Origin of the sequence: Streptomyces sp. NPDC019531 (assembly GCF_044903305.1) — a bacterium.
Lineage (GTDB): Bacteria > Actinomycetota > Actinomycetes > Streptomycetales > Streptomycetaceae > Streptomyces.
On the sequence record NZ_JBJDQL010000006.1, the window covers coordinates 288799 to 344024 of the forward strand.

General features: G+C 69.4%; 45 protein-coding genes and 7 pseudogenes. 27 read left to right on the forward strand and 25 right to left on the reverse strand.

Annotated features, from left to right (window positions below; translation table 11 throughout):
• Positions 1–377 precede the first annotated feature (377 nt).
• A complete protein-coding gene (locus ACI2L1_RS10780) occupies positions 378–890 on the reverse strand; it encodes a hypothetical protein (protein ID WP_404739023.1) in 513 nt (170 codons plus the stop codon).
• 123 nt (positions 891–1013) lie between these two features.
• Between ACI2L1_RS10780 and ACI2L1_RS10785 the strand changes: the two genes are divergently transcribed.
• Positions 1014–1358 (forward strand): cupin domain-containing protein, encoded by a 345-nt coding sequence (locus ACI2L1_RS10785; RefSeq protein ID WP_404738964.1) that lies wholly within the window; start codon positions 1014–1016, stop codon positions 1356–1358.
• On the opposite strand, the gene ACI2L1_RS10790 is transcribed toward ACI2L1_RS10785, so the two are convergent.
• Complete coding sequence (locus ACI2L1_RS10790) at positions 1348–2352, reverse strand: LacI family DNA-binding transcriptional regulator (protein WP_404738965.1); 1005 nt, start codon at positions 2350–2352, stop codon at positions 1348–1350. The two genes, ACI2L1_RS10785 and ACI2L1_RS10790, sit on opposite strands and share 11 nt — an antisense overlap.
• A 114-nt stretch (positions 2353–2466) precedes the next feature.
• Here ACI2L1_RS10790 and ACI2L1_RS10795 point away from each other — a divergent pair, with 114 nt between their 5' ends.
• Complete coding sequence (locus ACI2L1_RS10795) at positions 2467–3621, forward strand: Gfo/Idh/MocA family protein (protein ID WP_404738966.1); 1155 nt, start codon at positions 2467–2469, stop codon at positions 3619–3621.
• A gap of 313 nt (positions 3622–3934) precedes the next feature.
• Here the strand turns inward: ACI2L1_RS10795 and ACI2L1_RS10800 are convergent, their stop codons facing one another.
• The gene (locus ACI2L1_RS10800) at positions 3935–4954 is read right to left on the reverse strand and encodes a LacI family DNA-binding transcriptional regulator (protein WP_404738967.1); all 1020 of its coding nucleotides are present in this window, start codon (positions 4952–4954) and stop codon (positions 3935–3937) included.
• Positions 4955–5061: 107 nt separating this feature from the next.
• Here ACI2L1_RS10800 and ACI2L1_RS10805 point away from each other — a divergent pair, with 107 nt between their 5' ends.
• From ACI2L1_RS10805 to ACI2L1_RS10820, 4 genes are all read left to right on the forward strand, one after another.
• The gene (locus ACI2L1_RS10805; RefSeq protein ID WP_404738968.1) at positions 5062–6228 is read left to right on the forward strand and encodes a phytanoyl-CoA dioxygenase family protein; all 1167 of its coding nucleotides are present in this window, start codon (positions 5062–5064) and stop codon (positions 6226–6228) included.
• A 30-nt stretch (positions 6229–6258) separates the two neighbouring features.
• Positions 6259–7035, forward strand: a complete 777-nt coding sequence (locus ACI2L1_RS10810; RefSeq protein WP_404738969.1) for an SDR family oxidoreductase — start codon at positions 6259–6261, stop codon at positions 7033–7035.
• Between the two features lie 85 nt (positions 7036–7120).
• The gene (locus ACI2L1_RS10815) at positions 7121–8125 is read left to right on the forward strand and encodes a Gfo/Idh/MocA family oxidoreductase (RefSeq protein ID WP_404738970.1); all 1005 of its coding nucleotides are present in this window, start codon (positions 7121–7123) and stop codon (positions 8123–8125) included.
• A 138-nt stretch (positions 8126–8263) separates the two neighbouring features.
• Positions 8264–9607 carry a protoporphyrinogen/coproporphyrinogen oxidase gene (locus ACI2L1_RS10820; protein ID WP_404738971.1) on the forward strand — a complete coding sequence of 448 codons (1344 nt, stop codon included), beginning with the start codon at positions 8264–8266 and terminating at the stop codon, positions 9605–9607.
• Here ACI2L1_RS10820 and ACI2L1_RS10825 read toward each other — a convergent pair.
• The 6 genes and pseudogenes from ACI2L1_RS10825 to ACI2L1_RS10850 form a co-directional block, all read right to left on the reverse strand.
• Positions 9604–10575, reverse strand: a complete 972-nt coding sequence (locus tag ACI2L1_RS10825) for a hypothetical protein (RefSeq protein WP_404738972.1) — start codon at positions 10573–10575, stop codon at positions 9604–9606. The genes ACI2L1_RS10820 and ACI2L1_RS10825 overlap by 4 nt on opposite strands.
• A gap of 132 nt (positions 10576–10707) precedes the next feature.
• Positions 10708–10830, reverse strand: a pseudogene (locus tag ACI2L1_RS10830) (inositol 2-dehydrogenase); the annotation flags it as partial.
• A 43-nt stretch (positions 10831–10873) separates the two neighbouring features.
• Positions 10874–11776, reverse strand: a complete 903-nt coding sequence (locus ACI2L1_RS10835; RefSeq protein ID WP_404738973.1) for a sugar phosphate isomerase/epimerase family protein — start codon at positions 11774–11776, stop codon at positions 10874–10876.
• Between the two features lies 1 nt (position 11777).
• The gene (locus ACI2L1_RS10840; protein WP_404738974.1) at positions 11778–12695 is read right to left on the reverse strand and encodes an ATP-binding cassette domain-containing protein; all 918 of its coding nucleotides are present in this window, start codon (positions 12693–12695) and stop codon (positions 11778–11780) included.
• A gap of 5 nt (positions 12696–12700) precedes the next feature.
• The gene (locus tag ACI2L1_RS10845; protein WP_404738975.1) at positions 12701–13780 is read right to left on the reverse strand and encodes an ABC transporter permease; all 1080 of its coding nucleotides are present in this window, start codon (positions 13778–13780) and stop codon (positions 12701–12703) included.
• The gene (locus ACI2L1_RS10850; RefSeq protein ID WP_404738976.1) at positions 13780–14799 is read right to left on the reverse strand and encodes a sugar ABC transporter substrate-binding protein; all 1020 of its coding nucleotides are present in this window, start codon (positions 14797–14799) and stop codon (positions 13780–13782) included. Before ACI2L1_RS10850 ends, ACI2L1_RS10845 begins: the two co-directional genes overlap by 1 nt.
• A gap of 255 nt (positions 14800–15054) precedes the next feature.
• Between ACI2L1_RS10850 and ACI2L1_RS10855 the strand changes: the two are divergent.
• Positions 15055–15797, forward strand: a pseudogene (locus ACI2L1_RS10855) (PfkB family carbohydrate kinase).
• 78 nt (positions 15798–15875) lie between these two features.
• Here ACI2L1_RS10855 and ACI2L1_RS10860 read toward each other — a convergent pair.
• Positions 15876–16466, reverse strand: coding sequence for a hypothetical protein (locus tag ACI2L1_RS10860; RefSeq protein WP_404738977.1), 591 nt, complete (start codon positions 16464–16466; stop codon positions 15876–15878).
• Between the two features lie 327 nt (positions 16467–16793).
• Between ACI2L1_RS10860 and ACI2L1_RS10865 the strand changes: the two are divergent.
• From ACI2L1_RS10865 to ACI2L1_RS10875, 3 genes and pseudogenes are all read left to right on the forward strand, one after another.
• Positions 16794–16926: pseudogene (locus ACI2L1_RS10865) on the forward strand (UTRA domain-containing protein); the annotation flags it as partial.
• A 116-nt stretch (positions 16927–17042) separates the two neighbouring features.
• Positions 17043–18062, forward strand: coding sequence for a UDP-glucose 4-epimerase GalE (gene galE, locus ACI2L1_RS10870; RefSeq protein WP_404738978.1), 1020 nt, complete (start codon positions 17043–17045; stop codon positions 18060–18062).
• A gap of 152 nt (positions 18063–18214) precedes the next feature.
• Entirely contained in the window at positions 18215–21301 is a 3087-nt protein-coding gene (locus tag ACI2L1_RS10875; RefSeq protein ID WP_404738979.1) for an EAL domain-containing protein, read from the forward strand.
• Positions 21302–21349: 48 nt separating this feature from the next.
• Here the strand turns inward: ACI2L1_RS10875 and ACI2L1_RS10880 are convergent, their stop codons facing one another.
• The gene (locus ACI2L1_RS10880; RefSeq protein WP_404738980.1) at positions 21350–23164 is read right to left on the reverse strand and encodes a glycoside hydrolase family 15 protein; all 1815 of its coding nucleotides are present in this window, start codon (positions 23162–23164) and stop codon (positions 21350–21352) included.
• Entirely contained in the window at positions 23161–24180 is a 1020-nt protein-coding gene (locus tag ACI2L1_RS10885) for a dTDP-glucose 4,6-dehydratase (RefSeq protein WP_404738981.1), read from the reverse strand. Before ACI2L1_RS10885 ends, ACI2L1_RS10880 begins: the two co-directional genes overlap by 4 nt.
• Positions 24181–24760: 580 nt before the next feature.
• Here ACI2L1_RS10885 and ACI2L1_RS10890 point away from each other — a divergent pair.
• The 9 genes from ACI2L1_RS10890 to ACI2L1_RS10930 all read left to right on the forward strand — a co-directional run bounded on the left by ACI2L1_RS10890 (position 24761) and on the right by ACI2L1_RS10930 (position 37269).
• Positions 24761–25483 (forward strand): glycosyltransferase, encoded by a 723-nt coding sequence (locus tag ACI2L1_RS10890; RefSeq protein ID WP_404738982.1) that lies wholly within the window; start codon positions 24761–24763, stop codon positions 25481–25483.
• Positions 25484–25488: 5 nt separating this feature from the next.
• The gene (locus ACI2L1_RS10895) at positions 25489–27024 is read left to right on the forward strand and encodes a glycosyltransferase family 4 protein (protein WP_404738983.1); all 1536 of its coding nucleotides are present in this window, start codon (positions 25489–25491) and stop codon (positions 27022–27024) included.
• Positions 27021–29462, forward strand: a complete 2442-nt coding sequence (locus ACI2L1_RS10900) for a lipopolysaccharide biosynthesis protein (protein WP_404738984.1) — start codon at positions 27021–27023, stop codon at positions 29460–29462. The genes ACI2L1_RS10895 and ACI2L1_RS10900 overlap by 4 nt, the downstream gene beginning before the upstream one ends.
• On the forward strand, positions 29459–31348 hold the full coding sequence (locus ACI2L1_RS10905) for a glycosyltransferase (protein ID WP_404738985.1): 1890 nt from the start codon (positions 29459–29461) through the stop codon (positions 31346–31348). Before ACI2L1_RS10900 ends, ACI2L1_RS10905 begins: the two co-directional genes overlap by 4 nt.
• Positions 31338–32150: a PIG-L deacetylase family protein gene (locus ACI2L1_RS10910; protein WP_404738986.1), complete on the forward strand. Its 813-nt coding sequence runs from the start codon at positions 31338–31340 to the stop codon at positions 32148–32150. Before ACI2L1_RS10905 ends, ACI2L1_RS10910 begins: the two co-directional genes overlap by 11 nt.
• Positions 32147–33760 carry an ArnT family glycosyltransferase gene (locus ACI2L1_RS10915; RefSeq protein ID WP_404738987.1) on the forward strand — a complete coding sequence of 538 codons (1614 nt, stop codon included), beginning with the start codon at positions 32147–32149 and terminating at the stop codon, positions 33758–33760. Before ACI2L1_RS10910 ends, ACI2L1_RS10915 begins: the two co-directional genes overlap by 4 nt.
• A gap of 76 nt (positions 33761–33836) precedes the next feature.
• A complete protein-coding gene (locus tag ACI2L1_RS10920) occupies positions 33837–34850 on the forward strand; it encodes a glycosyltransferase (RefSeq protein WP_404738988.1) in 1014 nt (337 codons plus the stop codon).
• The gene (locus ACI2L1_RS10925) at positions 34847–36199 is read left to right on the forward strand and encodes a beta-galactosidase (RefSeq protein WP_404738989.1); all 1353 of its coding nucleotides are present in this window, start codon (positions 34847–34849) and stop codon (positions 36197–36199) included. The genes ACI2L1_RS10920 and ACI2L1_RS10925 overlap by 4 nt, the downstream gene beginning before the upstream one ends.
• Positions 36196–37269: a GNAT family N-acetyltransferase gene (locus ACI2L1_RS10930; RefSeq protein WP_404738990.1), complete on the forward strand. Its 1074-nt coding sequence runs from the start codon at positions 36196–36198 to the stop codon at positions 37267–37269. The genes ACI2L1_RS10925 and ACI2L1_RS10930 overlap by 4 nt, the downstream gene beginning before the upstream one ends.
• Positions 37270–37294: 25 nt before the next feature.
• On the opposite strand, the gene ACI2L1_RS10935 is transcribed toward ACI2L1_RS10930, so the two are convergent.
• Positions 37295–37975: a GNAT family N-acetyltransferase gene (locus ACI2L1_RS10935; protein WP_404738991.1), complete on the reverse strand. Its 681-nt coding sequence runs from the start codon at positions 37973–37975 to the stop codon at positions 37295–37297.
• Between the two features lie 609 nt (positions 37976–38584).
• On the opposite strand from ACI2L1_RS10935, the gene ACI2L1_RS10940 reads away from it, so the two are divergent.
• Positions 38585–39304, forward strand: a complete 720-nt coding sequence (locus ACI2L1_RS10940) for a TetR/AcrR family transcriptional regulator (protein WP_404738992.1) — start codon at positions 38585–38587, stop codon at positions 39302–39304.
• A gap of 469 nt (positions 39305–39773) precedes the next feature.
• Here the strand turns inward: ACI2L1_RS10940 and ACI2L1_RS10945 are convergent, their stop codons facing one another.
• From ACI2L1_RS10945 to ACI2L1_RS10955, 3 genes are all read right to left on the reverse strand, one after another.
• Positions 39774–40418, reverse strand: a complete 645-nt coding sequence (locus tag ACI2L1_RS10945; RefSeq protein WP_404738993.1) for a class E sortase — start codon at positions 40416–40418, stop codon at positions 39774–39776.
• Between the two features lie 69 nt (positions 40419–40487).
• Positions 40488–40667, reverse strand: a complete 180-nt coding sequence (locus ACI2L1_RS10950) for a hypothetical protein (protein ID WP_404738994.1) — start codon at positions 40665–40667, stop codon at positions 40488–40490.
• Between the two features lie 237 nt (positions 40668–40904).
• A complete protein-coding gene (locus tag ACI2L1_RS10955; protein ID WP_404738995.1) occupies positions 40905–41603 on the reverse strand; it encodes a TetR/AcrR family transcriptional regulator in 699 nt (232 codons plus the stop codon).
• A gap of 147 nt (positions 41604–41750) precedes the next feature.
• Between ACI2L1_RS10955 and ACI2L1_RS10960 the strand changes: the two genes are divergently transcribed.
• Complete coding sequence (locus ACI2L1_RS10960) at positions 41751–42866, forward strand: glycosyltransferase (protein WP_404738996.1); 1116 nt, start codon at positions 41751–41753, stop codon at positions 42864–42866.
• 65 nt (positions 42867–42931) lie between these two features.
• Here the strand turns inward: ACI2L1_RS10960 and ACI2L1_RS10965 are convergent, their stop codons facing one another.
• Entirely contained in the window at positions 42932–43186 is a 255-nt protein-coding gene (locus tag ACI2L1_RS10965) for an ATP-binding protein (RefSeq protein ID WP_404738997.1), read from the reverse strand.
• 571 nt (positions 43187–43757) lie between these two features.
• Between ACI2L1_RS10965 and ACI2L1_RS10970 the strand changes: the two genes are divergently transcribed.
• On the forward strand, positions 43758–43958 hold the full coding sequence (locus tag ACI2L1_RS10970) for a hypothetical protein (RefSeq protein ID WP_404738998.1): 201 nt from the start codon (positions 43758–43760) through the stop codon (positions 43956–43958).
• A gap of 213 nt (positions 43959–44171) precedes the next feature.
• On the opposite strand, the gene ACI2L1_RS10975 is transcribed toward ACI2L1_RS10970, so the two are convergent.
• A complete protein-coding gene (locus ACI2L1_RS10975) occupies positions 44172–45155 on the reverse strand; it encodes an aldo/keto reductase (protein ID WP_404738999.1) in 984 nt (327 codons plus the stop codon).
• Positions 45156–45254: 99 nt separating this feature from the next.
• The gene (locus ACI2L1_RS10980; RefSeq protein ID WP_404739000.1) at positions 45255–45917 is read right to left on the reverse strand and encodes an NUDIX domain-containing protein; all 663 of its coding nucleotides are present in this window, start codon (positions 45915–45917) and stop codon (positions 45255–45257) included.
• Positions 45918–46009: 92 nt separating this feature from the next.
• Between ACI2L1_RS10980 and ACI2L1_RS10985 the strand changes: the two genes are divergently transcribed.
• Positions 46010–46162 carry a hypothetical protein gene (locus ACI2L1_RS10985; protein ID WP_404739001.1) on the forward strand — a complete coding sequence of 51 codons (153 nt, stop codon included), beginning with the start codon at positions 46010–46012 and terminating at the stop codon, positions 46160–46162.
• Between the two features lie 739 nt (positions 46163–46901).
• Here ACI2L1_RS10985 and ACI2L1_RS10990 read toward each other — a convergent pair.
• Both ACI2L1_RS10990 and ACI2L1_RS10995 read right to left on the reverse strand, forming a co-directional pair.
• The gene (locus ACI2L1_RS10990) at positions 46902–47540 is read right to left on the reverse strand and encodes a hypothetical protein (RefSeq protein ID WP_404739002.1); all 639 of its coding nucleotides are present in this window, start codon (positions 47538–47540) and stop codon (positions 46902–46904) included.
• A gap of 469 nt (positions 47541–48009) precedes the next feature.
• Entirely contained in the window at positions 48010–48243 is a 234-nt protein-coding gene (locus ACI2L1_RS10995; protein ID WP_404739003.1) for a hypothetical protein, read from the reverse strand.
• 135 nt (positions 48244–48378) lie between these two features.
• Between ACI2L1_RS10995 and ACI2L1_RS11000 the strand changes: the two genes are divergently transcribed.
• Together ACI2L1_RS11000 and ACI2L1_RS11005 are read left to right on the forward strand one after the other, a co-directional pair.
• Positions 48379–48501: a hypothetical protein gene (locus ACI2L1_RS11000; RefSeq protein WP_404739004.1), complete on the forward strand. Its 123-nt coding sequence runs from the start codon at positions 48379–48381 to the stop codon at positions 48499–48501.
• A 119-nt stretch (positions 48502–48620) separates the two neighbouring features.
• Positions 48621–49157, forward strand: coding sequence for a CHAT domain-containing protein (locus ACI2L1_RS11005; protein ID WP_404739024.1), 537 nt, complete (start codon positions 48621–48623; stop codon positions 49155–49157).
• On the opposite strand, the pseudogene ACI2L1_RS11010 reads toward ACI2L1_RS11005, so the two are convergent.
• The 4 genes and pseudogenes from ACI2L1_RS11010 to ACI2L1_RS11025 form a co-directional block, all read right to left on the reverse strand.
• Positions 49154–49504 (reverse strand): annotated as a pseudogene (locus ACI2L1_RS11010) (IS5/IS1182 family transposase); the annotation flags it as partial. The gene ACI2L1_RS11005 and the pseudogene ACI2L1_RS11010 sit on opposite strands and share 4 nt — an antisense overlap.
• A gap of 6 nt (positions 49505–49510) precedes the next feature.
• Positions 49511–49677 (reverse strand): annotated as a pseudogene (locus ACI2L1_RS11015) (IS5/IS1182 family transposase); the annotation flags it as partial.
• Between the two features lie 84 nt (positions 49678–49761).
• Positions 49762–50244 (reverse strand): DinB family protein, encoded by a 483-nt coding sequence (locus ACI2L1_RS11020; protein ID WP_404739005.1) that lies wholly within the window; start codon positions 50242–50244, stop codon positions 49762–49764.
• 1163 nt (positions 50245–51407) lie between these two features.
• Positions 51408–53744, reverse strand: coding sequence for a putative bifunctional diguanylate cyclase/phosphodiesterase (locus ACI2L1_RS11025; RefSeq protein ID WP_404739006.1), 2337 nt, complete (start codon positions 53742–53744; stop codon positions 51408–51410).
• Between the two features lie 692 nt (positions 53745–54436).
• Between ACI2L1_RS11025 and ACI2L1_RS11030 the strand changes: the two are divergent.
• Both ACI2L1_RS11030 and ACI2L1_RS11035 read left to right on the forward strand, forming a co-directional pair.
• A pseudogene (locus tag ACI2L1_RS11030) lies at positions 54437–54642 on the forward strand (glycerol-3-phosphate acyltransferase); the annotation flags it as partial.
• A 106-nt stretch (positions 54643–54748) separates the two neighbouring features.
• Positions 54749–55135, forward strand: a pseudogene (locus ACI2L1_RS11035) (AAA family ATPase); the annotation flags it as partial.
• Between the last annotated feature and the right edge of the window lie 91 nt (positions 55136–55226).

Genomic DNA, 55226 nt, shown 5'->3' on the forward strand with positions numbered 1-55226 from the left:
CACGTCTTCGACCGCGGGCTGAGGGTGCTCGCGGCCAGGCCGCGTCTCGCACAGCGGGCGGGGCACCGGAGCGCGGGCTGCCGGTCCCCTTCCTCAGGCACGTCTTCGACCGCGGGCTGAGGGTGCTCGTGGTCAGGCCGCGTCTCGCACAGCGGGCGGGGCACCGGAGCGCGGGCTGCCGGTCCCCTTCCTCGGGCACGTCTTCGACCGCGGGCTGCTCGGCGCGCTCCAGGCCTTCCAGCGCGGCGAGTCCGAAGTTCTCGGCGGGCCCGGGGGCCAGACACACGGCGGCGGGGCCGACGGCTTGATGCGGCCTGTCGCTCGGCGGCCAACCGGCGGTCGCCGCCGGGACCCGACCTTCCGGTCGACGCACCCGTTTACTTGATCACCGCGTTGGCCACCACGACCACCACCCCCAACATCGCGTCCACCACGCCGATCGTGACCGCCGCGAGCCACGAGCGCCGGGACCAGCGGGCCGTGACGAGGCCGAGGGTGAACAGAAGGCCGATGTTGAGGGCGAAGGCCGGGTACTCGACGCCGTTCGCCGGCCACCAGCCCCAGCCGGCCCCGGCCAGGATGGCGGCCGTGGGCAGGACCGCCGCGACCAGGGGCCACTCGTCGGCCAGGGTGTGCAGGACGTCCCAGCGGCGGTGCGGGGCGCGCTCGGCGATGTAGTGGGCGTAGCCGTGCGCGAGGGCGGAGGCCAGGGCGGTCACGAGCAGCCACGCGGCGTCGTAGCGGCGGCTCTCCCGGGAGGTGTGCCCGTGCTGGGTGAGCGCGGCGACCATCGAGGACGCCAGGACCGAGCCGTAGACGCCGCCGAACAGGACGGCCTCTCGGGTGTCGTGCCGGTGCGGCAGGGACGCAGCAGCCTCGGTGTCCGCCATGTCCTCCACGATCACCCGGGTCAGGGCACCACGCCAGTCCGCGCCGGAGTCTCCTCCCACCTGCGCCGGCACTCCACACTCCGTCGACGGACGGCCCGGGAAGGATCTCGCTAGGGTCGCCCCATGGACCACAGTTTCGTACTCCACATCCCCGACACCGAGCTCGAATCCGAGCCTCTCGCACGGGAGCAGATCGTCTCCGGGACGCCCGAGGTGACCGGCAAGGTGGTCTGGGAGTCGGAGGACGGGCGCCAGATCCGGGGCATCTGGCAGATCACCCCGGGCGTCGTCACCGACACGGAGGCGGACGAACTCTTCGTCGTCGTCAGCGGGTCGGCGACCATCGACATCGAGGGCGGACCGACGCTGAAGGTGGGGCCCGGCGACATGGCCGTACTGCGTGAAGGCGACCGTACGACGTGGACGGTGCACGAGACGCTGCGGAAGGCGTACGCGATCAACCTGTGAGCGGAGGCGCCGTCGTGCCGCGGATCTCCAGTACCGGCGCGGAGAGATCCGTACGGCCCTCTCCCCCACGCCCCTCGAACCGGTCGAGCAGACAGCGTGCCGCACGGCGGCCGACCTCGTGGCCGGCGTTGTCGACGGTGGTGAGCCAGACGTGGCGCAGGCGGGCGATGCTCGTGTTGTCGTAGCCGACGACGGAAAGGTCGCGCGGGACGCTCAGGCCGAGTTCCTCGGCGGCGGAGACCGCGCCGACGGCTGCGATGTCGTTGACGGCGAAGACGGCGGTCGGCCGGTCCGCGCGGCTCAGCAGCCGGATCGTCGTGCGGTAGCCGCCCTCCTCGGTCATGTCGCTCCCCTCGACGACCGCCTCGTCGGCGAGGCCGTGCGCCCGCATGGTCGCCTCGAAGCTCCGCCGGCGCAGCCCGCCCACCGCGCCGTATCCCGCGATGTGCGCGATGCGCCGGTGGCCGAGGCCGATCAGGTGCTCGGTGACCAGACGGGCGCCGCGCTCGTCGTCGTTGGCCACTACGTCCACCCCCGGCAGTGTCGGCTCGCGCGCGCCCGCCACCACCACCGGAAGGCGTTCGGCCACCGCTCCGAGCGCGGCGGGCTCGGGCAGCGTGCCGACCACGATCAACCCGTCGACCCCGAGGTCCAGGAACGGTCCCGCCGGGTCCTGTCCGGTACGGCGGTTGAGACGGGCGTCGGCCAGGAGCATGCGCAGGCCGTTGTCGTGGAGCAGTGAGTTGAGGCCGTCGAGCAGGTCGACGAACCAGGGGTTGCGCAGGTCGTGCAGGAGCACTCCGACCGTGCGGGTGCGCTGCTCCCTGAGGCTGCGGGCGGCGGCGTTCGGACGGTAGCCGAGCTCGCGCACGGCCCGCAGTACGGCCTCCCGCTTCTCTGGGCGCACCTGGTCGGAGCCCTGCAGCACGAGCGAGACCAGCGACTTCGAGACACCGGCCCGGTCGGCCACATCGCGGATCGTCGACGGTCCCATGAATATGGACCGTTCCATGACGCGGCACGGCTTGTCAAAGCTTGACAGCAGGCGGAATCGGCACCCAAGGTGACCTTCAGAGTCTATGGAACGATCCAATGAAGGGCCTCCCCCATGGTCGATGCGCTCGGTGTCGCCGTCGTCGGATTCGGCTGGATGGGGCGGGTGCACACCCAGGCGTACGCCCGTGTTCCGCACCACTACCCCGGGCTCGTCCTGCGTCCGCGGCTGGTGACCGTCGCCGAGGACGTGCCGGGACGGGCCGAGGAGGCCGCCGCGCAGTTCGGGTTCGCCTCGACGACCCGCGACTGGCGCGAGGTCACCGCCGACCCGCGGGTGCAGGCCGTCAGTATCACCGCCCCGAACTTCCTGCACCGCGAGATCGCCGTCGCGATGGCCGAGGCAGGCAAGCACATCTGGATCGAGAAGCCGGTCGGCCTGACCGTCGAGGACGCCCGCGCGGTGGCCGACACCGCGGCCGATTCGGGGGTGCAGAGCGCGGTCGGCTTCAACTACCGCAACGCCCCCGCCGTCGAGGCCGCCCGCGAGCTGATCGCCTCCGGCGACATCGGCACGGTCACGCATGTCCGCGTCCGGCTGTTCAGCGACTACGCGGCCCACCCCAAGGGCGCCCTGACCTGGCGCTACGAGCGTGAGCGCGGCGGCAGCGGAGTGCTCGGCGACCTCGCCTCGCACGGCGCCGACCTGGCCCGTTTCCTGCTGGGCGACATCGTTTCCGTCACGGCCGACACCGCGATCTTCGTGCCGGAGCGCGCCCGTCCGACCGGCGCCACCGCCGGGCACACGCTCGCGACCGGAGAACTCGGGCCGGTCGAGAACGAGGACTATGTCAACTGCCTGCTGCGCTTCGCCTCCGGTGCCCGTGGCGTCCTGGAGGCCTGCCGCGTCTCGGTCGGCGAACAGAACAACTACGGCTTCGAGGTGCACGGCACGAAGGGCGCGGTGTTCTGGGACTTCCGCCGCATGGGAGAGCTGGGCATCAGCCGCGGTACGGCCTACCAGGACCAACCGGTCAACACCACCTATGTCGGCCCGGGCTCCGGTGAGTTCGGCGCCTTCCAGCCGGGCGCGGCCAATGCCATGGGCTACGACGACCTGAAGGTCGTGGAGGCCTACCGCTTCCTGCGCTCGATCGCCGAGGGCACCCCGCACGGGGCCACGTTGAGGGACGCCGTGCACAGCGCCGCCGTAGTGGACGCCATGTCCCGGTCCGCGGAGAGCCGTTCGTGGGTGGAGGTTTCGGCATGACGATCCAGGCCGGGGCGGTGGGTGCCACGATGCACGGAAGCCGCCCGGGCTCGTTTCGTAGGCCAGGGGCGTGGCGGTGACGGAGATCGACTCCGGGCGGAGGTTTCCGCCGCACGGCAGGGTGTTGCGCGCGGGTACGGCTCCGGGGAGGCAGTCCAGGTGGCGAAGCCGCTCGGGCTGAAGTGGTCGTCCTTCCTGCCTCGACGTACCGAGATCCCGCGGCGGACCGCGCCGGGCCTCGGGCTGTACCACCATGCGGCCCCGCCGCATGGGCGCGGCAAACCACAACGCGCCCCGCACCCGAAAGACGGCCCTAGTACGGCATGTTGTACGGCGTCACCACCTGAATCGCCGAAGGCACCGTCACCCCCGCCGGCGGCAACGCCCCATGCGCCCGCATCACGATGTGACACGCCTCCCGCAGGTCCTGCCGCAGATCATGGTGAAGTACGGCGGACAGCCGGTGTTCCCGCAGCAGCCGGTCGTTGTCGTGATCGAGATCGTGGGCCACGAACACCGCGCACTCCCTGCCCAGATCCTCGAACGCCTGAAGCGTGGCGATGTTGCCACCACCGATCGAGTAGACGGCCCGGATCTCCGGATCACGTTCCAGTGCGGCCTTGACGAGGTCGTACTGCGTGGCGTCCAGCCCCTGCCCCTCGGTGATCTCGACCACCGTACGGTCGGGATGACGGGTGCGCATCGCAGTGCGGAACCCCATCTCGCGCTCCTCCTCGTTGCGGAAGAACCCGCTGCTGAGGCTGGCGAGGACGTTCCCGGGGCGGCCCCCGAGCCATTGGCCCATCAGATACGCGGCCGTCGCGCCGGCCGCCCGGTTGTCGATGCCGACGTACGCGAGGCGGGCGGTCGCCGGCAGGTCCGTGACCAGGGTGACCACGGGGATGCCCGCCTCCGCGAGCCGGTCGACGGCCGCCGTGGCCTCGGGGAGGTCCGGCGCCTTCAGGATCACGCCCTGGGAGCCTCGCCGGGCTATCCGGTCAAGGGTCTTCGCCAGTTCCGCCACCGGGCCGGTCTCGCGGAAGTGGAAACGGGAGCGCAGGACGGCGGGGTGCAGGGCGGGCAACTCGGCCTCCAGGGCGGCGCGCACCGCCGTGGAGAAGCGCTCCGGCGTCTGCATCACGATGTCAATCATGAAAGTGCGCCCGACCAGCCGGACCTGTGTGCGCTGCCGGTCAAGGTCGGTGATCGCCTGCTGGACCTCGCGGGCCGTGCTCTCCCGGACCCCTCCCCTGCCGTTCAGGACCCGGTCGACGGTGGCCTCGCTCAGCCCTGCTTGACGTGCGATTTCCCGGATCGGGAACGGGTGTCCCACGCGCCTGCTCCTTGAAGGGTTTTTGATGGCTGCCTGCTGGTTGTTCGACGCCTTTGTCATGACAAGAATGACAGCGCTGAGTCGCCCCTGTCACCGAGAGGACGCCGATGTCCTTCACCGCCGTACACCGCCGTGCCTGGCTGTCCGAGCAGGACTGCGACCTCGACTCGTTCCGCGAGCTCGTCGAGCGGACGGCCGACCCCGCCGACTATCCGCACGCCCGCGCCGTGGAGCGGAACGTCCTGCTGTACGACGCCGAGCGCGTCCTCGGCGCGGAGGACCGCCGGGAGGCGCAGGAGGAGCTGGTGCGGGCCATGACCGACGGCCCCGGTGTCGTGGTCTTCCGGGGCGCCTTCCCCGAGCCCTCCGTCGTCGACCGGTTGACCAAGGTGTTCGACTCGTTGATCCGCGAGCAGTACGCGGCCGGTACGACCGCCGGTGACCACTTCGCCAGGCCCGGTGCCAACGAGCGGGTGTGGAACGCGCTGGAGAAGGCGGCCCTCTACGACCCGTCGGCGTTCGCCGACTACTACGCCAACCCGGTCCTCGCCCTGGTGTCGGAGGCCTGGCTCGGCCCCGGCTACCAGGTCACCTCGCAGGTCAACGTGGTCAACCCGGGCAGCCTCGCACAGGCCGCGCACCGCGACTACCACCTGGGCTTCCTCGGCAACGAGGCCGCGGCCGCGTACCCGGCCCATGTGCACCGCCTCTCCCCCGTGCTCACACTCCAGGGCGCGGTCGCGCACTGCGACATGCCGGTGGAGTCGGGACCGACGCTGTACCTGCCGTTCTCGCAGCTGTTCGAACCCGGGTATCTGGCGTGGCGGCGACCCGAGTTCCAGGCGTACTTCAAGGAGCATCACGTCCAGCTGCCGCTCGCGAAGGGCGACGCCGCCTTCTTCAATCCGGCGCTGTTCCACGCCGCAGGGACCAACCGCACCACGGACGTGCGGCGCATGGCCAATCTGCTCCAGGTGTCCTCGGCCTTCGGACGGGCCATGGAGACCGTGGACCGGGAGGCGGTGTCGAACGCCGTCTACCCCGTCCTGCTGCGGCGCAGGACGGAGGGCGCCGCCCCGGAGTGGCTGGATAACGTGATCGCAGCGAGCGCCGAGGGCTACCCCTTCCCCACCAACCTCGACAGCGACCCACCGGTCGACGGCCTCGCCCCGCCCTCGCAGGCGGACGTCGTACGGCGGGCGCTCGGTGAGGAATGGAACGCCCGGGCGCTCAGGGACGCGCTGCGGGTGGCCGCCGACCGGCGCACCAGCTGAGTCACGCGTACAAACCGAAAGGGCACATTCATGGGACTTCTCGACGACAAGGTCGTCCTCGTCAACGGTGGCAGCCAGGGCGTCGGTGCCGCCATCGCCCGGGCCGCCGTCCGCGAGGGGGCGGTCGTGGCCGTCTCCGGCCGGCGGCCGGAACCCGGTGCGGCGCTGGTCGCGGAGCTGGAGGCGGCCGGAGGGAAGGCGCTCTTCGTCCGCGCCGACCTCGCCGACGCCGAGCAGGCCAGGGAGTCGGTGAAGCAGGTCGTCGCGGCATACGGCCGTATCGACTGTCTGGTGAACTCCGCCGGGCTCACCTCCCGGGGCACCCTCCTGGACACCACGCCCGAGCTGTTCGACCAGCACATCGCGATCAACCTGAAGGCACCGTTCTTCGCCATGCAGGCGGCGGTCGCGGACATGGTCGGCCGGGGGGCGCCCGGCACGGTCGTCAACATCATCACGTCCTCGGCGCACGGCGGGCAGTCGTTCCTCGCGCCCTACGTCGCCGCGAAGGCCGGTCTGATCGGCCTGACCCGCAACGCCGCGCACGCCCACCGCTGGGACCGGGTCCGCATCAACGGTCTGAACATCGGCTGGACGGCGACCGAGGGCGAGGACGCCACCCAGAAGGCCTTCCACGGCGCCGGCGACGACTGGCGGGAGGAAGCCGCGGCCAAGCTTCCGATGGGCAAGCTGGGCCAGCCGGACGAGATCGCCGACTTCGTGGTCCTCCTGCTGTCCGACCGGTCGGGCGTGGTCACCGGATCGGTGATCGACTGGGACCAGAACGTCCTGGGCGGCCTCGACTGACCTCCCCTGTCCACCCGGACACATCGGTCGGACACACCGCCCGGACACCGCTCACAAGAAACACCCTCAAGGAGCTGCATCCCCCATGCGCATCGGAATCCTCGGCCTCGGCCGCATCGGCGCCTTCCACGCCGAGACCCTCTCCGGACTCGACGCGGTCGAGTCGCTCGTGCTCACCGACCCCTTCGCAGGCGCCGCCAAGTCGGCCGCCGACCGGTTCGGCGGCGAGGTCGTGGACTCGCCCGAGGCCCTGCTGGCCTCCGGCGTGGACGGCATCGTCGTCGCGGCGGCGACGGACGCCCACCCCGGCCTGATCCTGGCAGGCGTCGAGGCCGGCATCCCCGTGTTCTGCGAGAAGCCCGTTGCCAAGCACATGAGCGAGGGCGTCGAGGTCCTCAACGCCGTCCAGGGCAGTGACGTGCCGATCCAGATCGGCTACAACCGCCGCTTCGAGACCGGTTTCGTCAACGCCCGGGCCGCCGTACAGAGCGGTGAACTGGGCAAGCTGCACACCGTGCGCTCGACCACGCTGGACCCGGCCCCCCCGCCGGCCGCGTACATCGCCGCCTCCGGGGGCATCTTCCGCGACTGTTCCGTGCACGACTTCGACATCATCCGCTGGGTGACCGGCCGCGAGGTCGTTGAGGTGTACGCAGTCGGCGGCAACCGGGGCGCCGAGTACATCAAGGACGCGGGCGACGCCGACACCACCGGCGCGATCCTCACCCTGGACGACGGCACCATCGCCGTGATCTCCAACTCCCGCCACAACGCCCGGGGTTACGACGTCCGCATGGAGATCCACGGCTTTGCCGACTCCATCGCCGTGGGCCTTGAGGACAAGCTGCCGCTGCGCTCGGTCGAGCCCGGCGTGACCTTCCCGGCGGGCATTCCGCACGACTTCTTCATGGACCGCTTCACGGCCGCCTACCGCGCCGAACTCACCGCGTTCACCGAGGTCGTGGCCGGTACCCGGCCCTCGCCGTGCACGATCGCGGACGCCCTGGAGGCGGGCTGGATCGCCGAGGCGTGCACACTGTCGCTGCACGAGCACCGCCCGGTGACGATCGCCGAGGTCCGCTCCGCCTGAACCCTCTCCTGTGTCCCGGGCCCCGTTTTCCGGGACACAGGTGTGAACACCGTGCCTCCCGCGCCCGTTTACGGTCACGTGATCTCTCCGTACGACCATGAGAGCCCTCCACGCCCGACCGATCCAGGAGGCACGACAATGCAGGAGTTACACGAGACCGCCGGTCCCCGGACCGTGGCCGTCGTCGGCGCCGGACCGAGCGGCCTGACCGTCGCCCGCGAACTGGAGCGCGCCGGGCACCGGGCGACCGTTCTCGAGGCGCAGGACGCGGTGGCCGGGAAGTGCCGGAGCGTGCACGTCGACGGGCACGCCTACGACCTGGGCGGGCACATCTGCACCAACAGGTACGAGCGGACAGCCCATTTGCTGACCGAACTGGACGTGGAGACGGAACGCACCAGCCGCTACCGCGTCATCGACGCCACCGGACGCGCCGTGCGGCAGTCGATGGCGTTCCTGCGCGACGGGGCTCTCCAGCGCTACCGGGCACTGCGCGAGCGGGAGTTCCCCCGTATCGCCGAACCCGGGCTGGCCCACTCCGCGCGGGCGCTCGCCGCTCCGGTCGCCGAATGGCTCGCCGAGCACGGGCTGCGGTCCATGGCCGAGTCCTTCGGCACCGGGTACACGGCCGCCGGGTACGGCCATCTCGACGACGACCTGCCCGCCCTGTACTTCGTCAAGTACGCGGAGATGACAGGGCTGTTGGACCCCGCCCCCGAACTCCTGAGCCACCCGGGCGACTTCACCGTCGTGGGCGGGTTCGCCTCGCTGTGGCGCCGGGTCGCGGAGGAGCTGAAGGACGTGCGGTGCGGGGTGCGGGTGACGTCGGTCGAGCGGCACCCGGGCGGAGTGCGGGTGCACACCGACGCGGGCCCGGTCGAGGCCGACGACGTGGTGCTCGCCGTCACACCGGACCGTCTGCTGCGGGTCCTGGACGCCACCGACGAGGAGCGCGATCTCGGCGCGCGGATCCGCACGAACGCTTACCACACCACCCTCGCCACCGCGTCCGGCCTGCCCGAGGACGCCTTCTACTTCCTCGCCGGCCACACCGCGAGCCGCGCGACGACCGGCCACTGCGTCTCGTACCACCACCGCTACCCGGACAGTGACGTGCGGACCTTCTACTCCTACGGCCGCCCCGAGGACGTCACCGCGCTGCTGCGGGAAGACGTCACGGCGCTCGGCGGGCGGCTGGAGGCGGTGCACCGCCAACGGGCGTGGGCGTTCATGCCGCACTTCGGCAGCGACGACCTCAAGGACGGCGCGCTGGACCGGCTCGACGCGCTGCAGGGCCGTAACCGCACCTACTACGTGGGCGGACTGCCCGCCTTCGAGCTCGTCGAGTGCACGGTGGCCCACGCCCAGGACCTCGCGCGCCGCCACTTCCCGCCTGTTCAAGACACACTGACCAGGCCGCCCGGGCGGCCTGGTTCGAGCCGCGGCCGCGTATGTCCCAGGGGGTTGTCCGACACCCCCTAGTAGGCCTCGCGCAGCTCTGCGAGTTCGCGTCGGGTGTTCAACTCCTTTTCGGTCTGGCCCAGTTCACCGAACACGTCGGCCAGGCAGTCCAACGCCGGTGCCAACTCGCCCGCGCTGTGCTGTCTGCGGGCCTCGGCCACCGCTTCCACGGCGCAGGCGCGGGCCTCGGCCGGTTCGCCGGTGGCGCTGTGGCAGCGGGCCAGGTCGACCAGGAGCCCCACCCGCAAGGGCAAGACGATCTCGGGCACGGCCCATGCGATCGGCCCCCGCAGCGCCTCCCGGGCCTCGGGGCCCACCCCCAGCGCGTCCCGGTGCCGCCCCAACGCCCTCAGCACACCGACCAGTTCGGCCAGCACGCGTGGCCGTACCAGCTCGACGTGCGCCAGCTCCCTCAGCGACATGGCGGCGAGGAGCGCGACGCACTCCTCGTACACGGCCACGGACTCCTCCGCACGACCGACCGCGGCGAGCAGCATCCCGTACGTCCGCAGCGCGCCGGGCAGGCTCCCGAGCGTCCGGTCCCGGCGGTCGGGGACGGACAGACCGCGGTAGGCCTCCACACACGCGTGTGCCTCCGCCACGGCCTCCTCGGTCCGGTCGAGGCCCGCGAGTGCCTGCGCCCGCACATCGCCGACGAAGGCGGTCAGCACCGGGGACGCCTGCGCGCCCGGTACGGCGGTCGCATCGTCTGCGGCCGCGCATGCCTCCTCACAGCGCCCGGACAGCAGCAACGCGTGGGCACGCAGCGCCAGGGCACGGCTCAGCCCGTCCGCGTCGGCGGTCGCACGGTAGACCGCCACCGCTTCCTCGGCCAAGGCCAGCCGCCGTGCGGGCGACGGCGACCACAGCCCCGCCCAGGAGGGCGTGACGCAGTACGACAGCGCGGCCCCGAGCAGCGGCCCGCCCTTCTCCGGCGCCAACCTGGCCGCCGCGCGCGGCAACGGCAGCAGTATCCGTACGAGTCCCATGCACACCCCCTCGCCGCCCCGCCGAGGACAGCCGCGCCATGGTTGCACAGCGCGTCACGCCGATGGCGCTATTCGCGAGGGACGTAGCGAGCACGGGGGAACTTCGCCGAACTCCCCCCGGACGGCACGGAGTCAGCCGTACAGGGCAGGCCGTTCCACCGGCTCCACCGTCATCCGGCCGCCCTCGATCAGCGACCGTACGCCCGCCGCGGCGTAACCGCCCCAGACGCTCGGGCCGGTGATCTCGCCCCGTCGTTGCCGGTGCCGATGACGGCGACGCCCAGTCATCGGCATCCCTTCAGGCTCCGCAGGACCTCAGGAACTTACGGGTGCGCACCGCGATCGGCAGTGGCCTGTCCGGCTCGCATGGGTACATGTCCTGCTCGACGATGGCGAACAGTTCCACGCCGAGCTTTTGCGCGGCGACCAGCACCGGCGCCAACTCGGGTACTCCGGACGGCGGTTCGCACATCACCCCGCGCTGGACGGCCGGGCCGAACGGGATCTCGTTCGTCACGACGTCCGCGAGGATCTCCGGGTCGACCTGCTTGAGGTGCAGATAGCCGATGCGCTCGCCGTACGCCTCGATGAGCTTGACGCTGTCACCGCCGCAGTAGGCGTAATGACCCGTGTCCAGGCAGAGGTTGACGAGTTCGGAGTCCGTGGAGTCCAGGAAGCGCTCGACGTGGTCCTCGGTGTCGATGTGGGTGTCGGCGTGCGGGTGCACGACGATGTCGAGGCCGTACGCCTCCTTGACCTCGTGGCCGAGCCGTTCCATGCCCTTGGTGAGGTGGGCCCACTGCTCGTGTGTCAGCTCCGGCGGTTCCAGGATCTCGGCGGTCTTGTCGTCGCGCCAGAAGGACGGGATGACGACGAGGTGCTTCGCTCCCATGGCCTGGGTGAGCGCGGCGACCTGGCTGACGTGCTCCCAGGTCGGCTCCCAGACCGAGGGACCGCGGTGCAGACCGGTGAAGACCGTGCCGGCCGAGACCTTGAGGTCGCGCCTCGCGATCTCGTCGGTGAGCCGGGCCGGGTCCGTGGGCAGATAGCCGTACGGCCCCAGCTCGATCCAGGAGTAGCCCGCCTCGGCGACCTCGTCCAGGAAGCGTTCCCAGGGCACCTGCGCCGGGTCGTCGGGGAACCAGACACCCCAGGAGTCCGGGGCGGAGCCGACGCGGATGCGGTCGAGTGGGGCCGCCATCTCAGGACTTCCCATCGCCGGTGGCCGCCACGGTGAGGTCTTCCTCTTCCGGGAGGGCTTCGGTGTCGACGCCGCTGACCTGGGACAACTCATGCTTGAGCGCGGCGAGTTCGGCGCCGCCGGCCATGTGGTTGGTCAGCTCCTCCAGCGTGATGTCGCTGCGCTCGGCGGACAGCTCCATGGTGCCCAGGCGCAGCACGCTGAAGTGGTCGCCGACCATGTAGGCGTGGTGCGGGTTGTGGGTGATGAAGATGACCCCGAGTCCCCGGTCCCGCGCGGCGGCCACGTACTTGAGGACCACGCCGGACTGCTTGACGCCGAGCGCGGCGGTCGGCTCGTCCAGGATCAGGACGCGGGCGCCGAAGTAGACCGCACGCGCGATGGCCACGCACTGGCGCTGACCTCCGGAGAGGGTGCCGATGGGCTGTTCCATGTCGTCCAGGACGATACCCATGTTGCGCAGTTCCTCGTCCGCGGTCTTCTTCATCTTCTCGATGTCGAGGCGGCGCGCGGGCCAGGGGCCCTTGGTCATCTCGGAGCCGAGGAAGAAGTTGCGCCACACCGGCATCAGCGGGACCACGGCGAGGTCCTGGTAGACGGTGGCGATGCCCTTGTCCAGCGCCTCTCGCGGGGTGGAGAAGCGCACCGGGGTGCCGTCGACGAGGAACTCGCCCTCGGTGTGCTGGTGCAGACCGGAGATGATCTTGATGAGGGTGGACTTGCCTGCGCCGTTGTCACCGAGCACGCAGGTGACCTGGCTGGGGCGCACCTTCAGGCTCACCCCGTGCAGGGCGCGGATGTTGCCGTAGGACTTTCCCGCGTTCCGCAGCTCGACGACCACACCGTCGCTGCCGTCGCCGGGGCCGGCCCCGGGCTCGTCGGCCAGGATCTGGCCGTGGGTTCCTGCTTCGTTGGGCATGTGGGTCACCTCCGGGTCGCCGTGCGGCTGACCCACAGATTGATCAGGACGGCGCCGAGGAGCATGACGCCGAGGAAGGCCTTGAACCAGTCGGGGTTCCAGCCGGCGTAGACGATGCCCTGCTGGACCATGCCGAACATGAACGCGCCGAACACCGGGCCGATCGCCGAGCCGGCGCCGCCGGTCAGCAGACAGCCACCGATGACCGCGGCGGAGATGTAGATCAGCTCCTGGCCGACGCCCTCACCGGACTGCACCGTGTTGAAGGAGAACAGGTTGTGCATGCCGACGAACCAGGCGCCGAAGCCGACCAGCATGAACAGCGAGATCTTCGTGAACATCACCGGCACACCGACGGCCCGCGCGGAGTCCTTGCTGCCGCCGACCGCGAAGATCCAGTTGCCGTACTTGGTGCGCAGCAGCACCCAGGTCGCCAGAGCCGCGAACACCAGCCAGTACACGATCGTGATCTTGATCTGGACGCCGCCGACCTCGAAGGAGGAGGCGAAGACCTTCTTGGCCTGGTCGAAGCCGTCCATGTCGGAGATGTCGTCGGTGGCCACGTTCCCGGTCACCAGCTTGGTCACCGCGAGGTTGACGCCCTGCAGGATCAGGAAGGTGCCAAGCGTGACCAGGAAGCTGGGCAGGCCGGTCCTGACCACCAGCCAGCCGTTGAGGAACCCGATCGCCAGCGACACCAGCAGGGCCACGAATACGCCCACCCACACGTTCAGCGTCAGCTGGAAGGCGAACATCGACGCGGTCAGCGCCGACGTGATCACCGCGACACCCGACGACAGGTCGAACTCGCCGCCGATCATCAGCAGCGCGACCGGCAACGCCATGAGCCCGATGGTGGAGGACTGGTAGAGGATGTTCGCCATCGAACTGCCGTCCCGCACCGGCGGAGCGGCGATCAGGAAGAACACCCACACCGCCACCGCGCCCAGGAAGACACCCACCTCGGGGCGGGCCAACAAGCGTATGGCAAGGGGGCGTTCAGCGGTCCGCCCGTCCTTGACCTTGCCGGGGCCGGAGGCCGGCGGTGCGGTCACCGCCGGCTCGGCATGCTGGGTCATACCCATCACCTGGTGCCCTTCGCGGCGTACTTGGCCACGGTCTCGACGTTCGACTTGTCCACGAAGGCCGGACCGGTCAGCACCGGCTGCTCGCCGCCGCCCATGTAGTTGCCGTTGTTCTTGTAGAGCCACAGCGAGTCGATCGCCAGGTAGCCCTGGAGGTAGGGCTGCTGGTCGACGGCGAACTCGATGGTGCCCTTACTGATGGCGCCCGTCAGGTCCTTGTTGAGGTCGAACGTGGCGATCTTGGCCTTGCTGCCCGCGTCGGACGCCGACTGCACCGCGGTCAGCGCGAAGGGCGCGCCGAGGGTGACTACGTAGTCGATGGACTTGTCCTGGGTGAGCTTGGCGGTGATCGTCGACTTCACGGACGGCATGTCGGTGCCGTTGACGTTCAGCGTCTGCAGCTTGCCGGTGAAGGTCTTCTTCACACCGTCGCAGCGCTGGGTCAGGCCGATGTTGCCCTGCTCCTGGATGACACAGACAGCGCTCTTGGCACCGGCCTCGTTCAGCCGCTTGCCGAGCGCCTCACCGGCGACGGTCTCGTCCTGGCCGAAGAACTCCATCAGGCCGAGCTTCTGCCACTCGCTGACACCGGAGTTGAGGCCGACGACGGGTATTCCGGCCGCCTTCGCCTTGGCGACGACGTCCTTGAGGGCGTCCGGCTTGGCCAGGGTGATCGCGATGCCGTCGACCTTCTGGTCGATCGCGTTCTGGACCAGGTTGGCCTGGTTGGCGGCGCTCGGGTCGGCCGAGTAGACGAGCTTGACGTTGTCCTTGGCGGCGGCGGCCTGGGCGCCCTTGCGGACGATGTCCCAGAAGGTGTCACCGGGCGACTGGTGAGTCACGAGCGCGATCGTCATTCGGGGCGTTGAGGCCTTGCCCGCGGAGGCGCCGTCCGCGCTCTCCTCGGACTGCTTGCCGCCCGAGCTGCTGGAGCAGCCGGCGAGCGTCAGGGCCGCGGCCGCAGCGAGGGCCACGGCGGGGGCGAATCTCCGCGAACGGGAGAGAGAAGAGCGGTCCATCTTTCCTTGCACCTCACTGTGCGACGGGGAGAACGTCGGGAAAGGGGCGGATCATCGAGAACGCGGCAGTTGCGTTGGGACGGAATCCAATCCCCAGGGGCGCGCACTGTCAATACTTTGTTAAGACATCCTTTCACAACCAGGTCAGAATGTAAGCACAAACGATTGACGGCGTTGCCCTTCGGGTCCTACACCTGGGGGAAGCAAGGCCCTCCGGGCCCCACGTCCCCAGGCCGGCTCCGAGGAGCGTCGCGCATGGCCGAGCCAGTTCAGCACTTCGACGTGATCAGTATGGGCCGTATCGGAGTTGATCTCTACCCGCACCAGTCGGGGGTGTCCCTTGCACAGGTCCGGTCATTCGGCAAGTTCCTCGGCGGTTCGGCCGCCGATATCGCGGTCGCCGCAGCCCGGCTCGGCCGCTCCAGCGCGGTCACCACCCGTACCGGAGCCGACCCGTTCGGGGCGTATCTCCACCAGACCCTCACGGAGTTCGGCGTCGACAACCGCTGGGCGACACCCGTGGAGAGCGGTCCGACCCCGGTCACCTTCTGTGAGATCTTCCCGCCGGACGACTTCCCGCTGTACTCCTACCGCCGCCCCATGGCCCCCCGACCTGGAGATACCCCGCTCGCCGTGCACCGCGACGGCGCGACGGCGCGAAGCCCCGTCCATCCCGGTCGAGGTGGTCAACGGCCCGGGCGCGGGCGACGCGTTCGGCGGCCCACTGTGTCACGGGCTGCCGGCTGGGAGTTGGAGCGGACCATGCGGTACGCCAACGCGGCGGGTGCGCTCGTCGCCTCCCTCCTCCCTGCTCTTCCCCGATGCCCACCGAGACCGAGGTGGACGCCCTCCTGGCACGAGCAACGCCTGAAACAGAGCACGACTTGACCAACATCACCCCGAACCCGCCCGCACACCTCCGCCTGACCGTCGCCCAGCGCTGGTGCGGTTCCTGTGCGTCCAGTACAGCGAACGGGACGCCGTACGGCACCTCGTGATCGCCGGCACCTGGGGCATCTTCGACCACGGCAATGCGGCGGGTGTCGGCCAGGGGCCGGTTGTCCGTTGGCGATGCCTCACTGGTGGCATTCGCACGGACAGACGCCACCACCCGGACAGGCGTCGGGCAGGAACGTCCGGTCGACCATGCCCCGGTCCTGCAGCGCGGACAGCAGTCGCAGGAAACCCGCGGCGGAGTCCCGGTCCTTGACCCTTCCCTCACTGGCAGCCGCGCCCAGCCGTGCCCTCGCCTGCGGAATCGCGCACGCGTACTCGGCGACGTGCCAGGCCAGCCGCTCGTCCAGGTACTGGATCACCGCGTCACCGCCGTCGGCACGCCCTCCCGCGATGAGTGAGGTACGCCCCGCCTCGACCCGCTCGAAGGACCACAGCATCATGTAGTAGGCGGCGAAGTACAGGTCCGCCTGGGCCGTCGTGCTGAGATCCGGGCTCGTGCCGCTGTTGGACGAGCCGTAGTGCAGCCGCGCGACGTAGTTGCGGGCCACCGCGCTCTCCCCGGCGGTCAGTTCGTGGAGCAGGCTCCGGGCCGTCTCGAACCTGGAGCGCCGGTGCTCCGTCCGGTGCGCCTGCAGCGCTATGCCGACGGCCGCCAAGGCCAGTGCGGCGGACGAGAGACCCGCCACCGCCGACCACTGGTTCCAGTCCACGTCCCGCCCCCTCGGCCGCACCCCAGAGGGAATCCCTTCCCCGCCGCGGCAGGCCGTTCGCCACCGTTCATCAGCCGGGGCGGCGGAACGACGGGCTCAGTGGGCCGGACTCCCTCTTCGGCGACCTGCACGTCTACGGCAGCGTCTTACACCCAGGGCAAGGTGATCACCGCGGTCATCAACCTCGGCTTTCCCAAGCATTCCTGACGACACATCAGAATCTCATCCGCCCCTGGTCGACAAGGGGCAGCCGGCGCGCCGCCGCAGAGTCGGCACGCAGGGTGGTGCACAGCCAGGTCAAGCGCCCGCTGGTGCTCAGTCGCCGCCAGGGAGGGCGCCGCCCGGCTGACGATGCAGCGCACGGCTTACGACGACACGGGCCCGGCCGGTCGAGTACGGGACGCACATCTACCGGGCGTCGCGGTACGCGTTTGATTTCCAGTTGCTGGTCGGGGCGTGAGGAGGGTCTCCGACCCCAAACGCGGGGGCCATCGCGCTTGACATGGGGTGGCCCAGAGGTGGAAAGTCGTACACATACGGCGTAAATCTACGATGCAGATGAAGGGCCAAGCGCCCATGAGTGCACCGTCAACAGTCCTGGTCACCGGTGGGGCCGGCTTCATCGGTAGTCACACCTGCGTCGACCTGCTGGACCACGGCTACGAGCTGATCGTCGTCGACGACTACTCCAACAGCTCGCCGCAGGTCTTCTCCCGGGTGGAACGGATCGCCGGCCGTTTCGTCGGCACCTTCTACGAGCTGGACATCCTGGACCGGCGCGCCTTGTCATCGGTCTTCGCCCGGCACTCCGTGGACGCTGTGGTGCACCTGGCCGCCGTCAAGTCCGCGAGCAGGTCACTGAAGACGCCCGTCGAGTACTACGACACCAACGTCGGCGGCACGACCGCGCTGCTGCGCACCATGCACGAGCACGGAGTGCACCAACTGGTCTTCTCCTCCTCCGCCGCGATCTACGGCGACGCAGGCCCCGGACCGCTCGACGAGGCCACCCCCGCCCGGCCCGCCAACCCGTACACAGCATCCAAGTGGATCTGCGAGCAGATCCTCGCCGACGTCTGCCGCCGCCGTCCCGAGTACACGGTGCTGTGCCTGCGCTACTGCAACCCGGCCGGCGCCCACCCCAGCGGTCTGCTCGGCGAGGACCCGCACGGCCCACCCGACAACCTGGTGCCGTACGTGGCCCAGGTGGCGATCGGCCAACGGGAGCGGCTTCGCGTGTTCGGCACCGACTACCCCACGCGCGACGGGACGGCGGTCCGCGACTACACCCACGTGATGGACGCGGTCGAGGCACACCGTCTCGCACTCGACCACCTCGCCGACGGGCCCGGTATGCACGTGTTCAACCTGGGCACGGGCAGGGGCAGCACGGTCCTCGACGTCGTCACCGCGTTCTCCCGGGCATGCGGTGGCCCGATCCCGTTCGAGGCCGCACCACGTCGCCCGGGCGACGTGGCCGAACTCGTCCCCGACACGACCGCCGTGGCGCGCTCCTGGGGCTGGCGCGCCGCGCGGGACCTCGACGACATATGCCGGGACGCCTGGCGGTTCCAGCAGCTCAGCCTCCGTGGCTAGGCGGGCTCCGCCCGGCGACCCGAGAGGAAGAAGTGAGCCACCGAGCCAGCCACGACGAAATGCGAAAATATGTCCAATATAGTTAAAATAGTTGGCCATACGCGGTTGGCGTTGTTCGCGACCGTGGTACGTCGGCCCGGAGGCGCTTGCCGATGCCGCAGACCCACCGGTTGATGACCGCATATCTGGCCTTCGTCGTGGGTCTCACCTGCGTCTCCATGACCGTTGCCGCCGCGCACCTCCCTCTGGAGGCCCTCATGGGCCTGGGCAGCACCGCGGCCGTCCTCACCGGCGTCAGCGTCCACCGGCCCGCGCACCGGTGGCCATGGCTCGCCCTCGCCGGCGGACTGCTGGTCTTCACCGCCGGTGACACGTACTACGAGATGCAGGAACAGTACTTCCGGGCGGCGGACCCCTCCCCCGCGGACGCCTGCTTCCTCGCTGTGTACCCGCTCTTCGCCGCGGGGCTGTTCGGCCTCGTGGCGTACCGCTGGGTCCATCACGACCTGCCCAGTCTGCTGGACGCCCTGATCGTCACCGCCGGGCTGGGCCTGCCGGTCTGGATCTACCTGGTGCAGCCGGTCGCCTCGCTGGACGGGCTCAGTTGGCAGCAGCGCGCGATCAGCATCGCCTACCCGCTGGGCGACCTCGTGCTGCTGGGCTTGGTGGCACGGCTGCTCGCGGCCGACCCGCGGTCCGGCCACCACCGCACCGTTCAACTGCTCGGCCTGGGTACCGTCACGCTACTGGGCTTCGACATCGCCTTCGGGGTTCTGCAGCTCAACGAGGGCCGGGCGCCCGACACACTGCTGGACGCCGGCGGGATCGTCTTCTACACGACCTGGGGGCTGGCCGCGCTCCACCCCTCCATGGCCCGGCTGACCGAGCCTGAGCCCCGCCCTGAGTCCCTGCGCCCGCAGTGGCGCAGGCTCGTACTGCTCACCATGGCCACGCTGATCGCGCCCTGCATCCTGATCATCGAGGAGCGGACGGGCAGCGTGCGCGACGCGACCGTCCTGGCCACCTTTTCCACCGCACTGTTCCTCCTGGTCATCCTCCGGCTCGCGGGCATGGTGGTCGCCCACCGCAAGGCCATGGCACGCGAGCAGGCGCTGCGCGTGGCCACCGCATCCCTCGTAGCGGCCATGACGCCGGCTGAGATCGGGCGGGCCTGCGGCACGACGGTCACCGCTCTGATGGGGCCGGACGTACCACACCGGAGCCTGCTCGTGCCGACCGGTGAGGCCCACTACTTCCTCGGTCTTCTCGCGGATGCCGCCTCTCCCACGAATCAGCAGAACGATCCACAGGGCGGTTCCCTCCTGGTGCCCGCCGACCGTCTCGGTGCGGACATCGCCCCCAGGCTCGGCAAGCTGCCGAGCGCTCTGGTGTGCCCGGTCGGCCAACTCGACCGCAGGGCCTGCGACGACCTCCCCGGTGTGCTGGTGTCCGCCGGACCGGAGCGCCGCCTCTCCGACGTGCGCGGCTCGGTGGAGATCCTCGCCTCACATGCGGGCCTGGCGGCGGACCGTATCGCGCTGCGTCGGGAGATCGTGCGGAAGGAGAGCGAGGCATACTTCCGCACCCTGGTCCGCAGCGCCTCGGACGTCATCCTGATCATCAACGACGACACGACCGTGCGCTACGCCAGCCCCTCCGCTGAAGCCATCTTCGGCAGCGTCCCGCTGGCCGGTAGCGCGCTGCGTGAGCTGGTGGATCCCCGGGACTACGGGCGGATGGGCAGCACCCTGGCGACGCTGGACGGCGACGCACGGAAGGAGAACCACGACCACTGGCGGGTTCTGCGCGGGGGCGGCCGCATCGAGGTGGAGGTACGCTGCCGCGACCTGCGACAGGACGAGACCGTGGGCGGCCTGGTGGTCACTCTGCGGGACGTGACGGAACAGCGCCAGCTGGAACAAGAGCTCACCCAACGGGCCTTCCACGACTCGATCACCGGCCTTCCTAACCGGACCCTGCTGCTGGAGCGGACGGGCCGAGCCCTGCTGCGCGGACGACGCGAATCGGCACTGACCTGCCTCCTCTTCATCGACCTGGACGACTTCAAGATCGTCAACGACACTCTGGGGCACCCGGCAGGCGACCGGCTCCTCAAAGCGGTGGGCGAGCGCCTGGAAGAGACGCTGCGCCGCACCGACACGGCGGCCCGGCTCGGCGGCGACGAGTTCGCGGTACTGATGGAGGACGCCAAGCTGCCGCTGGACGCCGACCTGCTGGCCGCACAGGTGATCCAGACCCTGAGCCGGCCCTTCCAACTGTCCGGCGACAAGGTGAGCGTCTCCGCCAGCGTGGGCGTGGCCACCGCGCTCGACACCACGGACGCCATGGAACTGCTCGCCCTCGCCGACCTGGCCCTGTACGCGGCCAAGGCCGCGGGCAAACGCCAGTGGCGCCGCTATCAGCCCCAGCTGCGGACACGCATGACGGAGCGCCAAGATCTGCGGGAGCGGCTGGACGACGCGCTCGCTCGGGACGAGTTCGCACTGCTGTACCAGCCCGTAGTGGACTTTGTCGCGGGCCACGTCGTCGGCTTCGAGGCGCTGGCCCGCTGGCCGCACCACCTGCACGGGTCGGTACCGCCCGGCCAGTTCATCCCCGTCGCCGAGGAGACCGGCCGCATCACGCCGCTGGGTGCCTGGGTGCTGCACAGTGCCACCGCCGACATGGCCCGGCTGCAGAACCAGGTCCGGCCGTCGGCGCCGCCGTACGTCAGCGTGAACGTCTCCGGCCGTCAGTGGCAGGACGAGGGCTTCATCGACGAGGTGTCCCGGGCTCTGGGCACCCCGGGCCTGTTCCCGGGCTCATTGCAACTGGAGCTCACCGAGTCGGTGCTCATGCGACGGGACGAGCAGATCGACGGCCTCATCCGAGAGCTCAAGGGCCTCGGCGTGCGCATCGCCGTGGACGACTTCGGCACCGGTTTCTCCTCACTGCGCTATCTGCGCGACTTCCCCCTAGACGTACTCAAGATCGACAAGTCGTTCATCGACGACATTCCGCACGACGCCCGGCAGGTCAAACTCGTCGAGGGGATCATCCGCCTCGCCGCCACGCTCGAAGTGCAGGTGATCGCCGAGGGCATCGAGGTGCCGGAGCAGCGCGACCTGCTGACCGCGATGGGCTGCCGGTACGGGCAGGGATTTCTGTTCGCGCCGCCGATAACGTTGGACGAGGGGGCGGCCGTGCTGCGCGGCCGGGAAACGGGAGGAGTCCCGTGAGCCGCCCGGACAGGGCCCGACGCAGTCGGTTCCTCACCCGCGCCGATCTCACGCTGCGGGGCCACGAGGCTTCGTGAACGGTGCCGGTGACAGGGCGAACGCCGTCTCCACCAGAGCAGCGTGGCTGAACACCGTCGGCGCGTTGCCCAGTTGACGGCCCTCGTCCGGGTCCCACTGCTCGGCGAGCAGACCGACGTCGTTGCGGACGGCGAGGAGGCGTTCGAAGGCCGCGCGGGCCTGCTGGGGGTGCCCGGTCGCGGCGAGGCATTGGGCGTACCAGAGGGAGCACGACACGAACGCGCCCTCGGGACCGGGGATACCGTCCAGCCCGTGCGCGGCGCCGCCGTCGGAGGCGTACCGCCGCACGAATCCCCCGTGTGCCAGCTGCCGCATGGCGCGTACGGTGCCTCGCACCCGCTCGTCCGTGGCGGGCAGGAAGCCGAGCCGGGGGATGAGCAGCGCCGAGGCGTCCAGGGCCGATGAGCCGTAGGACTGCACGAACGACCCCTGCCGCGCGTCCCATCCCTTGCGGCAGACATCACGATGAGCCTCGTCGCGCATGGCCCGCCACACGCCCGAGGATCCGTTTCTGCCGAGCAGCGCCCCCATGCGCAGAGCACGGTCGGCAGCCACCCAGACCATCACCTTGGAGTGCACGAACTGCCTCTGCCTACCCCGCACCTGCCACAACCCCTGGTCCGGCCGGCGCCAGTGCCGCACGAGGTAGCCCATGAGGACTTCGACCAGGTCCCACACATGAGCCGGCATGAGGATCCCGGCCCGGAGCGACAGCCAGAGCGTGTCCATGACCTCGCCGTACACGTCCAGCTGGAACTGGCTCGTCGCGGAGTTCCCGAACCGGACCGGTTGGGATCCCTCGTAGCCGGTCAGCCACGGCGCCTCGGTCTCCGTCAGCAGCCGTTGCCCCTCGACGCCGTACACCGTCTGCAGATGGTCGGGGTCACCCGCGATCGCCCGCACCAGCCAGTCCAGCCAGGCCGTGGCCTCCTCCCGGTAACCGCTGCGCAGCAGGCACGACAGGGTCAGGGTGGAGTCGCGCAGCCAGCAGTACCGGTAGTCCCAGTTGCGCTCGCCGCCCACGCGTCCGGGCAGCGAGGTGGTCGGTGCCGCGATGATGCCGCCCGTGGGGGCGTAGGTGAGCGCCTTGAGGGTGATCAGTGAACGCACCACCGCGTCCCGCCACGGGCCCTCGTAGCGGCACTGGGCGCTCCAGCGCCGCCAGAAGTCACTGGTTTCCTTCAGCGTCGTCTCCGCCGGAACGGACAGCGGTGGCGGCGGCTCGGTCAGGTGCGACGGCGACCAGACGAGCGTCAGGGCCAGCCTCCGGCCTGCCGTGACCACGAAGTCGTGCTCCGTGTCGCCCTCGTGGTCGGGCACGTTCAGCGGCCCGTCGGCGTGCAACCAGACGGCGTCCGGCCCCGCGACCGCGAAGGTGCCGGATTCGGCGACCCGAACCCACGGCCGGACGCGGCCCTGGTGGAACCGCAGGCGCAGGTCGCTGCGCATGGGTACCGAACCCCACATGCCCTCCACGATGCGGACCACGCACGGCAACTGCGTACGCGGCGGCATGAAGTCGATGATCCGCACAGCGCCGGTTGCGCTCCGCCACTCCGACTCCAGGATCAGCGTGTCCCCGCGGTACCTCCGACGGGTACAAGCGCCTCCGGTAACGGGAGCCACCCGCCAGAATCCGTTGTCCTGCGTGCCCACGAGCGCGGCGAAACACGCCGGCGAGTCGAACCGGGGCAGGCACAGCCAGTCGATCGACCCGTCCCTGCCGACCATGGCGGCGGTCTCCAGGTCGCTGATCAGGGCGTAGTCCTCGATGGGTGAGTTCATGACGGGAGCCGCTCATAGTCGTTCGGTTCTTGGCAGGCCCGCGGCAGCAACGGCTCCCACCAGGAGCGATGTGTCCGGTACCAGTCGAAAGTCTCCGCGAGCCCGGCGACCAGGTCTTTGCGTGGTGCGAACGCGAGCTCCGTCTGGATCTTCGTGGTGTCGACCGAGTATCGGCGGTCCCCGTTGCTCCGCCGGTGCTCGACGAATCTGATCATCCCCCGGTCCGCGCCGCACACCTGCAGCAGCAGGCCTGCCAACTCCCGCTGAGAGAGTTCGTCGCCGGCGCCGATGTTGTAGACCTCGCCCGGGCGGCCTCCCGTACGCACGAGTTCGATGCCGTGTACGTGGTCGTCGATGTGGATCCAGTCGCGGACGTCCAGCCCGTTGCCGTGCAGCGGCACCGGCCTGTCCGTCAGCAGATGGGTGATGATCCGCGGGATGACCTGCTCGGGGAACTGGTGGTGCCCGTAGTTGTTCGAGCACCGGGCCACCCGTACGTCGAGGCCGTGGGTGCGGTGGTACGCCAGCGCGAGCAGGTCGGACGCCGCTTTGGAGGCGGAGTAGGGCGAGTTGGGCCGCAGCGGGTCGGTCTCCGGCCAGGAGCCCGCGCGTATGGAGCCGTAGACCTCGACGGAGGAGATGTGGATGAACGTGTGCAGTCCGTGGCGCAGGGCCGCGTCGAGCAGGGTCTGCGTACCCAGGACGTTCGTCCGGATGAACCCCTCGCTGCCCAGGCGGGACCGGTCGACGGGTGAATCCGCGGCGAAGTGCACCACCTGGTCGTGCACGGCGACCAACGCGTCGACGACGTCCGGGTCACAAATGTCCCCGCGGACGAAGGAGAAGCCCGGCGCGTGGCGGACGTCGTCCAGGTTGGCGAGGTTGCCGGCGCGGGTGAGCTTGTCGAGCACGGTCACCGCGACGCCCGGCGGGCCGCACGGCCCCAGCAGCGTGCGTGCGTAGTGCGAGCCGACGAAACCGGCTCCGCCGGTGACCAGGATGCGGGTCGGGGTCATGACCGGAGCCGCACTGTGGCGTGGGGTTGTCGCGGGCCTGAGATCAGGGTCCCCTTTCGCATCACGATCACCACCAGGGAGGGTCAATGTAGTATATTTACAACGTATACGTACATAATCCCCCCAGGGGCGTTCCGCGTCAACCGAACCCCGACACCTCTCGCCTTGACTTTGCGACGAGATCGGATGAAAGTGTACGTGTACACCGTATCCTTCTCATAGAGACGGATTGCGACATGTATGTGTCTTCGAGTCGCCGCCCAACCGCTGCCGCTCCCCACCGGCTGCGTCGCGCAACCGACTGGCCGGCCCGCCTGTCGCCGCACCGGGCATGCGACCTCTCTCCTCGGGACGTCGGCGGCCAGGTCCGCCGTTTCTCCGACATGATCGTGCCGACGGCGATCATCTGCCGCGGCATCGTACGCAGGCGCTGGTCCCTGCCGTACCGCTACCGGGTCCACGCATCCGTCCCGCGATCAGCCGGCCGGCGTCGCACACGCGACTCGGGGACTCCCCTCTCGGGCGACACCCCCGACCCAGCCGCCGTCCGGCGGCATACACCGGAAGGCGGCGCCCCGTGATGACGTTCGCACCCATCCGCCCCGAGGTCGACCTGGAACTGATCTTCCCGGCACTCAACGAGGAACGCCGTCTCCCGTCCACCATCGAGGTCACGGTCGACCATCTCTCCGACCGGCCCTGGACCTCCGCCATCGTGGTCGTGGACAACGACAGCGCCGACGGCACGCATGACGTCGTAGAGCGTTTCGCCCGCGCGCCCGTCCCCGTGTACGCCATCGGCTGCAGCGATCATGGCAAGGGCGCCGCCGTCCGCCGGGGCATCTGCACCTCCTCGGCCCGATACGTGGGGTTCGCCGACGCCGACAGCGCCACCCCCATCGAGACGCTCGACGCCGTCATGGCACTGCTCGAGGAAGGTCACGCGGCGGTCATAGCTTCCCGACGGGCTCCGGGCGCACGCTACGAGATCGAGCAGTCCGCACTGCGCCGCTGCGGCGGCTGGGTCTTCAGGCGACTGGCCCGCATGTCCCTCCCCGACATCGCCGACACGCAGTGCGGCTTCAAGTTCTTCGACGGGCCCCTCATCCGCCAGGTCGTCGGTGACTGCCATATCGACGGGTTCGCCTTCGACGTGGAAATCCTCGCCCGCCTCGCGCGCTGTGGACACCGAGTGACAGAGGTACCGGTCGCCTGGTGCGACGTGCCGGGATCGACCTTCTCGGCTCGCCGGGACGGTCTGCGTTCGATGGCCGACCTGATCAGAATCTCGATAGCGCGGTGACCGCCATGACTGCACTGAACGAGCTTGCCCGAGCAGACATACTCTTCCTCAACTGGCGCGATCCCTCCCACCCGCAGGCCGGCGGCGCCGAGGCGTTCTGCTGGGAAACCGCCCGCCGTTTCAGCGAAGCGGGCGCCCGTGTCACGGTGTTCACCGCGCGCCACCCGGGGTCCTCTCCTTACTCCGTGTCCGACGGCATACGGATTCTGCGCGACGGCGGCACCTACGGCGTCTACGCGGCAGCGGCGCGGCATCTGCTGCGCCATCGGCACGCCTACGACGCCGTCATCGACTGCCAGAACGGCATCCCGTTCTTCTCTCCGCTGTTCACGCCGCACTGGACCGCCGACCTGTGCGTCGTGCACCACGTCCACCAAAGCCAGTTCGACATGCTTCTGCCCCGGCCACTGAACATCGTCGGCCGGCTCCTGGAGAAGCAGGTCAGCCGTCGCGTCTACCACGGTCGGCCGGTCGTCGCGGTGTCTCCCTCCACCCTGGAGGGGATCCGGCGTGAACTCGGCTTCCGCAACCCGGTCTACGTCGTCCCCAACGGGAGCTCGCTCGCTGGTGCGCCCCACGGATCAGGCGGGCCCGTCGGCGTTTCGCGCAGCCGGACGCCGACCATCGCCGTCGTCAGCAGACTCGTGCCGCAAAAGCGCCTGGACCTGCTGGTCCACGCCATGCCAGCGCTGATGCACAAGATGCCCGGCGTACGGCTCGACATTGCTGGAGACGGTGGTGAACTGCCCCGCCTGCGCGACCTCGCGACGCGAATCGGTGTCTCGGACGCCGTCGCTTTCCACGGCCGGGTGACCGACGAGCGCAAGTGGGAGATGCTCGCACGGGCATGGCTCACTGTCGTCCCGTCCGTCGCCGAGGGTTGGGGTCTCACCGTCATCGAGGCCGATGCCGTCGGGACTCCCGCTGTCGTCTTCGACGTGCCGGGATTGCGCGATGCGGTCCGGCCCGGCCGCACCGGATGGCTTCTGCCGCCCGAATCCGACCTGGCCGGCGGCATCGCCGACGCGTTGGCAGAGCTCACCGATGCCGCCACGCGGGAGCAGATGGCGGGCCGATGCCGGTCCTGGGCCGCAACGTTCTCCTGGGACGACACCTCGGAGCGACTGGCCGCAGTGGTCCTGGAGGAGATGTCGCGGACCCGGCGGCATCGGCGCTCGCGCCGCCGGCCGAGCGATCTCTGCGTCATCGGCAGCTTCCGGGTGACCGACGGCAACGCGATGGAGCAGCTCCTGCAGCAGGCCCTGCGGCTGACCGACGGCTGGAACCGGTACGGCGACACATTCCGGGTGCTCCTGCACGGCTGCGACGAGGTTCGCGCCGCAACGGCCCTGCGCCGCCTGGGCGTCCGGCCCAGCGAGCTCACCCTGGCGAGCCGCCAGGACGTCCTGGTGGGGACGGCCGGGACCACCGCCACGGAACCGGCGACCGGCGAACCCGTGCCCGAACGGATCGACGGAACCGGCCCGTCCCCCGCCCGCCTCGGCAGCGCCCACAGCGAAAGCGACCGCACCACACCATGACCTCCATACGCATCTCCGCCCCCCACACGGCCGCACGGCCGGACGATGTCACGGCCGTGCAGGGCGCCCGCTGGATCACCGCCGCGTGGCTGACCATCGGAGCACTCAACTACGGTTACGCACTGCTGCTGACGCGGTTGCTGGACGTGGACGATTTCGCGACCTTCGCCGCAGGACAGGGACTGGTGCTGTGCGCGGCCACCATCGCTCTCGTCGCCATCCCCTGGGTGCTGGCCCAGGCCCTGGCACGCGCGCGTTCGCAGTCCGAGCGCGGCGACGCCGTGAGGTTCACCGTGGTGATCGCGGTGACCGGCGGCGTTCTGGCCGGCGGCACGGTCGCCCTGGTGGCCACGCAGTTCGCCGGTGCGGCCACTGTCGCCGCGCTCGGCGTAGTCACTCTGCTCATCTACATCACGCGGGTCAGCGGCGGCTGGCTGCAGGGCACCGAGCGGATGCGGACCCTGGCCGGCGCCCTCACCGGTGAGGCGGCGCTGAAGGTATTCGTCGGCCTGTTCCTCGTCTCGGTGCTCGGGCTCGGCGCCACCGGCGCCCTGACAGCGTTCGGGATCGCGGCGGTCCCCCTCCTGATCTGGTGGCCCTATCGGATGACTCGCGGAGGCGGGCGGTGGGCTCAGGCACGAGCGAACCGCGACCTGTGGCGCCGTGCTCTCGAACTGGGCAGCGTGCAGAGCCTGGTGGCGCTGATGGCCACCGTCGACCTGGTCCTGGTCACCCTGCTTCCGGCGGGCGCAGCGGCCACCGCGAGCTATCAGGCGAGCGTGATGATGGGCCGGGCGCCACTCTTCCTGGCCAGCGCCATCTCGGTGGCCTTTTTCCCCGCGCTGTCCCGTCGCCGCATGGGAACACCGCTGGCCGCGAGCGCCATGCGGATGTACCTCATCGTCGCCCTCCCGCTCACGGCCGTCTACGCGACCACACCACCCGATGTACTCGACGTGATCTTCCCGGCGAACTACGGCATGCTGAGCAGGCTAGTGATGTTCACCGGGGTGTCGGGGTTCGCCATCGGCGGTATCAACCTCGTCTCGACCTTCTTCCAGGCGGTCAACGACCAGTCCTGCCAGCCCCGTCAGGCCGTCGGAGTGCTGCTCTTCCTCGGGGGCCTGCTGCTCGGCTGGCGGGCCGGAGGAGTACTCGGACTGGCGATCGGCGGCTGCGGCGGCGCCCTGGCGGCGTTGCTGCTGCTGGTGCATCTGCTGGTGCGCAGGCAGGGGTTCCACGTCTTCGCCCAACTGCCGCTGGTCGAGCCGCTCGTCGTTACCTGCGTGCTCGTGGCAGTGCGTCCGGTTCCCGTGGTGTGGCTGATCGCCGCGACGGCCACCGGGATCGTGGCGACCGTACGTTTCCTGCGCCACCGGGCGACCGCCACCGCACGCGGATGGTCGGAAGGTTCAGGACCCGGTCAGGACACACCGGCGGAGTCCGCACGAGCGGACCGTGAGAGCACGGGTGCCGACCGTGATCCCGGCGAGGACGGCCCACGCCACGGTGACGTGCGTCCGCGTGGGGACACCGCTCCCGCCCCCGCCCGGCTTCTCCTCGACGCCGTATGGCGCCATGATGTCCGGCCCGCGGGGAACGACGAACTGCGCCGCGCGCTGGCGGCCGCCCGTGACAGCAACACGGAAGCCCTGCTCGCCCGAGCCTATCCACAGCAACTGGCCGAGACCGTGGCCGAGGTGGAGAAACGCGAAGCGTCCTTCCGCAGCAACGTGTGCGAGGCGACGGAGCGACTGCTGGCCGCGGGAATCCCGAGTGTCCTGATCAAGGCGGACGGGCCGGGCGAGCACGTGGGCGGCGACTTCGATCTGGTCGTCCCCGACGGCCGGTGGGCAGCGGCGGCCAAGACCCTGTCCGGCTGGTGCGTGCGCCGCGAGCGGTACTGGCTGGAGCGTTCCACGAAGGTGCTGCTGTGGCCGCCGAGCGGGCCGGCCGCTCACCTGCACGCGTCCGTGTCGTGGTTCGGCGTCCCGGTGATGCCCAACACCCCACTGTTCGCCCGCGCGCTGGCCGCGGACGACCGGCCCTGGCTGGAGCCCCACCCCGCCGACCGGCTGCGCATCTGGCTGGCCCACGCACTCTTCCAGAACCTGTCCTTCGAGCTGTCGGAGCTCCTTGCCATCAGACCGCTCCTGCAGCCGGACGTGATGGCCGAGGCCCGGCGGGAGTCGGCCCGGGAAGGCTGGGGCACCGCCCACAGCCAGGCCCTCGCCACCGCCATTGAGGCCGTCGGAAGGCTCGACCAGGGTGAGTCCGTCACCCTGCCCATGCCTCTTCCGGCCAAGGTCTCGCTTCACGTGGCGGTGGAACACACCCCCCGTCTACTGCGCGAGGGACGCATCGAAGGCGCCGTACGAGAGGCCGCTCTCAGGGTCCCGCTGTGCGTCGCCAAGAGCCGAAAGGCGGGTACCTCATGACCAGCCCACAGCACTCCTCACCCGTCCCGCACCGCCGTCCCGCACCGGGCATCCGCGCCACGCTGCGCAGGCGCCTGCGAACCTCGGACCGGCTGCTGGTGGCGGTGTCCGGCCCCGACGATTCCGGCAAGACCACTCTGGTGGGTCACGTCGTGGCGGCGCTGCGGCAGCGGGGCTGCACGGTCACGAGGACCTACTGCTACGGCTGCGTGATGTGCCGCCGGTTCCCGGGCCGTCCCCGGTCCGGACGCCCAACGGGCTCGCCGTCACAGCCGGGAACCTGGTTCGACGCCCTCCATGCCCGCGTCGACGCGTCCGAGACCGCCCTGCGGCTGGCCACCGCGTGGGTGCGGGCCGCCGTGCGCGGCCGGGCACTGGGCCGCCCGGGCGTGATCCTCACCGACCGGGGACCACTCGACTCCCTGGCGAAGTTCGACCCCCCGGCGGGCTCCCGGACCGCCGCGCTCTTCCGCCGCCTGGCCGGCGCGTACGACCTGACGCTGCTCCTCGAGAGTCCTGTCGGCGTGCCGGCCGGCGAAGCCGCGGACGACAGGAGGGACCCGGGACGGCACTGGCAGGAACGCTACCGCCGCTGGGCGCGCTCCTCGGCGGACGCGGTCGGCCTCGACGCGCGCGCCACCACGCCGGCTCTAGCCGCGGACGCCGCCATCCGGCTCATGTCGGCTCGCGGGGGCGTGTTGGGTGAGGAGCAGCCCCGCGCCGACGGCTCCGACGGGCGTGAAACGCCCTCGCGCGGGCGGGTGGTCATCTCGGCCTTCGACAACACCCAGAACACCGACTACCACGGCGGCGGATCGGCCGTGGTGGATCATGTGGCCCGACGTCTGGCTCAGGAGTTCGACGTCACCGTCGTCACCGCGGCGCGACATGGCGGAACACAGGTGCGCGACGGTCTGCGATACCACTTCGTGCCCGTCTCCTGGGCCGGTCCGCGGGCCGCCCAGCTGCTTTTCCAGGCGGCGCTTCCCCTTGTCGCCCGGAGGATCCCGCACGACGTGTGGCTGGAGAACTTCACTCCCCCGTTCACGATGGGTCTGCTGCCCCTCTTCGCCAGAAAACCCGTCGTCGGGATCAACCAGTGCCGATGCAGCGAGGCCACTTGGCGGAAGTACCACATCCCCGCCTTCCCCATCGAACACCTTGCCCTGCGCCGCTACCGGGACCTGGTGGTCCTCAACCAGGCGGACGCCGCCGACGCCCGGCGCCACAGTCCGAAGGCGGCGGTGCACCTGATCGAGAACGGTGTCGACAGGCAGCACGTCGAAGAGACCGAGTTCGGCGGGGGCGGGCACATCCTCTTCCTGGGCCGGGTCGATGTGAAGCTCAAGGGCCTGGACCTGCTGCTGGCGGCGTACGAAGCGGCTGCCCCGGTCCTGCCGCTGTACATCGCCGGACACGGCACGCCGACCGAGGAGCGCAGAGTGGAGTCGCTGCTCGCCCGAACGAGTGGGAACGTCCACTGGCTCGGCTACGCCGACTCGGAACGCAAAGAGCAACTGCTCAGGGAAAGCGCCTTCATGGTCATGCCCTCGCGCAGTGAGGCGTTCGGCCTCGTCTCACTCGAGAGCATGGCCCACGGCAAACCGGTGATCCACTTCGCCCTGCCGTCCACGGGCTGGATGGAGGGCAAGGGAAACGTCGGCGTGCCCCCCTTCGACGCCGACCGGATGGCCAAGGAGATCGGCCGACTCGCCGCGGATGCGGACCTCCGCCGTGCGCTGGGCCGTCAGGCGTATCTGGCCGCGCAGCACTACACCTGGGAGGCGATGACCGACCGGTACCTGACCATGGTGCGGAACGTGCTCGTGTCCACTGCCACGACCCTGGAGTTCCCACCGCGGGAGGTGATCGTCAGTGGCTCCTGACCTCCTCACCACCGTGGTGCAGGGCAACGTCCCCCTGGTGGTTCTATCGCCCCACCTCGACGACGCGGTGCTGTCCTGCGGAGCGCTGATGGCGCATGCCCGGCAGCATGTGCCCGTCACCGTCGTCACGCTGTTCACGACCGGGGCCCCGCCGCCGTACACCCTGTCCGCTCGCCGATTCCTGCGCATGGCCGGGATGCGTGACGCCGAGGAGTTGTACGCCGCTCGCCGCGCCGAGGACCGGGAGGTGCTCACGTCCATGGGCGTCACCTGGCGGCACGCGGGCCTCACGGAGGGACTCTTCCGCCGCAAGACCCTTCTCAGGACGGGAGATACCCGCCGACCGAGCCGGCTGCTGCCCGAGCGCGACCACGTCTATCCCACCTACCGCGGACACCTGGCCGCTGGCCGCATCTCCCCCCACGACAGCGACCTGTTGCGCACCCTCACCCATACCGTCAGGGCGCTCGCCGTCCCGGACCCGTCGGGCGGGGCCGGGCCGCTGCTGCTGGCGCCGCTCGCCATCGGCGGGCATGCCGACCATCTGCTGGTCAGGACGGCGGCCGAAATGAGCCGACGCCGCGTCGTCTACTACGGCGACTTCCCCTACAGCCGTCACCATGCCCTGGACGCCGACTTCGTACGGCACAACGACCTCCGCAGACGAGTCACCTGGACCCGGGGACTCGGCGCCAAGTCCGCCTCGATCCTCGGCTACCGCACGCAGACCCGGTCCATGTTTCCCGGCGGACACGTCCCGCTCGCCCCCGAGCTCTACCTCTTCCGCGAGGACTCCTCATGACCACTGTCGAAGCAAGACGTGTGCAAAAGCCCACGCCGCGACAGACGCGCCGTGGGGTGCCGACGAGTGTCCTGGCAGCAGGCGTCTTCCTGCTGACCGCGGGGCTGCGCTTGGTGAACGTGGGCCGTTCCGCGGACTTCTTCGTGGACGAGCTGATCTACCGGCAGCTCGGCGTCAGCGCCGCGCAGGGCGGATTCCCCCACACATCCGAGGGCCTGTTCTTCCTGCATCCCCCTGGCTACTTCTACGTGGAGGCGGGCTGGGGCAAGCTCGTCGGCATCAGCCCCGACGTCGTCACCGGCCTGTACCAGGCCCGGATGGTGAACATCTTCCTCGGAGCCATCACGGCGGTCCTGGTGCTGCTGCTGGTCAGCAAGGCCGGATCCCGCACCGCCGGTGTCGTGGCCGCCCTCCTGTTCGCCCTTGACCCGTACATCATCCGGCAGAACGACCGGGTGATGCTGGACACCCAGACCGTGATGTTCGTGCTGGCCGGATATCTGGTGCTACTGCCCCTCGCCCGCGAACCCCTGCCCGACCGGGTCCGCCTCAGGGCCGTGGCGGCCGGTCTGCTCTTCGGGCTGGCGCTGCTGACGAAGGACCACTCGGCGCTCATCAGCGTGGTGCCGTTGATCCTCGCGCTGATCCTCCGCTGGGGACCTCCCAGACGGCTGCTGCTCACCACGCTCGGAGCCGCCATCGTGCCGTACGGGCTGTATGTGGCACTCGTGGGCCTCTACGGCCACTTCAACCCGTTCTGGTACAACAAGAGCCACGGTGCCGCCCGCCTGATCGGGCTCGTCCAGGAGTCCGGGTTCCATGCCGCCGGGACCCCGTCGCTGACCAGTCGGCTCATCGACCAGGTGACGACCTTCGCCTCCACCTACGCGCTCCTGGTGCTCGGCCCTGTCGCTCTGGTGATCCTGCTGCGCCGCAAGGACCCCGTGCTCAGGATGCTGGCCCTGTTCCACCTGTGCGCCGGACTCACCCTGGCCTTTGCCCTCGCCCACGGGACGCTGGAGGAACAGGCGCTCTATCTGCTCATCGTGCCCACCGTGGTGGTGCAGGGCGCGGCGCTCGCCGTGGGGATCGAGCACTTCCGGCAGCGGGACGGCCGCCGGGTGCTGCGCAGCGTCCTGCTCGTGGCCCTCGTCGGCTTCCTCACCGCGACCGTCACCTTCTCGGGCGTCTCGTACGCCAAGGTGCACACCGGGCGCGACGACGGGTACGCACGGTTGCGCGGCTACATGGACAAGCATGTGCCCTTGGGCAGCGCCGTCATCGCGGCGGACGGCGGGGCCAGCGGCGGTATCTCGTCGTGGGCGCTGAGAGACAGGTACGTCATGGGCGACTGGGTCACGCCCGAGGCCCGGACCCGGGCGCACGCCCGTTATCTGGTCGTCCCCTGGAAAGTGATCGACCAGGGGTACGGCACGATGGACGCCCGCACCGCCCGGCTCCTCGCGGCCGAAGGTCACCTGGTGTTCGCCTTCCACGGGCGCTCCTACGGCACACTCGCGCTGTACAAGCTACCGCTGCCCGACGAGGCGTACCTCCGAGTCCGGGCAACGGCCCACGGCCTGCGGACGGGGGCCGACCATGGTCCGTGACCGCCGCCCTCCTCGTGTTCTGCTCCTCACCAGCGGCCCGGTCGACGGGGGGCGTGGAGGTGACACCGATCTCGCCATGGCACTCGCCCAGGGCATTCCACAGGTGCAGTACCTCTGGTTCCGCAGGTGGCCCGGGCTCGACGAGACGGTGAGGGGCCTGCCGGGGCGGCCCGTTCCCCTCCTGTCCCGCGATGGTGTCCCACGTCTGCCCGTGCGGGTCCAGGCGGCGGTCGCCGGGTGCGTGCTCACCCGAGGGTGCGACCTCGTGCACGCCGTGATGACCATCGGCAACAGCTTCCCCCCCTTCTCCCGACTCTGGCCGAGACTTGTCGGCGACACACCGGTCCTGCACACCGTCCCCGGCGTCATGAACCCCGCGTTTCTCGCGCGGTCACGCCCGCTGGGGCCCACCGTGGCGCTCTCCGAGGCCACCGCCGCGCAGATGCGCGCCGCGGGCTTCGGGGAGGTCCGGGTCATCCGGCCCGTCGTCCGGCTGGACGAGTGGCCCCTGCGGCCCCGGCCGGCCTCGGACAAGCCGACCGTGCTGGTCACAGGTCATCACGACCCGGGGGGCGGTGCCGAAGAAGCGATCGCCTCGGCCGCGGTCGCCGCTCGGGCAGGAGCCCGCTTCCGGCTGGTCCTCGCGCTGCGCGACCGGCCGGGACAGGACACCCGCGCGCTGGAGGAGAACCTGCGTGTCCGAGCCGCCCGCCAGGGCCTGCCCGAGACCGAAGTGCTCGGACCCGTCTGCGACATGCACGATCTCCTGGCATCCGCGGACGTCCTCCTCTACGTACCCCGGGCGCTCGGCGGCAAGGCGGACGTTCCGCTCACCGTGCTCCAGGCTCTCGCCACGGGGCGCCCCGTCGTGCTGAGCGAACAGCCGCAGTTCGAGTCCCTGCGCGGCACCGTGCTGCGGGCCGCCCCGGGCGACTGCGACCGGACCGGTCGTCTGCTGTGGCAGTTGCTGGACCGGCCCGGATGGTGGCAGAACCTGGCACAGCGGGGCCGCGCGACGGTCGAGGAGCGTTTCGGTGTGGCGCAGTTCGCAGCGCAGTACTCGCGCCTGTACGAGGAGTTGCTGTCATGACGTACCGAAGCCGGTCCGGCAGCGCGATCAGGCGCTCGCACTTCAGCCGGTGGGTCGTCTACGCGGTGGTCGCCGCCGTCATCGCCGCGGTGGTCTCCTTCATCCGTCTCGGCGGCGGCCCCGGCGATCACCACGAGCGGTACTTCTTCGGCACCCTGCAGACAAGCCAGCACACCGCCCGGGCGGACAAGGCACGCGGCATACGTGTGGCCCATCTGACGGTGTACTGGGGCCGGTTCGAACCGGCCCCCGGGCAGGTGGACCAGCGCTATGTCGCGGCACTCAAGCGGAAGCTGCGGATGTTCCGGGACGCGGGCCTGCACGTGGAGGCGGGCGTGGGCCTCAACAGCCCGCCGTCCTGGCTCCTCGGCAGGTATCCGGAGAACGCCTTCACCGACCAGGGCGGCGCGCGCTTCACCTCGAGCCCGAACCTGGTGTTCAGCCAGGAGATCCGCAACGAGGCGGAAGGCTATCTGCGCCGACTGGATCAGGAGATCGGTCTGGGCAACTTCTGGGCGGTACGCATCGGCGTGAACGGCACCGGAGAGTTCACCTACCCGCCACCGGACCCGAGCACGCGGGGCACCATGTCGTACTGGGCCTTCGACCGGCACGCGCAGGCGAGTGGGGCGGATCCCGGCCGGCCCGCGACCGTGCCACCGAACCCCTATCCGGGCTGGCGGCCGGGGCAACTCACCTACCACGGGGCCCCCTTCAGCACGCGCCAGGTGTCCCGGTGGTACGACTGGTACCTCGCCGCGCTCGCCGACGCGGTGAACTGGCAGACCAGGCAGTACGAGGCCCTGGGCTACCACGGACTTCTGCTGGTGCTCATCCCCGGGGGCGGGTCCTATCCGAGCGATCTGTCCGCGGCCGTCCGCGATCACCTCGGCGAGACGGCCGGCGCGGGGCTCATCAGCCGCGGCGCCGCTTTCTTCCGCACCATCGGGCTGATCGAGCACCGGCGCACCGTACAACTGGTCTCCACCGCGCTGGTGGACGGTTCGGGCACGCCCAGGAACAACACCTGCCGGTCCGCGGACAGCACCGTCACCCCGGACGCTCTCGCCCCGGGCCCCGAGGCCCAGGTGCGAGCGTGGTCGTCGGTGCGGTGGATCTCCCGGATCGCCGCACACGAGGGCTTCCCCATCAGTGGGGAGAGCGCGGGACCCCATGTGGCCGCCTACTATCCGGGCGTCATGAACGAGGCCGCACGCCAGCTGAAGTCCTGCGGACTCACGGGACTGATGTGGGCCTTCGACCACAACCTGTACGACGGCACTCCCGGATCCTCACTCGGGGACTATGCCTCGGTGATCGCGAAGTCGCAGAGAGGAGCCACACCATGACGGTGACCGTGCTCGCCCCGAACCGCCTCGGCACCGCGGACGTCGCCGCGTGGCAGGCCCTGCAGCGAGCCACTCCGGACCTGGCCAGCCCCTTCCTGTCGCCGGAGTTCACCCGGGCCGTGGGCCGGCACCGGCCCACGGCCCGCGTCGCCGTGCTCTCGGAGGGATCAGCGCCCGTGGGCTATTTCCCGTACGAGCACCACAGGCTGGGACTCGGGCTGCCCATCGGCAGCGGCCTTTGCGACGTGCAGGGGCTGGTACACGCGCCGGGGCTGGACTGGGACGTGCGGGCGCTGCTGCGTGCCTGTGGATTGCGCCTGTGGCGGTACGACCATCTCACCACGGGCCAGCGGCCCTTCGACAGCGGCGTCGTGCGCCGGTCCACGTCACCTGTCATCGACCTGACCGCCGGCTACGAGGCCTATGCGGCAGATCTGCGCAGCAGGTCGCCGGCCCGGACGAGGCAACTCGAGGCGAAGGAGCGTCGGCTGACGCGCAGCCTGGGTGAGACGTGGCTGGTGTTCGAAGAGGCGGCGCCCGAACGTCTCGAGACGCTCATGCGCTGGAAGTCGGCGCAGTACCGGGCGAAGGGGCAGGTGGATCTGTTCGCGAGACCCTCGGTCGCGGCGCTGCTGCAGGGGCTCATGCGCACCAGGTCGGCCACCTGCACCGGCACGCTGTCCACGCTGTACGCGGGCGACCGGCCCGTCGCCATGCACTTCGGACTGCGCTCCGAGCGAGTGCTTCAGTACTGGTTTCCCGCCTACGACCCCGAGGCTGCGCGCTTCTCGCCGGGCATCCTTCTCCTGCTCGGCATGGCACAGGCCGCGGCGGCGCAGGGCATCGAGTACCTCGACCTCGGAAAGGGGGACGAGCGCTACAAGCAGGAGATGAAGACCGGCGACCTGCCTCTGGGTGAAGGGTGTGTGACCCTGGGCACCTTGCCGGCCGCGCTCCGGCACGCCCAGGTGATGTCGGGGCAGAAGGTGCGAGCGATGGTGGCGGAGAGTCCCGCACTGCGCCGGATCGCACTCAAGGCCGTCAACACACGTCAGTCGGCCGACCGGTGAACCTGACGCCCACGCGGCGCCGCCATCACCTCTCCTGGAAGCGGATCATGCGCTTGACGGCGGTCCGCAGGCCGCGATCGACCGCGGAGACGGGAATCCGTTCCCGGTAGTACCGGGGAGAGACGAAGAGTTCCGCACCGAGGCCCTGCTTGAACTCGGCGAGCGACGCCCCCTGGCGGGATCCGCCCAGGTCGTATCGCAGGCAGCCGGCGGCGCACGCGTCGTCGATCGCCAGCCGGTGCAGCAGGTTGTTGGCCCGGACAGGATGTGCCAGGTCCCGGTTCATGGCCGCGTGCCACAACTTGGCGTGGTGACCGTGACGCAGGACGACGATCGCCGCGGCGGGCTCCCCGGCGCAGCGAGCCATCCAAATCGCGCACGACTCTCCGAGCCGGTCGGCGACCGCTTCCAGTCGTTCCCTCGGAAACGCGCGCTTCCTGCGCCACTGGGCGAGGGCCAGCGGTTCGTGCTGCCGCGCAGCCCAGCGCACGATCGACTGCTCGAACAGCTGGTAGAACTCCGGAACCAGCCGACCGGTACGGTCCACCTCTACGTCGACGTCCGAGCGTTCGGCGCGGCGAACACCGCGCCGAACGCTCTGATGGAAGCGCCGTTCCCAGATCGTGTCGAACCCGCCGTCCAGGTCGAGCACATGAACCGTGTGGTGGTCTTCCTGGAAGCCCGCGGGTACGGCGCGTGTCCACACCTCTGAGTCCTCGGGACGCAATCGCACACCGACCCGCAGGGCCGGTAGCCGCGCGAGGTCGTCGAAGACTGCCCGGGCTTCCCGTGGACCGACTCTCCCCGAGGAAACCGGCCCACCGATGCCCCACTCGCCCGGCCAGGACTCCTGCGCTGTCAGCAACCGCGGCCGCCTGCGCCTGGTCACCAGGGGAAACACGAGCCGACTGCCGCTCTCGAACTCGTACAACCGGCTGGCATCCTGGAACGATCCCGTTGCACACACGCAGTCGAGCCATGCAGGGGTCTGTGTGACGTTGGTCGCTGCATCCGTGTCGGCGAGCGTCCACCAGGTCTCCCGTGGTACAGGAGTCGTCACGTGCACGGGCCCGGCCGAAGTGTTGATCAGGAGTACAGCGGGTGCGTTCACGGCCTTTCCTGCCTGTCTGGCGGTGAGGCCCGCGAAGTCCGATTCGCGGATCGGGGAGCAATCTTCCCGGACTCACTGATCCTAGCCCGGGCGAACAAGAGGGACATCTCGAGCGTCATGCCCGGCCTGTCCGCGTGACGCTACGTACATTTACGTCGTACACTCGTCGCCAGGGGTTCGTCGGACAGCGAGGAGAGCAGGACGATGGTCAAAGCCGCCGGGTCCGACCCGGCCCGCCGCGCCAGCGACCGGGGCCGCTACGGCCGACTGAGCCGCGAGCGGGTGCTGACCAGCGCGCTGGAGCTCGTGGACCGGGAAGGCCTGTCTGCGCTGAGCATGCGACGGCTGGGCGCCGAACTCGGAGTGGAGGCGATGGCGCTCTACCGGTACGCGGAGGGCAAGGACGGCCTGCTGGACGGCCTGGTCGAGGCCCTGTACCTCGAGTTGGAGGCACGGCTGACCGCCGAGTCCGTCGACGGAGCCGAGGAGTCCGACTGGCGCGGCGGGCTCCACCGCATCGCGCGGGCGACGTACGACGTCTGCCTCACCCACCCCCAGGCGGTCCCCCTGCTGACCACACGCATGCTGGCGGTCCCGCTCGCCCAGCGCCCCCTCGCCGTCTTGAAGGATCACGAGAGGGTCCTCGTTCTGCTCTATGAGGCCGGGCTGGACGAAGCCCGCGCCTCCGCCGTCTTCCGCGCGTACACCGCCTGGCTCCTCGGATATGTGTCCGCGGAGCTGCGGCTCATGGTGGACAACCCGCAGGAGTCGGATCCCGCCTTCCGTCTCGGACTGCACCGCATGCCGCCGCAGGAGCTGCCCAGGCTCCGCCAGACCGCCCCCGCCCTCGCCGGACAAGGCGGGCCGGAGGGCCTGGCGAGCGGGCTGGACGCACTGCTCGACCGCTTCACCGAGGCGGGATGAATCCGGTGCGAGTGACTGCCGGCGAGCCTGGCCGCTGCCCGAGTTCCACCTCCACTGCCGCCAGGGGCTCTTGCAGCGCCGTCAGCCGGGCCAGGGTAGCCGGGCGGCCGTAGCCCCAGGGAGCAACCTGTCCGGAGGTACGCCCCGCCCCGCCGCGCCGCAACGCCCTTCTGCAGGGGGCAGCGGGCGACCAGGACCAGGCCGGGCTCTTCGCGCGGACAGCGGCTCGGCTCCGGCGTGCCCCACGCTGCCGCCGAAGGAGATGTTCGCTCGGTACGTCACCCCTGGGCCGCAGACAGCTGCGCGCATACAGGGACACGTCATGGCCGGGCAGCCCGGCCGCAGCCGCGATCGCGCGGGCCCGCTTCACACTGTGCGGCGGCGAGGTCGCCGATGTGCGCGTGCAGCAGCGCCGGCTTCGGCACGCCCGTCCTCTTCATGGTGGTTCATGGTGGCCCTCCGCTGCGTGTCACCGCTCGCTCAGTTCGCCCCGAACAACGAGGACGAGCCTGTACTTTCGGGTGACCGGGTCACGGTCCGTGCAGGTGGTGAGTGTGATGAGCGCCTTGTCCGGCTTCACCCCGGGCCTGTCGGGCACGGGCAGAGCGACGCCGACCTGCGTCGGCTGCACCTTCTTCGTCTCCGTGACCCGATAGGTGAGGTCCCGTCCCCGCCACTCGACGACGACCGAGTCGCCGTGTTTCAGCTCGTCCAGCCGGTTGAACGGCTGCCCCCAGCCCGTTCTGTGGCCGGCGACCGCAAAGTTGCCGATCTCGCCAGGCAGCGCACTCCCGGGATAGTGTCCCGGCCCTTTTGCCAGATCTCCTTGAGAAACGCCCTCGCCAACGACCGGGCGGTATCCGGCGCCGAATTTCGGAATCCGCAGCACCGCGAGAGCCTGCCCTTCACGATACGGGGACGCTTTTCGCACCGTGTGTTCAGGAGGAGCCAACTCCTCATGACCCGGCTGGGACCGTGAGAGCTGGTGGCGCATATCCTCTTGCGCCTGGCTGTAATCGTGATTCTGCCACCAAGCCTGGTAAATCCTCAATCCCCCCAGAAACACGCCGGACAGGATCAACACAACTCCCACCAGGCGGATGAGTTTCGGCATGGAAAACACCTCACGGATCGGTGGGATCACCAATACGGGCGACCCCACCTTGGACGCGTGCCGGCTTGGTCAGGAATCGTCGCTGTTGCTCCCCCTCCGCGGAACCAGCCTCAGCGCCGCGAACCCCGCCGAGATCAGAACGAACATCACGACCCAGAACCAGAAACTGTCCACACCACCGGTGACAGGCAGAACTCCTGCCCCCACTCCGGCAGATGCTGCAGTTCCGGCACCTGTGTAGTCCGCCATGAGTCTTCTCCTTCGGAACACGAAACGGCCAATTCCTCGTCTGGAACGGGTCAGGGCCGCGGATAAATGGAAGCGGGACGACGAGGCAGCCTTTGAGCGCTCACCCCAAGGCCGCGGCGGGAAGCGGAGCCGGGGAAGATCCACCGAAGACTCTCGACTAACCCTTCGCCTTGCTTACGGCGTATACGTACATCTTCACCAGATGGGGAGCATTCCGTCAAGCGAAGAGCGCGACGATCACTGGATCGACCGCCGCTCGACGGGCCGGGTCAGGTGGTCGAGAAGCGCGTCCAGCCCAGCGGCCAGGCCCTCAGGCCCGCCCCGTTCTGCGAACACGAGGGCCACCTGCAGCCCCGGCAACTCGTCCGGCGGCACATGCTGCAACCCGAGGCGGACCACCGGATCCGGCACATCGGGACCGTCCGACGCAGGGCACAGCTCCACCGCCACATAGCCGAGAAGCCATCCCGTGAAGGCACGAAAGGCCACCGCCGCTCGGGCGTCATCGAGCCCGGCCTCCCCCAGCAGGGCGAGCACCCTCTCATGACCTTTGAGAACGGCGAGCGGCCGACCGGTCCGGGGAGCCGTCAGCATGCGGGCGGAGAGCAACGGCACCGCCCTGGGATGCGCCAGACAGACGTCGTACGTCGCCCGCCCGACCCGATGAAGCCCGGAGCGCCAGCTCGGCACCCCGGCCACGTCAGCGGTCTCCGCGTCGACGGCCAGCCGCTGCTCCAGTTCGAGGTAGAGCAGTTCCACCAGCTCGTCCAGGAGAGCGTCCTTGCTCCCCGCGTGCCGGTAGAGCGCCATCGCCTCCACGCCGAGTTCCGCACCGAGGCGGCGCATGCTCAAAGCCGGCAACCCCTCGCGGTCCACCAGTGTCAAAGCCGCGGCAAGCACTCGCTCCCGGCTCAGCCGACGCCCTCTCCTGGCCATGCCACGCCTCCCGGTCACTCGCCCCTCCGCGCCGCTCGTGTTGACGCCTCACCCATTCGACCCCAAGATGTATGTGTACGACGTAAATATACACATAACCGGTGGAGCGAAGCCATGTCACATCGGCGGCTGGGAAAGGCAGACACGATGACCCGGAGCGTGGATCACACCCCAGAGCCGGGCAGGGGTACGTCAGGAACAGCGCCGCGAAGGGTGGTGGCGCTCGTTCCCGCTTATCGGGAGGTGGACTCTCTCGGACATGTCCTTGAGGCACTGAGGAGCCAGACGCGGCTTCCGGACCGCATAGTCGTGACCCTTGACCCGCACCAGGACAAGGAACGAACCGACGCACTGGAACGGACGGGCCGTGAAGCCGGGGCCGAGGTCTGGCACTCCGTCGGCAACAAGTCCAAGAAGGCCGGCAATCTCAACGGAGCGCTGGCGAAGCTGCTGCCCACACTCTCGGATGAAGACGCGGTTCTCATTCAGGACGCCGACACCTATCTCGATCCCCACTTCATCGAAGTGGCACACGGAAAGCTGATCGAGGGGTACGGCGCTGTGGGCGGGAACTTCCGCGGACGTGCGGGCGGTGGCCTGTGCGGCGTTTTCCAGCGGAACGAGTACTCCCGATACGCTCGTGACACGAAACGCAAGAACGGAAAGGTGCTGTGCCTGACGGGCACGGCCTGCATGTTCAGGGTGGAAGCCCTCAAGGACGTGCTGGACGCTCGCGGCAACGGACAACTGCCGCCTGCGGACGGTGTGTACGACACCAAGGTACTGACGGAGGACAACGAGCTCACACTCGCGCTGAAGCACCGGGGGTGGCGCATTGTCGCCCCTTCCCGAGCCACCATGACCACCGAGGTCATGGTGACATGGAGGGATCTCGGCAAGCAGCGGCTTCGGTGGAAGCGCGGAGCACTCGAGAACCTCTTTGACTACGGTCTTACGCGCCACACGCTCGAAGGCTGGGCCAGACAGGTGGTCGCGTTTCTGGGAGCCACGGTTTCGGTGCTGTACGTCGGGTCGGTGCTCTGGTTTGCCGCAACGGGTGCCGGCGTCAGGATCGCCCCCTTCTGGTTGGCCTTCACGGGGTTCTACGCCATAGAGCGTGCGATCACCGTGAAAGCACGGGGGTGGCGCACGGCCATGCTCTCCATGCTGGTCATACCCGAGTGGCTCTACGACCTCTTCCTCCAGAGCGTGCACGTCCGCGCACTGGCGGATACAGCCCTCCGAAGGGAGCGCACCTGGTAGGTCGGGAGCGCGGGGCTTTCCTCGGCGAGACCGTCCTCGACGCCGCTGTGCGTCGCAGTTCGTCTTCAGGTGGCACCCGCCGCGCGGCCCGTGTCGGCGAGCGGCAAGCGGCAAGCGGGCCGTGATCGTGTCCCCCGGCCTTCCTCGGAGTGGCCCTCGGTCCCGCCGTCGTGGTTCGCCACGCCCGTCCGAACGATGACCAGTCCGAGGCCGGTTCCCGGAATGGCGGCGTCGGTGGCGTTCGAGGCACGGAAGAACCGCTGGAAGAGCCTGTCCTGCTCGGCCGCGGGGATGCCGGTGTCGCTGACGCTCAGAGCCACCTTCTCCGTCCTGGACGTCGGCGCGTACGGTCACCGTCCCTCCGTCACGTACGCGTCACCGAGCGCGCCTGTCAGGCGATCACCCGCGGGCCCCTCGCCGCATCGACGATGCCCTCGGCTCCGCCCCCAGCGACCCGGCCCAGGCGCGCCGCGTGACCGCCCTGCTGGACGAACTCGCCCAGATGCTCCTGTGATCCGGAGGCCAGCCGCTCACTCCCCGGCTAGCCGAGAGCGGTGGCCGCAGACTCCAGCCACGCACGCACCATGGACACCACCTCGGCGCCCGGCACCGGCTCGCGCAGCTCGGCCGCGTACCGGACCCTCTGCTGCGTACCACCTTGGCGAGGAAGGCCGCCGCCCGCGGCTGGATGCCGAGCCTGTCCAGCAGGACGGCAGCGCCCCACCGCGCCGTCGCCGAAGAGGGCGGTGCGATGCGGTCCGGCGAAGGGGAGCCGTAACGCAGCATCGCCGGGATGTCCGACTGCGCCGGCTCGTCGTCGGGGAGGGTGGGCTCGACGACGACCGCGCCGCCGCGGGCTTCCGGGCGTTCACGGCCTGGCTTCTCGGTTACGTGACCGTCGAGCTGCGGCTGATGGTCGACAACCCCGACGAGTCGGACCCGGCGTTCCGCCTCGGCCCGCACCGCATGCCGCCCCAGGAACTGCCGAGGCTCCGTGAGCTCGCCCCCGCCCTCGCCGGACAGGGCGGGCCGGAGGGGCTCGCGGCCGGGCTGGACGCGTTGCTCGACTGGTTCGGTGAGGCGGGGCGGTGAGGCGCGGGGGCGGCTGCTTGTCTCCGCATGACACCGGCAGGACCCGGCGCCGGTCGCCCGCCGTGCTCGCCGCCCGCAGGCGTTCCTGCAGGTCGGTGAGCGGGGCGGCGAGGGCGGTGATCGCGGCCAGGCCCGCCGGCTTGGCACGGGACCGGCTTGGGGTCTCCCGGGCGTCGTAGTGCGGATGGGCGGGTGACCGCAGGGACGGTCGGCTCAGTGCGCCCCGTCCAGGCGTGCCCGCTGCTCCTCCGTCAGTTCCAGGTCCACCGCGGCCAGGTTCTCCTCCAGTTGGGCCAGGGAGGAGACCCCGGCGAGGGGGATGATCGGGAGGTCGGCGCCGATCTGCCAGGACAGGACGACCTGGTTCACGGTGGCGCCGGTTTCCTTGGCCACCTCGTTCAGAACCTTCAGGCGGGCCGGGTTGCCCGGGTGGTCGAAGTCGGCCGGGAGGCGGTCCGAGTGGGTGTAGGCGCCCCTCAGGAGGGGCGAGTACGCGACGAGGGTCAGGGCGGACTCGGCGCGCAGGTAGCCGATGAGGTCGGCGCCCGCGTGGCCGAGGCTGCCGTCGGGGAAGAGGTCATCGGGTACGTCGGTACGGGGCCGCAGGTGGCTGTGGGCGTACTGGAGGACCTCGTAGGCGGGGAGGCCCGCCGCGGCCGCCAGGGCACGGGCCCGTTCCACCCGCCACACCGCGTGGTTGCTCACGCCGAGCAGGCCCACCGTGCCCTCGGCGACCAACTCGGCGAATCCCTCCACCGTTTCCTGGAGCGGGACCCTGTGGTCCTCGATGTGCGCGTAGAGCAGATCCAGCTTGGACACGCCGAGCCGTTCGCGGCTGCGCTCCGCGGACTCGCGGATCATCTTCGCCGACAGGCCCTCCGGGTTGTCGATGTAGCTCGTGCCAGGGGCCAGCGGGCGGGCGCCCAGCTTCGTGGCGATCACGATCTCGTTGCCGATGCCACGACTGCGCCGCCACCGGCCGAGCAGTTCCTCGCTCTGGCCGCCCTGGCCGCCGTCCTCCCAGAACGCGTAGTTGTCGGACGTGTCGATGAAGTTCCCACCGGCCTCGACGTAGCGGTCGAGGACGGCGAAGGAGGTCTCCTCGTCGGTCCGTGAGCCGAACAGCATCGCGCCGAGCGCGAGGACGCTGACCTCGCGGCGGGTCGCCGGATCGGTGCCGATGGTGCGGTACTTCATGGTGATTCCCTCCCGTGTGTACCCGTCTTCGGGGCACACACGGGAGTCTTCATCTTGAAGCGCACTTCAAGTCAAGGGAGTGCACGGGAACTTGACGGCTCAGCGGGCGAACGGACCCTCCAGCGCCGCCCATTGGAGCAGCATGATGGTCTTGGCGTCGTTGATCTCACCGGTACGGATCATCTCCAGGGCTCTGCGGAAGGGCAGTTCGAGGATCTCGATGTCCTCGCCCTCCTCGTCGAGGCCGCCGCCTTCATGGGTGCGGGTCGAGGAACCGTAGGCCGCGGCGTAGAAACTGACCCGCTCGGTGACCGAACCGGGGCTCATGTAGACGTCGAAGACGTGATGGACCTCCCCGATGGTGTGGCCGGTCTCCTCGACCACCTCACGCCGCACTGCGATCTCGGGGTGCTCGTCATCGTCGTCGAGCAGGCCGCCGGGGGTCTCGATGAGCAGTCCGTCGGGGTGTCCGTTGACATACACCGGGAAGCGGAACTGGCGGGTGAGCAGCACGGTTTCGCGTTCCGTGTCGTACAGCAGCATGGTGGCGCCGTTGCCGCGGTCGTGGGTCTCGCGCTGCTGGGTGCTCCAGGTGCCATCGGCACGCTGGAGGTCGAAGGTCGTGGCCCGCTCGACGTACCAGTGACTGGACAGCAGTTTCACGTCCCGGACCTTGACGCGAGGGTTGCCGGTCAGGTTCAGGCCGGTGCGGTCGAGTCCGGTGCGGCCGCGGCGGTCGGGGGTGTCGATGCCCTCGGTCATCGGACACCCGCCGGGCGGAGACGGAAGCGGGGGAAGAGCGAGTTGGTCATGACCGCTTCTACCATTCCGGGACGGGCCGCGTCGCGCTCAGCGTGCTCGTATGGATCATCCGCGGCAGCCGTCCCTACGGCACTTCGACCACTGCCCCTGGGTCTTTTGGCGAGGAGGCAACCGAGGAACAGCACGCCGCGCAGCGCGAGGTGCGGCGGGCGCTGGACGGCGACACGGTGATCGGCGAGTGGTGATTGGTGTCACGCCGCACGGGGATGTGGCCGGCCATCGTCTGGGACCTCGCCGCCCTACTGGGCCGCTCCCAGGAACCCGGCTTCCAGCCCCACGGCACCCACCGCCCGAACCGGCCCGCGAGGAGGTGGAGTGGTCCGGCGTCTCGCCTGAGCCGGCGGTTACGACATCGTGGCGTGTCCGTGCGGGCGGACCGGCCGTCTGGAGGCGACCGTCTCGGACGCGAGCGGGCGCAGGCGGTGGGGCCGCTGCTCGACGCGGTCGATCCGGACCTGCTGGGGGTTTCGAGTCGTCGCTGCCGTTCCACGGCGACTGTCTCGGCGAGATCCGAGCGGCCACGCACACGTCAGCGTGGCCATAGGGCCGAGTGCTTGCAAGGCCCTTTGACAGCGGTCCAGGACGATCATGGACGCCGCGGCGAGAAGGGTACCGTCGGCCCGACGACCCGCCCCGGCGTCGAGGGATGGGCACACGAAAAGGGCCCCCACAGGCTCTCACCTGCGAATACCCCTCGCACCGTCGGGACGACAGGATTTGAACCTGCGACCCCTTGACGCCCAGGAGTGAGAGCCATAGGAACTACCTGCACATATCAGGCAGAACAAGGGCGCACGGCGTGCGTCGCGCGCGTGCTGTTCAGGGTCGCGAGCTCCGTGTGGTCCCCAACTGGTCCCCACGACAGTGGAGACGACGAACGACGTTGTCTGCTCAGAGAGGCGTCCCCCTCGTCAGGCAGACGGCTCAAGATGCACCTTCCCTGAAGGCATTCAGCACCGGCTCCAGGTCTTGGCCCCCCAGGACGTCCGCCGTCGCCGCCCTGGTTGGTTTGGCTACTCCGGACCGGCCGGCCGGAGTGCGGCGAACCACAGCCTGGTGGATCCGCACTGCCTCGCGCAGGTCGGCGAGACTGCCCGTCAGCGCGCCTCGGGCCGCGACGGTGCCGGCCAAGTCGGAGAGGCGCTGATCATATTCACTGTGGCGGCGACCGGTTGCGCCCAGCGCGTCCCGGCGGGCACGCACAGCTTCGTCCATGGTCGCCACGGAGCCGGTCAGTTCGGCTTCGCGCAGCAGCGCCCACCCCAATGTTGCAGACAGCCCCGGCCGGTACGGATCACGACGCCCCATCTCGTCTGTCTCCGCCCGCAGCATCTGCACTGCGACCCGCAAATCGCCTTCATCGCCTTGCGTCTCGTAGCGGCGAAGGAGACCGGCGCAGTAGTTGACCACGACAGTTGGATGCCGGCTGTCGCCCTTGGGGACGGCTCGCCGCACGCTGTTGGCCAACCGGGCCGCCTCATCGAGCCCTTGAAGGTCTCCGGCAAGCACCCGCCGGAACAGTTCTGCCGCTCTGCGATTCTCGGCGACCACACGATCGCTCATGCCCCCGTCACCAGCCACTGCCCCACAATATCCGCGTAGTAGCGACGCTTTCCCGCTTACTGCGCCGCCTCACGCCAGTGAGGAGAGGTGACCGTGTACGGCTGCTGGCTGAACTGGCGCTGGCCCCTGGTCTCTTGCAGGTTCGCAAACACGAACAGGAGCGCATTCTCCAGCAATATCAACGCCCCGGCCGCGTGGCCCTACCCACCATTCCGGATCAAGCCCTGTCACGGCGCCTGGCAGTGAAGCCCGAGGACTGTCGTCGATCAGGAGGTCGACTTGCCAGGCGCATCCGCCCTCTCCCCGGATCTTCTCCACGGTCGACGCTGTGATGGGGATCCGTGCACCGGCCACTGGTCCCCAGAGCTGGTCCCCAAGTCAACCTCGCTGAGTTTTCGACCCAGTTGGAGGAGGCTCTCGTGTCGTCCGGCGGGGCATCCGCGACGCACGTACGAGGATCACCCCCGGGTCAGGAAGCGGGTTCGCCAGGGCCGATCACGGCGTATGATTTCGCGACTCGCCGCCTGAGCTCGCGGATGGTGTCCTGCCATTGCCAGGAATCACTGCCGCACCACTCTGCTTCATTATCCGGCTGCCAGGCCGCCAGTTCGTCCAGGCGAGCGATCACCGTGGAGGGTTCGGTGTCGGGAATTCCGTTCTCGCCGTCCATGCGCGTGTTGATGTCGTGCAGTTGGTGAGCCACACCGGTAGTTCGCTGAGCCTGCGCATGGCGTAGCCGCCGCACTTGCTGCACCAGTCGAAGTCGGTGGGGTCTGCTGCACGATCGGGTGACATCTGAACTGGCTTGCCCTGTGGGGCGGGTGGGAAGGATGTCGCTGTGCCCAAGCCTTATCCGGAGGAGTTCCGCCAGGACGTCGTGCGGGTTGCGAGGAACCGCGGTCCGGGTGTGACGGCCGAGCAGGTGGCCACCGACTTCGGAGTCCATCCGATGACGTTGTGAAAGTGGATGCAGCGGGCGGACATCGACGACGGGAGCACGCCCGGGACGACCAGCCAGGAGAGTACTGAGCTTCGGGAAGCGCGTCGGCGGATCAAGCTGCTGGAGCAGGAGACGAGGTCCTGCGGCGGGCCGTCGGCGAGTGGTGCTGGACGGCGGTCATCGGCCCCGTCACGGAGGTGCTGCCGAAGGACAGCCCACTGACACTGCTCCCGGGCGGTCCGCTGCGCTTCCTCCCCCTCCACATGGCACACACTCCCAAGGACGACCGCGGCCGCAGCACCTGCACAAGGGACGACCGGCTGATCTGCTTCGCCCCGGGTGCCGCCGCACTGCTCGCCTCGGAGGAACCGGTGTCCCTGACATCGGTGACCTTGGTGTGTGCTCCGGGGACGCGGGCGCCTCTGCGCTACGCCCCGCTGGAGACGGACGAGGTGCACAAGCGCCACCCTCATGCCACGCGGCTCGACGGTGCACGGGCCGGCACCGCGGAGACCCTGGCTCACCTCGCGCGTACGAGCCTCTTTCACCTGGCGTGCCACGCGACGGCGGACCTCCGCGAGCCGCTGAACGGCGGGCTGGAACTCACGGACGGCAGACTGAGAGGGCGTTTCGCTCCAACGTTTGGTCCCTGTATGCCGACTTTTAGGGGGTTCTAGGTTCCGCGCCAGGTCGGGGTGGATTCGGCGGTGAGGCGGCGGGTCATGAGGTTGATCATTGCCGGCTGGACCATGGCTTCGGAGCGGTGCGGGTGGGCTTCGTAGCCGCGGGCCAGGCGGCGGTGGTTCATGAGCCAGCCCAGGGTGCGCTCGACGGTCCAGCGGCGGGGCAGGACGGTGAACCCTCTGTTGATGGGGTCGCGGCGGACGATGTGCATGTCGATGCCGAGGGTGGCGGCATGCTCGACGAGGTGTTGGCGATAGCCGCCGCCGACCCAGGTCTTGCGGATGGTGGGGTGCTCGGCGGCCACCTTCTCGATGAGGGCCCGGCCGGCGACTGAGTCCTGCTCATGCAATGACCCTGCTTCCAGGGGCAGGCTCCACGGCCGACCCCGCCCTACCGCGTCGGCCCCGGCCCGGCCGGCGCAGCACAGCCACCAGTTTGCCGAAGCTGCGCGGACTCAGCCCGGTGAAGCAGGACTATCCAGGACGGTTCCGATGCCGTGATCACACCACTCATGGGGTGATCATCTCGTGGCGTTCGCGCCGTGGCACTGCGTCGAGTCGTGCCGGGCGGGACCTGCCGATCCGACCCTCCTGTGACCTACTCGCCGACCGTTCCGTCGATCGCTTCGCGCAGCAGGTCAGCGTGACCGTTGTGACGCGCATACTCCTCAATCATGTGCGTGAGGACGTAGCGCACCGATATGGTCTCGCCGCGGAACTCCACCGTGTCGTCAAGGGACTCGAAGGCATCTGTGACCGCGCGGGACTCCTCACACGCCTTGTGCCAGAGCACGAACGCCTCGTCCACGTCGGCGTCGGCGTCGGCGTCGGCCACATGGAATGCACCCAGAACGCCGTCGACCGCGGGCCACCGAGCTTTGAGCTGTTCTCCGTTCAGCACCATTCGGAACCAGCTGCGCTCGACCTCGGCCGCATGCCGGACGAGACCGAGGAGGCACAAGCCCGAGGTCGCAACCGCCCTCCGCTTCAGCTGCTCGCTGGTCACCCCCTGGCACTTCATGGCCAGTGTGGCGCGCTGATAATCGAGGAACAAGGTCAACGACGCACGGTCGTCGGCCACCTTGGAAGGGTGTATGCGCAGGTCATCACTCACCACACGATCATGGCAAAGTCCGGTCCAACAGGCCACCTTGGTTCGGAAGGTGGACGCCAACCCCTCAGTGTCGGACCCCTCGGGCCGAGACGCTGCTCCATTGCGGGACAGCCTTTTAGCCGCTCCCCTTGCTATCGGTGTCCGCATCACCCACGCCGACCGCATGGTCCGTTGCCTGCTCAGTCTTGTCGTCGTGCCCGCCCGCAGCAGCGCCTGCCGCCTGCTGCGCCCTAGCCTGTTCCGCCGGCCTGATCGGTCGGCCGCGGCCCCACATACGGCCGATCGCGCCTTCCTGCCGCGCCCAAACGGTCGGAAAATCTTCGTTTCGTGGTTCCCTGTCGTGCCGCCCTACGCGCATCGCCGTGGTGGCACGCGTAGCTCCACCGCGATAACGACGTTTGTGGAGGTCTGTTACGGCACTCATTCGGTGAGCCGGGCACTCCCCGTGCCGCAGCGCGAACACGAAAAAGCGGGCTCCCCGACCGCGACCGGCAGGTAACGGCTCTGATCAAATGTCGCGATGCCCACTCGGCGCGGCAGCCGGGGTCACCTCGACATCACCGCCCAGGCCGTCCGCACCATCCGGCGTCTGACCAAGGATCCGTCAGCGACGCGTCTATACGGTAATGGTGGATCTTCGAACAGGAGGTAACACCTGAGGGCAGACGCGACGCCACCCGCACGAACTCCATCCGGTTCAGCATCCGTACCACGGCCAGCCCTGGCGTGGAGTCGGTCCGCTGGCGGCAACCCGCTCGCAACAGCCCCAGCTCGAAGGACAAGTACGGCTCGAGCAAAGAGAAGCCGCACGGCGGTGTTCACACCGGTGGCGGCGGCCTCGCGCAGTCCGGGAGCAACATGGCCGCCAGCTCTGTACTGCTGCTCGCCGTTCTCGGAGGAGTCGGCGCGCGCCTGCTCCGGCGCCGCTGCGCATCGTGTGCTCCCATGGTCTGATCAGGTTCCTGTCGTCAACTCGCTGCGCTGTTGCGGCTGCCGTCACACTCGGAGGTGACGGCAGCCGTGACAGCAGGGTTTTGCGCTGGTTGTCCACGCCTCACCGCCGCCAGTATGTGCCCCGAGAACGGGTAGGGGTCTCTTCCCGGCGGTTTAGCCTGATGCTGCCTCACGGATCATTTGTCTGAGTTGGGGAGTGTGAGTGTCGCCCGGGTAGCGAGGTAGGCCTCCAGGGCGTTGGAGGTCATGGGGCGGGCGTAGTAGAAGCCCTGGCCGTGTGGGCATCCCAGAGCGTGGAGGCGTTCGGCCTGGTCCGGTGTCTCGATGCCTTCCGCGACTGTGTCCAGGTCGAGGGCGTAGCCGAGGTGGAGGATGGCCTGGATGAGTCTGTTGTTGACGTCGGCGGCGCCTCTGAGGACGAGGCTCTGGTCGATCTTGACGATGTCGACTGGGAGGTCGCGCAGGGAGGCCAGGGAAGAGTAGCCGGTGCCGAAGTCGTCGATAGAGATGCGTACCCCGAGGTCGCGCAGGGTGCGGATGCGGGTGGAAGCGGTCTCGGCGTCGGAGATGAAGGTGCTTTCGGTGATTTCCAGGATGAGGGAGGTCGGCGGGAATCCGGTCTCGGAAAGGACTTGTCGGACGGTGTCGGGGAAGCGGTGGTCCTGAAGCTGGCGGCCGGAGACGTTGACGGCGACGCTCAGGGCAGGGCGGCCCGGGACGGTGTCGTGCCAGTGCCGTCCCTTGCTGCATGCCTCGCGCAGTACCCAGGCGCCGATGGGGACAATCAGGCCTGTCTCCTCGGCGATGGGGATGAACAGTTCGGGAGGGGTCTCAGCGCGGCCGGGCTGCTGCCAGCGCACCAGGGCCTCGACGCCGGTGACCTCCCCGGTGGAGAGATCAACGACCGGCTGGTAGTGGACAGCCATTTCGGTGCGGGTGAGGGCATGGCGCAGGTCCTGGGCGATGCGTGCGTGGTTTTGCTGCGCCAGGCTCATGGAGGGCTCGAACAGCACCGCATGGTTGCGGCCTCGCTCCTTGGCCACATAGAGGGCAATATCTGCGTTGCGCAGCGCATCGTTGAACGTGATCGGTTCGTTGATGGCGACGATGCCGAGGCTGGCGGTGACGAAGACACTGCGATCGCCGGAAATGGCGAAGGGGTCTTTGAACCGCTCGAGGAACCGGTGGGCGAAACGCTCGGCCGGGGTGTCCTGCAGGTCTTCGGCGAGGATGGCGAACTCGTCCCCGCCGATGCGGGCGACGGTGTCGCTGTGCCGCGCCGTTCCCAGAAGCCGATGCCCGACGGTGATGAGGAGCTCGTCACCGACGGGATGACCGAGACTGTCGTTGATGTCCTTGAAGTAGTCCAGGTCGATCACCAGTACTGCGGCGTTTACGGTCCCCGAGGTCCGGGGGAGGCCGTGTTCCAGCCGCTTCGAGAACTGCGCCCGGTTGGCCAGTCCGGTCAGGGGGTCGTGGAAAGCCTGGTGTGTGAGCTGTCGCTGCAGGGACGTCCGCTCGCGCAGGGCTTCTTCGGCCTGCCGGGCACGAGCGTATGCCTGGTCGGCAAGGAGCATGATGCGCAGCATCAGCAGCAGGGTCAGGCCGGCGAAAATGCCGGCGATGACCGTGGCATGCCCGGGCTCGTCACGCACATCACCCACGTCGGCCATCACGAGCACCGGCCCCGCCAGGGCCAGCAGGATGAGAACTGCCTTGAGGACGCGAGACAGCCTCTCCTCGTTCCGCGGCACCAGCCGGGTCGTCGCGGCCATGGACGGGTGCAGGGCCGCTGCGCCCAGGAACAGGTATGAGACCGACCACAGGACGTATGACACGTCCTCGGCGATCGGTTCGCCGGTGGCAGCCAGCGTGGAGTAGAACAGTGCGTCGGCGGCAAGCGTGGCCCCGACCCAGAGGGTGAACAGCGCCAGCGAGTAGGAGCGCACCCCTGTGGTGAGCACCAGTCTCGCGGCCATGCACAGCAGCACCAGATCGGCCAACGGATAGGCCAGGGAGACCGCGAGCGGCAGCGCAGACAGGTGGCTGCGCAGATAGGGAGCGACGATGAACGCCCACACCAGTGTGGATGCCCCCAAGGTGATGACGCCCGCGTCCAGAAGGGGCACCCAGTACTTGCTGCCACGCGATGCCGATGTCAGGCCGATCAAGCCTGCAGCAAAGCATGGATACGCGCTCAGGTAGAGCACATCAGCAGCGGAGGGAAAGGGCACCAGCGTCCCGGCAACCTGGAAAGAGCCGTAGACGAAATCTGCCGCGGCGAACAATCCCATCCCGGCAGCGAACAAATACCACAGCCTGGCCGGGCGCGGTCGATTCCAGCAGATGCCCACGATAATCGCAGCCGTGGCCGAGGACGCCAGCACGGGGGGAAACACATGGCGCACCGGGGCGGAGACGAGGAGATAGGCGCCGACCACTAGCCCCCCGGCAGTCAGGAACCACCACCACGCGTCCTTGCGAACGTGCTCCCCGTGAAGCGCCTCCTCCATAAGTCCTCCCAGGTGAGGCCGGCGAGAGCTGGCCTCGCAACCACAGGCCACAGCCGCAACGCGGTGAGGACAGCTCGTTTCAGGGCGGGTGCATTTTTCCAGCAAAGATCAGCGACGGGAAGATCGCAACCGGGTGCCTTTTCGGTGCTTGCTGCAAACCCCGGCATGTCGTTGGGAGCGCTTATCCGGGCTTGCACGGCGAGAGCCGGGGGCGGATCGTGGCGTCGCCAAGAGCTGCCTGTACGCTCCGCCCAAAGACGGCCTGGGAAAGATCGCAACTGTGTCTCTCGACTGCGGCACCGGCCGTCCGGCGGGAGACGCCTGGCATGGCCTGCCCGTGGCCGACCCGGTGCCAATGACCTACTCAGGCGGTGCCCGGCGGCGCAAGAGCGGCAAGAGGTGGCAAAAGGCCCGTCACACCACTGGCTCCCTGGAGAACTGAGTGGCCGTTGACAGAGGGCTCGGGTGGCTGACAGTCGCCGCGGCACGCAGGATGAGCACGGGGCCTGCGGTGAAGCGTGACCGACGCGCGCTGGGTAGATCCCGCAGGACCAGATTTTTGTTGGAGTGCCGACTGAGGAGTGCTGGGGCTTCCCCGTTGTGACCGTGATGGAGGACGGTTCCGCAAAAAGCGGTCCGCCGCCCGGCAGCTCGGCATGACCCTCAACACGGTCCTGCGCCTCTCCCACGGACGGGCGAGCCAGGTCATCACCGAAGTGACCGGCGTTAGCGCGGGCCGGGTCGCGGTCTGTCGGGCCCGAACCTCGCCCGCGAGATCATGGACGGCCAGCCCGCCGCCGCCACCGTCGCCTGCCCCGACGAGAATGCCGCCCGCCGCTTCCAGCAGGCGTGCCACACCTCGTACTTCCGGCCCTACACCAGCACTGACATCATCGGCTCCGTCGTTATCTGGGGTTCCCAGGGTGTTAGTGCAGGTCAACGCCGTGTAGCTGCGTGAGGGACGATAGGCACGGTGCTCTTGGCCTTCGTGACAAGATCTGGGTGTGACGACGTTGTTCTTGACGGTCGGCCTGCCCGGGGCCGGAAAGACCACGAGAGCTCGGCAGCTGGCCAAGGAGCACAGCGCTCTGCGTCTGACGCCGGATGAGTGGATGCTCCCGCTGTTCGGCGATCCGCAGCCAGAGGGGAAGCGCGATGTCCTGGAAGGACGGCTGCTCTGGCTTGGTCTGGAAGCGCTGAAGCTGGGAACCAACGTGGTCCTGGATTTCGGATGCTGGTCTCGTGACGAGAGGTCCGCGATCCGCTGGTTGGTGATGTCTGCGGGCGCGTCCTTTCAGCTTGTGTACGTGCCGGTGGACCATGAGACCCAACGTGCTCGGGTCGCCCATCGCCAGTCGACCACCCCTCATCAGACCTTCGCGATGAGTGAGAAGCTGTATCTCTATCGATCATGAGGACGGTTCTGATCGAACAGCATCCCTGGTCGGGTGATCTCTGCCGGGTGGACGCATGAGAACAGGG

Bases quoted from the DNA above. Each gene is read 5' to 3' on its own strand.
- ACI2L1_RS10810 (WP_404738969.1), top strand. From the start codon at position 6,259: ATGGGACTTCTCGACGACAAGGTCGTCCTCGTCAACGGTGGCAGCCAG.
- ACI2L1_RS10980 (WP_404739000.1), bottom strand. From the start codon at position 45,917: ATGACCGAGGGCATCGACACCCCCGACCGCCGCGGCCGCACCGGACTC.
- ACI2L1_RS10880 (WP_404738980.1), bottom strand. From the start codon at position 23,164: ATGAACTCACCCATCGAGGACTACGCCCTGATCAGCGACCTGGAGACC.
- ACI2L1_RS10890 (WP_404738982.1), top strand. From the start codon at position 24,761: ATGACGTTCGCACCCATCCGCCCCGAGGTCGACCTGGAACTGATCTTC.
- ACI2L1_RS10915 (WP_404738987.1), top strand. From the start codon at position 32,147: ATGACCACTGTCGAAGCAAGACGTGTGCAAAAGCCCACGCCGCGACAG.
- ACI2L1_RS10950 (WP_404738994.1), bottom strand. From the start codon at position 40,667: ATGGCGGACTACACAGGTGCCGGAACTGCAGCATCTGCCGGAGTGGGG.
- ACI2L1_RS10975 (WP_404738999.1), bottom strand. From the start codon at position 45,155: ATGAAGTACCGCACCATCGGCACCGATCCGGCGACCCGCCGCGAGGTC.
- galE (WP_404738978.1), top strand. From the start codon at position 17,043: ATGAGTGCACCGTCAACAGTCCTGGTCACCGGTGGGGCCGGCTTCATC.
- ACI2L1_RS10825 (WP_404738972.1), bottom strand. From the start codon at position 10,575: ATGGGACTCGTACGGATACTGCTGCCGTTGCCGCGCGCGGCGGCCAGG.
- ACI2L1_RS10960 (WP_404738996.1), top strand. From the start codon at position 41,751: ATGACCCGGAGCGTGGATCACACCCCAGAGCCGGGCAGGGGTACGTCA.
- ACI2L1_RS10845 (WP_404738975.1), bottom strand. From the start codon at position 13,780: ATGGGTATGACCCAGCATGCCGAGCCGGCGGTGACCGCACCGCCGGCC.
- ACI2L1_RS10815 (WP_404738970.1), top strand. From the start codon at position 7,121: ATGCGCATCGGAATCCTCGGCCTCGGCCGCATCGGCGCCTTCCACGCC.
- ACI2L1_RS10840 (WP_404738974.1), bottom strand. From the start codon at position 12,695: ATGCCCAACGAAGCAGGAACCCACGGCCAGATCCTGGCCGACGAGCCC.
- ACI2L1_RS10780 (WP_404739023.1), bottom strand. From the start codon at position 890: ATGGCGGACACCGAGGCTGCTGCGTCCCTGCCGCACCGGCACGACACC.
- ACI2L1_RS10795 (WP_404738966.1), top strand. From the start codon at position 2,467: ATGGTCGATGCGCTCGGTGTCGCCGTCGTCGGATTCGGCTGGATGGGG.
- ACI2L1_RS10820 (WP_404738971.1), top strand. From the start codon at position 8,264: ATGCAGGAGTTACACGAGACCGCCGGTCCCCGGACCGTGGCCGTCGTC.
- ACI2L1_RS10955 (WP_404738995.1), bottom strand. From the start codon at position 41,603: ATGGCCAGGAGAGGGCGTCGGCTGAGCCGGGAGCGAGTGCTTGCCGCG.
- ACI2L1_RS10990 (WP_404739002.1), bottom strand. From the start codon at position 47,540: ATGAGCGATCGTGTGGTCGCCGAGAATCGCAGAGCGGCAGAACTGTTC.
- ACI2L1_RS10900 (WP_404738984.1), top strand. From the start codon at position 27,021: ATGACCTCCATACGCATCTCCGCCCCCCACACGGCCGCACGGCCGGAC.
- ACI2L1_RS10930 (WP_404738990.1), top strand. From the start codon at position 36,196: ATGACGGTGACCGTGCTCGCCCCGAACCGCCTCGGCACCGCGGACGTC.
- ACI2L1_RS10875 (WP_404738979.1), top strand. From the start codon at position 18,215: ATGCCGCAGACCCACCGGTTGATGACCGCATATCTGGCCTTCGTCGTG.
- ACI2L1_RS10785 (WP_404738964.1), top strand. From the start codon at position 1,014: ATGGACCACAGTTTCGTACTCCACATCCCCGACACCGAGCTCGAATCC.
- ACI2L1_RS10925 (WP_404738989.1), top strand. From the start codon at position 34,847: ATGACGTACCGAAGCCGGTCCGGCAGCGCGATCAGGCGCTCGCACTTC.
- ACI2L1_RS10850 (WP_404738976.1), bottom strand. From the start codon at position 14,799: ATGGACCGCTCTTCTCTCTCCCGTTCGCGGAGATTCGCCCCCGCCGTG.
- ACI2L1_RS10940 (WP_404738992.1), top strand. From the start codon at position 38,585: ATGGTCAAAGCCGCCGGGTCCGACCCGGCCCGCCGCGCCAGCGACCGG.
- ACI2L1_RS10945 (WP_404738993.1), bottom strand. From the start codon at position 40,418: ATGCCGAAACTCATCCGCCTGGTGGGAGTTGTGTTGATCCTGTCCGGC.
- ACI2L1_RS11025 (WP_404739006.1), bottom strand. From the start codon at position 53,744: ATGGAGGAGGCGCTTCACGGGGAGCACGTTCGCAAGGACGCGTGGTGG.
- ACI2L1_RS10885 (WP_404738981.1), bottom strand. From the start codon at position 24,180: ATGACCCCGACCCGCATCCTGGTCACCGGCGGAGCCGGTTTCGTCGGC.
- ACI2L1_RS10790 (WP_404738965.1), bottom strand. From the start codon at position 2,352: ATGGGACCGTCGACGATCCGCGATGTGGCCGACCGGGCCGGTGTCTCG.
- ACI2L1_RS10920 (WP_404738988.1), top strand. From the start codon at position 33,837: ATGGCACTCGCCCAGGGCATTCCACAGGTGCAGTACCTCTGGTTCCGC.
- ACI2L1_RS10835 (WP_404738973.1), bottom strand. From the start codon at position 11,776: ATGGCGGCCCCACTCGACCGCATCCGCGTCGGCTCCGCCCCGGACTCC.
- ACI2L1_RS10905 (WP_404738985.1), top strand. From the start codon at position 29,459: ATGACCAGCCCACAGCACTCCTCACCCGTCCCGCACCGCCGTCCCGCA.
- ACI2L1_RS10805 (WP_404738968.1), top strand. From the start codon at position 5,062: ATGTCCTTCACCGCCGTACACCGCCGTGCCTGGCTGTCCGAGCAGGAC.
- ACI2L1_RS10895 (WP_404738983.1), top strand. From the start codon at position 25,489: ATGACTGCACTGAACGAGCTTGCCCGAGCAGACATACTCTTCCTCAAC.